Below are 54078 nucleotides of genomic sequence, written 5' to 3'. Positions count from 1 at the left end.
AGACGGTCCACCAGGCGTCGCGATCCTTGTAGGTACGGGTCCGGATCTCGTCCAGCGTGAACCGTTGTGCCATGCCACAACTCCACCGTCGTGATGAATACATGAATAGTGGGACGCGCGGACATTACAGGAGTCTTATTACGGTCCGGGGAAGCAGGCTGGGAATGTGGACAAACGGCGCCTGGATGCACCTGACCGGCCCGAGTCCGTCACGCTGTGCCATACAGCAGGAGAACGGCCAGCGCCGGCCCGCCACCCAGCAGCAGCCCCCGGCCGAACGCGCGGGTCCGGGGCACGGCCAGACAGGCGAGCCCACCGATCAGTGCGCCGCAGCCGGTGAGCAGCAGGGCCGGGTAGGCCGCGGACAGTGCCGCGATCACACCCGGCACTCCCCCGGCCGCCAGTCCCGCCGCGAACCCCCAGCGCGGCACGGCCGGCGGGGCGACGGTCAGGACCGCGTCGCCGAAGACGCCCGGCCCGGCCCGCAGCGAGAACGCGTAACCCTCACCGTCGTACGCCCGCAGCGCCAGCGGCTCCGGCACCTCCTGCACCCGCAGGCCGGAGTCCCGCCAGAGGTCGTGGTAGACCCCGACCAGCTGCGGATAGGCGATCGGCACGTCCCGCAGCAGCAGGCTGCGTTCCCGGCGCCGGCCGGAGTGCATCATCGGTGTCACCTTCAGCCGGGTCGACACCAGCGCGCTGTGCAGCCTGTCCTCGACGCCCCGGGCGACCGGGTCACCGGGCAGGATCCGGATCAGCAGGCGCAGCGCGAAGGCGTTGAGCACGGCCAGCAGCGGCAGGGCGTACCAGCCGAGATGGTCCGGGACGAGGGCCAGCAGCGGCGACAACAGCCCGGCCGGCATGGTCAGCACCACCGCCACGAAGACGGCCAGATCCGCGTACGGTGACGACAGCCGGCCCGCCAGTGTGAGCAGCGCCACGACGATCACGTAGCAGGTCGCCACCGGGGCGAAACGGAGCCGGCGCATGATCGCAGTCTGCCGCCCGGCCAGGGCGGATGCCGGCGGAACGGCGCGTCCGGCCAGGGGCTGGACGCGTGTTGGCGGCCGGGGCCCCGCGTGTCAGGATTCCGGCGTGACCTCGCGGGGGGCTGCGAGGCGCGGCGACTTCTCAGGGGGATGACGGTGGACGCCGACCACGTCGCGGACGACCTCGAGTCCGTGCTGCTCACCGAGGACCAGATCCGCACCCGGGTCAAAGGGCTGGCCGCCGAGATCGGCAAGGACTACGCGGGCCGTGAGGTCGTGCTGGTGGGGGTGCTGGGCGGGGCCGCCACGTTCACCGTCGACCTGGCCCGGGCCCTGGAGAGCCAAGTGGAGATCGACTGGATGGCGATCCGGTCGTACACGACGAGCAAGCGCGCCTCCGGCTCCGTACGCCTGCTCAAGGATCTTGACCTGGACATCTCCGGCCGGGACGTGATCATCGCGGAGACGGTCATCCAGACCGGCCTGACCATGTCGTGGCTGATCGCGAACCTGCGGCAGCGGGGGCCCGCGTCGATCGCGGTGGCGGCGCTGCTGCGCAAGCCGGACACCCCGGAGTTCGGCGTGCCGGCCTACATCGGCTTCGACGTGCCGGCGGGCCTGATCGTCGGGTACGGCCTGGATTACCGCGGCCACTACCGCAACCTGCGCTGCGCGGCCGTGCTCGCCCCGCACGCGGTGCGATGAAAGCCGTCGTCTTCGACTTCTTCGGCACGCTGACCGATCCGTCCGCCGAGGCCGGCCGCCTGGCCTCCTTCACCGCGACCGCGGCGGCCCTCGGGGTGCCGGCGGACGCCTTCCGCACGACGATGGCGGCCACCTTCCGCGAGCGGGCGACCGGCGCCTTCGGCGACACGAGAGCCACCCTGCGGGCCGTCGCGCTGCGCTGCGGCGTCGATCCCGCGCCGGACGCCCTCGACGCGGCCACGGCGGTGCAGCTCGCCGGGGCTGCCACGGTCCGCACGCCACGGCCCGGCGGCCTGGCGGTGCTGGCCACCCTGCGCGAGCGCGGCCTGCGGCTGGGGCTGATCTCCGACTGCAGCAGCGAGCTGTACGAGAGCTGGCCCTCAACGCCGTTCGCACCCCTCATCGACGCGGCGGTCTTCTCCTGGCGCGAGGGCTACCGCAAACCGGACCAGCGCCTGTACGCCACCGTGGCCGAGCGCCTGGGCGTCCTCCCGCAGCAGTGCTGGTACGTGGGCGACGGCGGCAGCCGCGAGCACTGGGGCGCCGCCACGGCCGGGATGCGCCCGGTCCTGGTCACCAACGCCAGCTATCCGTCGGCGGCGGCGTACCGCGACGACCCGGACACCCACGTGCCGGAGCTGGCGGTCGATGAGCTCTCGACGCTGCTCCCGCTGATCTGCCAAGATCACTCATGCCCGTGACCAACCCCTGGCTCGCCGGCCCGGCGCCCACCGCCCGCCTGGACCGGCCCCGCCTCGAGGAACGCCTGCTGAACCTGCTGTCGTCGCAGAACATGTGCGTGCTGGCCACGGCCGGACCGGCCGGGCCGCTGGCCACCCCGGTCCGCTACTTCCACCTGGACTTCACGCTGATGTTCACCGCTGCGGCCGGCTCGCCGAAGCTGCGCAACATCGCCGCCGACCCGCGGGTCTCGGTCGGCGTCTTCGCGCCGCTGGTGGGCCAGGCCAGCAGCCGCGGAGCGCAGATCTTCGGGCAGGCGCGGGTGCTGACGGAGCCGGACCCGGACTTCGCGCGGTACTGGCCGGCGGTGCGCTGGCAGTCGGACCACGTCGAACGGTCCCGCTCGCTGGACGATCCGCCGACGGGACCGCTCGTGGTGATCCCGGCCGACCACATCGTCTACACCGAGCACTGGCTGCGCCGCGACGGCTTCGCCCCCCGCCAGGTCTGGCGGGCCGCGGCCTAGTGACGCCGTCAGGTGCTGCTCAGGGCGAGCCGCACCCCGAAGGCGGCGATGACGGTCCCGGTGATCCGGTCCAGGACGCGACGGGCTGCCGGCCGGCGCAGCAGGACGCGCAGCCGGTGCGCGAGCCCGACCAGGACGGCCGACCAGGCGGTGCCCAGGACGATGTGGACGCCGGTCAGCAACACCCCGAAGGCGAACGGCGCCACGTCCGGCGGGATGAACTGCGGCAGCAGGGCCACGTAGAACGCGCCCACCTTCGGGTTGAGCAGGTTGGTGAGCAGCCCGCGCCGAAACCCCGGCGCCTCCGTGACGGCCTGCGGCTCGCTCCGGTCACGGCGGGCGGCCCACAGCATGGAGAGGCCCATCCAGATCAGGTAACAGGCGCCGGCCCACCGCAGCACGTCGTAGGCGAGCCGCGAGGCGGTCAGCAGAGCCGTGATGCCGGCCGAGGTGAGCACACCCCAGAGCAGGGTGCCGCTCTGGATGCCGAGGACGACACCCCAGGCGCGGCGCGGGGCGCCGACGGCAGCGGTACGCAGGATGAGCGCGGTGTCCATGCCCGGCGTCAGCGTCAACAGCCCGACCACGACGACGAAGGACCCGAGACTGCTCAGTACCGTCACGGGCTCACGCTACCGTCTCGTACCCTCGGCGGATGACCCCGCGCCACGCCGCCAAGGTCCTGATCACCGGCATGTCGGGGACGGGCAAGTCCACGGCGTTGCGGGCCCTCGCGGCGCGCGGGCACCGCACGGTCGACACGGACACCGACCGGTGGAGCCGCTGGGTGACGCAGCCGGACGGCACGGCGGACTGGATCTGGCGCGAGCCGGAGATGACGGAGCTGCTCAGCGGCCCGGGCACCCTGTTCGTGGCCGGCTGCAGGTCCAACCAGGGCGAGTTCTACCCGAGTCTCGACCACGTCGTGCTGCTGAGCGCGCCGGCGGAGGTGCTGCTGGCCCGAATCGCGGCGCGCACCGACAACCCGTACGGCAAGAGCCCGGCGGAACGCGCAGCGGTCCTCGACCACCTGGCGCACGTGGAACCGTTGCTGCGCGCCACCGCGACCGCGGAGATCGACGCGACCGCCCCGGTCGACGAGGTCGTGCGGCAGCTCGAAGCGCTGCTGCGGGCTTAGGCTGCGGGGTCGCCGGCCCAGCCGGCCAGCTCGATGATCTCGGAGGCGAGGTCTGTCACCGGGCGGTCGTCGGTGGCGATCCGGTGCACCCACTCCGGGCTCAGCTCGGCCAGCTCGCGCGCCGCGATGTCGCTGCGTTCCACGTGGCGTCGCAGCGCGGTGCCGATCTCGCGCCGGGCCAGCCGCTGCCGCGCCGTACCGTCGCCGGCGGTGAGCAGGACGGCCGTGACCCGCGGATCGTCGCCCATCGCGGTCGTGAGCGCGTCGACGAAGCGGACGCTCACCGTGTTGGTGTAGATCAGCCGCCGGTAGCCCACGACGCGGTAGTTGGCCCACATGGCGGCCAGGTTGCGTTCGGCCAGGCCGTGCTCCCACGGCGGCGGATAGGCCAGGTCGAGATTGTCGCCCTCGATCAGGCAGTGCCGGACCTGCCGCGCGGACAACTGCACGTGGATCTCCGTGCCGACGCTGGTCTTGCCGACGCCGGGCCGGCCGCCGAGAAACAGCACTTCACTGCGCAAGGGCCTCATCCTGACGTTCGGTACCGTGACGCGAGGGGGGACCGCGTCCACGGTAGAGGGTGCCGTCGGCAGTGTCCGGGTGCCTGGGGCCGGGTGGTGGAGGTCGGGGCGGCAACGGGCTCAGCGGCTGGCCGGCGCGACGCTGTGGCCGAGGCTGCCGCACCGGCCGGGACACCGCCGCCGAAGAGCCCGGCAATCCCGCACCTCCGGGGTACTGCCACGCGCCCCGGCGCTGGGTAGAGTCCTGCGCCATGTCATACGACCTTGCGGTGTGGGAAGGCGATCGCCCGGCGACCGACCTGGCCGCGGCGGCGGAGTTCAAGCTCCTGTACGACCGTTACGTGGGGTCGGCCGACAACACCGAGCCGACGGCGCGGATCGCGGCCTACGTGCGGGCTCTGCTGGACCGCTACCCGGACATCGGCACCGACGCGGGTGACGACAGCCCCTGGTCGACCGCCCCGCTGATGAACGAGGCCGGCGGCCCGCTGGTGTACTTCCCGATGGTGTGGCGCCGCAGCGAGGAAGTGTCGGCCTGGGCGGCCCGGCTGGCCGAGGAGCACGGGCTCAACTGCTACGACCCCCAGGCCAACCGATTGCGTACGGAGGCCCGCGAAGCCTGGCGGTTCGAGCTGACGTCCGCCCTGCAACGACCGGTGCGCGACCCGGACGGCGAACTGGCGCGCCGGGTGCTGGTACGGCTGTCGGCGGACGACCACTTCGCGGTGCTCAAGCGGGCGGACGGCTGGTACATCCAAGCGGGGTACGGGGCCCAGGCGGGCACCCGGCCGGGCTGGTACGTCCTGGAACGGCGCGACGGCGTACCGGACCAGCACTTCCGGGCCGAGGTGGTCGCCATCGAGGAGGTGGTCCGGGCGTTCGTCGCCTTCCTGGACGGCGACCCGACGCTCGCGGTCCGCTTCCCGTGGCAGCCCTACGTCGTGTGAGCCGGGCGGTCAGGGCTAAGCGGAACTGTCCAGCTGCTCTTGGTCGCGGTGCAGGTACGGCAGAACGCTGTTCACCCAGACTCGATACGCGATGAACGCGGTGAGCGCAGCGCCGATGATCCACACCGCCGACAATGCGATCCCCTGACCTATGTCCCCAGCTCGGAACTTTCCGATCAGCGCTGTGACGGTGGCGGCCAAGGCCAGGGTCGAAACTCCGGGGAATGCGAGGAAGGTCGGCGGCAAGGGCGTCGAGGCAAAGTCGAACTTGTGCCGCACCCGGTTCCAGGATCCCCAGTTGAGGCCATCCGGCGTGCGGGGAGAGAGCTCTTCCTGGATGTACCGAGCGATACGAGAGACGTCGTCGCGCATCATGACGTACTTCGCGTAGCAGAGGTAGGTGATGATCGGAACGATGAGCAGGAAGAGCGTTCGGTTCTTGCCCGACAGCGAAAAGCTGAAGAGTGCGCCCGCCGAAGTCATTTGATATAGAAGCAGCGTCTGCCTGCGGGCACTCAGATCGACAATTTCTTGCCGGAGGGCTGTGAATTCGGCCAGCAGGGCCTGGAGTGAAGGATCATTCCGCGAACCATCAGTCATGTATTCGAAAGTAATGCAGGGCCAGGCCGTCCTCCAGCGGCAGAATTGACCGTCGCCACGGTTCTCATCAGCTCCCCAGTACGACCTGCAGGCGTTGTTCGAGGCGGTGGCGGGCAAGGGCATCGCTGATGGGCAGGCCGGAGTCGCGCCAGGGGTGGACGACCTTGGCCGGGTCCGGCAGGTAGCCGACGATGTCCATGACGTTCCAGTAGCGGAACGCCTCCTCGTCGGGACGCTCGCCGGTCCGGCGGCGGTACGCGTGCGCGAACCTGGCCCCGGCCTCCGCGCCGTGCAGCATCGCCAGATACGTGGCGGCGTGGGCGACGTCCAGGTCCGCCGGTCCCCACGAGGTCTCGACCCAGTCGACCACTCCGGTGATCCGTCCCCGGGACCACAGCAGGTTGCCCAGGTGGAAGTCCCGGTGCAGGAACCTGCCGGAGTAGCCCGGCGCAGGCTGGTCGAGCAGCTCGAACGCCGCCCGCCACAGCGGTTGCCGCCGCGCCCACGGCGGCATGACGCGTTTGGCGGGTGGGGCCCACGACTGGTACTCCCGTGGGCGGTCCGGTCCCGGCTCGAAGCGGTGGATCGTGACGAGGGTCCGCGCCAAGATTTCCAGGACGTCGTCGGTGGCGTCGTCGAGGCACAAGCGCCCGGGAAGCCAGGACATGAGGTGGGCCGGTGCCCCGGCGGCGTCGCCGGACAGATCGAGGGCGATGCTCTGCGGCACTGGAACAGCTGAACTGTGCAGCTGTCGCTGGACGGCGGCCTCCCGAGCGAGCAGCCCGGGGGCGTGCCGGCGCCACGGCTCCTTCGTCATCAGCCGGAGGACGGCCTGCCCGCCGTCGTCCCCGGTCAGGGGGAGCATGGTGGAGGTCCAGCCGCCGGTGAGGCGCCGAACCCCGGTGACGCGCCGACGCCACACGGACGCCGCCCAGCGGGTTCCTGTCTCGGTCGTCACAACTACGGCGCCTTTCTGTGCGGGTATGCCAGGCTGGTCGCAGAGCTCGGGCGAGCTCCCGGACGAGGGCGCCGTACCCGGTCAGCGACAAGACGGCGCGCGGGAGACTGCCATGGCCTGGTTGATTCTTGTGCTCTCCGGTATGTGCGAAGCGGTCTGGGCGACGGCCCTGGGCCGGAGCCAGGGCTTCGCCCGGCCCGGCCCGTCGGTGGTGTTCCTGGTCGGGATCATCGCCAGCATGGCGGGCCTGGCGTACGCGATGCGCACGTTGCCGATCGGCACGGCGTACGCGGTGTGGGTGGGGATCGGCGCGGCCCTGACCGTCGCCTACGCCATGATCACCGGCGAGGAACCGGCCTCACTGCTGAAGGTCGTCTTCCTGACGATGATCATCGGTGGGGTGATCGGCCTCAAGGCCACCCACTGAGGCCGCCCGGGGGATAAACACGTGGCGGCGCCGGTGGCCGTCCCGGGACAATCGCCGGCGTGGAAGAAGTCGAGGTCGTCGTCGCCCACAGCGAACGCGCGACCCTGCGCGTCGGCGACGTGTTCCTGAAGATCGACGCCGAGCGGCGGCGTACCGACGTCGAGGTCGAGGCGATGGCCCTGGCGCCGATCCCGACGCCGCCGGTCCTCTGGCGCAAGCCTCCCGTACTGGCGATCGCGGCCGTGCCCGGCAAGGCACTCGGCGTGCTGGGTGCGCCGTCGACCGCGTCGCCGGCCGCGTGGGCCGCGGCGGGTGCCGCCGCCCGGAAGTTGCACGACGCCCCGCTGCCACCCTGGCCCGGCCGGAAGGTCGACGACATAGCCGCGGACCTCGAATCGGAATGCGCATGGCTTCTCGCCAATGACGTCCTCCCGGCCGACCTGGTCGCGCGCAACCGCACGATCGCCGAGGTCGCGCTGCGGTCGTACCCGCCGAAGTTCGTCCACGGCGACTTCCAGATCACCCACGTGTTCGTGGAGGGTGACGAACTGACCGGAGTGATCGACTGGTCCGAGGCCGCGCAGGGTGATCCGCTGCATGATCTCGCCACGCTGACCCTCGGGCATGAGGAGCGCCTGGCTGATGTCCTCGCGGGCTACGGCACGGACGTGGACCTCGACGTGATCGAGGCGTGGTGGTCACTGCGCAGCCTGCTGGCGGTCCGCTGGCTGGTCGAGCACGGCTTCGACCCGTCCTCGCCGGGCTGCGAATTCGACGTGCTCAGAGCCCGGATGTGACACCCACCAGGACCGACCGGCTCGAGCGGCACGCCGCCTGAGAACACCCGGAAACCTCCGACGGCCTGTTCGTGCACCGTCGATGGTTTCCGGGTGTTCTTGCCTACTTGGCGTTGAAGTAGTTGGCGTCCGGGTGGTGGGTGATGATCGCGTCCGTCGACTGCTCCGGCTCGAGCTGGAACTCCTCCGACAGCTTCACCCCGATGCGGCCCGCGTCCAGCAGGTCGACCACCTTGGCCCGGTCTTCCAGGTCCGGGCAGGCCGGGTAGCCGAACGCGTACCGGCAGCCGCGGTAGTCGTTCTTCAGGATGCCGGCCAGGTCCGTCGGGTCGTTCGCGCCCACCGTTGCGCCGGTCGGGAGGATCAGCTCGGAGCGGACGCGGCGGTGCCAGTACTCGGCCAGGGCCTCGGTCAGCTGGACCGACAGGCCGTGGACCTCCAGGTAGTCGCGGTACTCGTCGCGGGCGAACATCTTGGCCGTGTATTCGCTGATCGGCTGGCCCACCGTCACCAGCTGCAGGGCCACCACGTCGAGCTCGCCGTCGGCGCCGCGGGGCTTGAAGAAGTCGGCCAGGCACAGGCGCCTTTCCTGGCGCTGGCGGGGGAAGGTGAAGCGGGCCCTTTCCGCCGCGCCGTTCTCGTCCAGCACCACCAGGGTGTTGCCTTCGGAGTACGCCGGGAAGTAGCCGTACACGACCGCCGCCTCCAGGACGTGGTCCGCGGCCAGGCGGTCCAGCCAGTAGCGCAGGCGGGGCCTTCCCTCGTTCTCCACCAGCTCCTCGTACGACGGGCCGCTGCCGCCGCGGGCCGCCTTCAGGCCCCACTGGCCCAGGAACGTCGCCCGCTCGTCGAGCATCGACGCGTAGTCCTTCAGCGGGATGCCCTTGACCACGCGGGTGCCGAAGAACGGCGCCTTCGGGGTGTCGACGTCGGTCGCCACGTCGGAGCGGACCGAGGTGTCGTCCAGGGGCGGCAGGCTCTCCGAGACCATCGCGCGCTGCTTCTCGCGGCGGGCCCGGCGGGCCGCCAGCGCGGCCTCGCGTTCCGGGTCGATCACCGGGGCGCCGCCGCGCTTGGCGGTCATCACCTTGTCCATCAACGACAGACCCTCGAACGCGTCCCGGGCGTAGTGCACCTCGCCCTCGTACTGCGAGCGCAGGTCGTCCTCGACGTACGCGCGGGTCAGCGCCGCACCGCCCAGCATGACCGGATACTTCGCCGCGACGCCGCGCGACGCCATCTCCTGCAGGTTCTCCTTCATCACGACCGTGCTCTTCACCAGCAGGCCGGACATGCCGATCGCGTCCGCCTGGTGCTGCTCGGCCGCCTCGATGATCGCGTTGATCGGCTGCTTGATGCCGATGTTGACGACCTCGTAGCCGTTGTTGCTCAGGATGATGTCGACCAGGTTCTTGCCGATGTCGTGCACGTCGCCCTTGACCGTGGCGAGCACGATGCGGCCCTTGCCTTCCTCGTCCTCGTTCTTCTCCATGTGCGGCTCGAGGAACGCCACCGCGGCCTTCATCACCTCGGCCGACTGGAGCACGAACGGCAGCTGCATCTGCCCGGAGCCGAACAGCTCACCGACCGTCTTCATGCCGTCGAGCAGCACGTCGTTGACGATCGCCAGGGCCGGCTTGGTCTGCAGCGCCTCCAGCAGGTCGTCCTCGAGACCGTTGCGCTCGCCGTCGATGATGCGGCGCTTGAGGCGCTCCTCCAGCGGCAGCCCGGCCAGCTCCTGCGCCCGGGACTCGCGGGCCGAGGTGACGTCGACGCCCTCGAAGAGCTGCAGGAACTTCTGCAGCGGGTCGTACCCCTCACGGCGCCGGTCGTAGATCATGTCCAGCGCGACCTCGCGCTGCTCGTCCTGGATCTTCGACATCGGCAGGATCTTGCTGGCGTGCACGATCGCGCTGGTCATGCCGGCCTGCACGCACTCGTGCAGGAAGACGGAGTTGAGCACCTGGCGGGCGGCCGGGTTGAGGCCGAACGAGATGTTGGAGACGCCGAGGGTGAAGTTGACGCCCGGGTACAGCTCGCTGATCCGCCGGATCGCCTCGATCGTCTCCAGGCCGTCGCGGCGGGTCTCCTCCTGGCCGGTGGCGATCGGGAACGTGAGGCAGTCGACCAGGATGTCGGACAGCTTCATGCCCCACGTGCCGGTGAGGTCGTCGATGAGCCGCGCCGCGACCCGGACCTTCCAGCCGGCGTCGCGGGCCTGGCCCTCCTCGTCGATGGTCAGGGCGACCACGGCCGCGCCGTGCTCCTTGACGATCGGCATCATCCGGGCGTAGCGGGAGCCGGGGCCGTCGCCGTCCTCGTAGTTGACCGAGTTGACCACGCAGCGGCCGCCGAGCATCTCCAGGCCCGCCTCGACGACCTGCGGCTCGGTGGAGTCGAGCATGATCGGCAGGGTCGACGCGGTCGCGAAGCGGCCGGCCAGCTCGCGCATGTCCTGGGTGCCGTCGCGGCCCACGTAGTCGACGCACAGGTCGAGCAGGTGCGAGCCGTCGCGGGCCTGGCTGCGGGCGATCTCCACGCAGGCCTGCCAGTCGCCGGCCAGCATCGGCTCGCGGAACGCCTTCGAGCCGTTGGCGTTGGTGCGCTCGCCGATCATCAGCACGCCGGCGTCCTGCCGGAACGGCACCTCGTGGTAGATCGACGCGGCGGCGGGCGCGTGCTGCGGCTCGCGCGGGGCGGCCTGCAGACCGCGTACGCGGGCGACGACCGCCGCGATGTGCTCGGGCGTCGTGCCGCAGCAGCCGCCGACCAGCGAGACGCCGTACTCGCGGACGAAACGGTCCAGCGCCTCGGCCAGCTCGTCGGGGGTCAGCGGGTAGTAGGCGCCGCCGGCGGCCAGCACCGGCAGGCCGGCATTGGGCATGACCGACACCGGTACGCTCGCCGACTGCGCCAGGTAGCGCAGGTGCTCGGTCATCTCGGCCGGGCCGGTGGCGCAGTTCAGTCCGATCAGGTCGATGCCCAGCGGCTCCAGCGCGGTCAGCGCCGCACCGATCTCGCTGCCCAGCAGCATCGTGCCGGTGGTCTCCACGGTCACGTGAGCGATGATCGGCACCTTGCGCCCGACCTCGGCCATCGCCCGGTGCGCGCCGACCACCGCCGCCTTGGTCTGCAGCAGGTCCTGACACGTCTCGATGATCAGCGCGTCGGCGCCGCCCAGGACCAGGCCGGCCGCGTTCTCGTGGTACGCGTCGCGCAGCGTGGTGTAGTGCGTGTGGCCGAGGGTGGGCAGCTTGGTGCCGGGACCGATCGAGCCCAGCACGTACCGGGGCTGCTCGGGGGTCGAGAACGCGTCGGCCGCCTCGCGGGCGACCGCGGCACCGGCCTGCGACAGCTCCCGGATCCGGTCCTGGATGTCGTAGTCGCCCAGATTGCCGAGGTTGGCGCCGAAGGTGTTGGTCTCGACGCAGTCCGCCCCCGCGGCCAGATAGGCCTCGTGGACGCCGCGGACGACGTCGGGGCGGGTCACGTTGAGGATCTCGTTGCAGCCCTCGAGACCCTGGAAGTCGGTGTCCACGTCGAGGTCGGCGGCCTGCAGCATCGTGCCCATCGCTCCGTCGGCGACGAGGATGCGATCGGTCAGCGCGGCAAGGAAGGAGTTCTGCACCTTGCAAGGCTAATGGCACATCCCCCAACTGCCGAGTATCGGTGTCCGACTGGTGGACTCACTGTGACCGGGCTCTCCACGCGATGACGGGGGTCGGCGCGGCCGCCGGGTGGGATCAGACGCGGACACGTAGGCTTTGCGTACGTGAGGTACGAAAGGTTGGCACCGTGACAGAGTTCGACGGTCTACCCCTGCTGCGCTCCCCCGTGGCGATCGCCGCCTTCGAAGGGTGGAACGACGCGGCCGACGCGTCGACGGCTGCGGTGGAGCACCTCGAGCAGGTCTGGCAGGCCCGCGAGATCACCACCATCGACCCGGAGGAGTTCTACGACTTCCAGGTCAGCAGGCCGACGATCACCATGACCGAGGGTGAGACGCGCAAGATCGACTGGCCGACCACCCGGTTCAGCGTGGCCAGCCCGCCCGGCACCGAGCGTGACGTGGTGCTGATCCGCGGCATCGAGCCCAGCATGCGCTGGCGCACCTTCTGCGAGCAGATCCTGGAGGTCTGCCACAGCCTCGAGGTGAACCGCATCGTGCTGCTGGGTGCCCTGCTGGCGGACGTGCCGTACACCCGGCCCCTGCCGATCAGCGGCTCGGCGACCGAGAAGGAGGTCGCGGAGAAGTACAAGGTGGTCCCGACCCGCTACGACGGCCCGACCGGCATCGTCGGCGTGCTGCAGGAGGCGGCCGACCGGGCTGACGTGGACGCCCTGTCATTCTGGGTGCACGTGCCGCACTACGCGAACAACCCGCCGTGTCCGAAGGCGACGCTCGCCCTGCTGAGCCGGCTCGAGGACGTGCTGGACCTGCCGGTGCCGCTGGCCGACCTGGCGGAGGAGGCCGACGAGTGGGAGAAGCGCGTCCGGGCCGCCGCCGAGCAGGACACCGAGCTCGGTGACTACGTCCGCGAGCTGGAGGAACGGGTCGGCGACGAGGGCATCAAGCCGCTGACCGGCGACGAGATCGCCACCGAGTTCGAGAAGTACCTGCGCCGCCGCGGCGGCTCGGCCGGTCCCACCGCCGGCTCCTGGTGACGAACGCCGTCCCGCACCGCCGAAGTGGTGGGGGACGGCGACACCGTCACCGCAGGGCTGTGACCGCCGGGCCCCGGAGGGTGCGACGGGTCGTGCCGAGCAGTGACAGCCCGGTCAACGCGACCGCCACCGCCACGATGATCACGTAGGCGACCGGCGTGGCGTCCGGCCACACCCGGTCGGCCCGGGCCGCGCCGAACGGCAGGATCGTGAACAGAGACGCCGCCGAGCCCGACAGCACCCCCGTCGCCGTCACCAGCAGGCCCTCCAGGCCGACCATGGACAGCAGCTGGCCTCGCGTCGAGCCCGCCAGCCGTTGCTGGGCGAACTCGCGGCGCCGGTGCGTGGTCGCGGCGATCAGGGTGTTGACCAGCATCACCGCCACGAAGACGGTGATCATGCCGACCACGACGTAGTTCAGGGTCTGAATGTCCCGGGCGTACGCCGGCTGGATCGTTCCCGCCGCCGCGTCGTCCTCGATGCCCTGCATGTAGACCGTGCCGGTGGCGATGCCGGTGAACAGCGCCACCGGCATCACCGCGCCCGCGAGCCGGCGGGTGCGTTGCCGTACCCCCAGGACCGCCAGCTCTCCCGCCGCGCCGCCGGCCAGCCGGACCGGGCCCGCCAGCACGGCCGTGACCAGGCGCAGCAGCTCCGGCGCCCACAGGGCCAGGCCGATCGAGGCCCAGATGCCGGCCTGGCCGGCCGTCTGCATCGCGTCGATGCCCTTGCCGTCCATCAGGGTGGCGGTGAGCACCGAGCAGTTCGTGGCGATCAGCAGGAACACCACGCCGGCGACGCGGCGGGCCCGGGGGCGCTCGGGCCGGGCGCCGGCCGGTCCGGCCGTCCGCCGGACCGTCGCCACCGCCGCGACGACCGAGCCCAGCAGCGTGACGCCGAAGCCCACGCTCAGCGCGACCGGGCCGAACGCGTACCCGACCGCGGCGGCGACCTGGCCGGTGTCCTGCATCAGCGCCAGCAGCAGCCGGCCCAGGACCAGCGCGACCGGTACGGCCACCGCCGACGCCAGCAGGGCCACCGCGGCGGCCTCGCCGACGATCATCCGGCCCACCTGCGGACCGGTGGCGCCGAGCCGGCGCAGCAGAGCCGTCTGCTCAGCCCGCCGGCGCACCGCCAGGCTGAGCGTCGAGGTGACCGCGAAGATCACGATGATCAGGCACCAGCCGCCCGCCACGGCCGCGGTCGTGGACAGCGATTCGGCGCTGACGGTGTCCGCGTCCGCGGCAGTGTCGAGCATCGCGGCGAAGGTCATGAGCAGGGTGGCGCCGAGGAAGGCCGACAGGAACGTGGCCACGAAATTGCCCGGGCGGTGCCGCAGGCCACGCAGCGCGACGGCGATCATGCGACGGCCTCCGCACCGGCGCCGACCAGGTCACCGAGGTGGGCCAGGCGTTCCGCGACGGCCTCGGCGGTGGGCGCGCTCAGCGAGCCGGCCAGCCGGCCGTCGGCCAGGAAGAGCACCGAGTCCGCGTACGCGGCGGCGACGGGATCGTGGGTGACCATCACGACGGTACGGCCGTGCTCGTGCACCGCCGCCCGCAGCAGGGTCAGCACCTCGCGGGCGCTGCGCAGGTCCAGGGCGCCGGTCGGCTCGTCGGCGAAGATCACCGCCGGTTCGCCGATCAGCGCCCGGGCGATCGCCACCCGCTGCCGCTGTCCCCCGGAGAGCCGCTCGGGCAGGTCGGCACGGCGGTCCAGCAGGCCGAGGCGATCCAGCACCGCACGGGCCCGGGCGTGGTCGGCGCGGCGGCCGGCCAGCCGGGACGGCAGCAGCACGTTCTGCTCCACGGTCAGCGCCGGCAGCAGGTTGTAGTCCTGGAACACGAAACCGACCCGGGTGCGCCGGAACTTGGTCATCGCGGTGTCGTGGCCGGCGTGCAGTTCCGTGCCGGCCAGGAACACCCGGCCCGAGGTGGGCCGGTCCAGACCCGCCGCGCACTGCAGCAAAGTGCTCTTGCCGGAGCCGGACGGGCCCATCACCGCGGTGAACGTGCCCGCGCCGAAGGAGGCCGTCACCCCGTCGAGGGCGGTGACGGCGGTGCCGGTGTCGTCATAGGTCTTGTAGAGCGTCTCGAGGTGTACGGCGTCGGTCATCATGGGCCTTCCTGTGGGCTGCTTGGTACACCGTACGAGCGCACTACCATGGCCTCAAGTGGTGCTAGCACCCGTATTCATCGACGCTCACTAGTGCACTAAGGTGGAGCGCACTAGTGCAGAGGAGGGGCGATGGGCGCCGTACCGCCGTACCGCCGGATCGCCGCCGCGATCGCCGCCCGGATCGCCGCCGGTGAGCTCGCGCCGGGCGACCGGGTCCCGTCCACCCGGCAGCTGATCGCCGATCACGGCATCGCCATGGCGACCGCCACCAAGGTCATCGCCACCCTGCGCGAGCAGGGCCTGGTCCGGCCCCGGCCCGGCGTCGGCACGGTCGTCGCCACCCCGGCCCACCGGCCCGACCCGGCCCGAGCCGGCCGATCCCAGCCCGACCAGTCCCAGGCCGGCCGATCCCGGCCTGGCCAATCGCAGGCCGGCCGATCCCGGCCCGGCCAATCGCAGCCCGGCCGGGCCGGGCCGGGCGGGCCGGATCGCGGGCAGGTGGTGCGCACCGCCGTCGCCATCGCCGACGCGGAAGGCCTCGGCGGGCTGTCCATGCGCCGCCTCGCCGGCGAGCTGGGCATGCCGACGATGTCGCTCTACCGGCACGTTTCCGGCAAGGAGGAGCTGCTGCTGTTCATGATGGACACGGTCTTCGCCGGGGACGCGCTGCCCGAGCTCTCCCCCGGCACCGACGGCTGGCGCGCCTGCGTCGAGGCGCTGGCGCGGCTCCAGTGGTCGATGTACCGGCGCCATCCCTGGCTGGCCCAGGCGATCTCGTTCACCCGGCCGCTGCTCGCCCCGCGCGCGATGGCCCACACGGAGTGGACGATGCGCGCCCTCGACGGGCACGGCCTCTCCCCGGACGTGCTCTTCCTGGCGGCCGTCACGGTGGCGAACTACATCCGCGGCACTGCCGTCAACATCGAGGAGGAGGCCCAGGCCGAGCAGGAGACCGGGCTGACCGACGCGCAGTGGCTGGACACCCAGCAGCACCGGCTCGGCGAGATCCTCGGCAGCGGCCGTTATCCCCTGATGCACCGGGCCGTGACCGACCCGGCGCTCGAGTTCGACGTCGACCGGCTGATGGAGTTCGGCCTGCAGCGCCTCCTGGACGGACTCACGCCCGTGCTGGAGGGCTGATGCCGGCCGGGGGTCAGCGCCAGAAGGTGGCGACCGCGGCGTTGATCAGCGTCAGGGCGATGATGCCGATGAAGTGCCCGCGGTTGACCTCGGCCCGCTTGCGCGGCACGAAGACCATGATGAAGATCAGGATCGCGACCACCAGCTTCACGGCCAGCTTCGCCGGCTCGGGCTCGTCGTCACCGCCACCGCGCAGCGGCGCCGACAGCGCCAGGCCGGTCAGCACCTGGATGATCGAACCCCACAGCATCGCCGGGTTGATCCGCAGCTTCGCCGAGACGAACTGCGCGATCGCCCCGCCGAGCAGCAGCGCGAAACCGATCAGGTGCGCGTAGCGCAGAATCAACCGCAGAGCCTCCACGGGGAACAGCTTAGGGGGCGGGCCGGCGGCCGATGGTCAGCAGGTGGCTGCTCGCGCCGAACAGGCTCGGCTCCTCCTCGACCCGGCGCAGCATGTCCAGCATGATGCCGGTCAGCCGCTCGTCGGCGAGGAATTCCGTCAGTCGCGTACCGGTCATCCACATCGGTCCCTCGACCGTCACCGTGCGCGTGCCGGTGAGCCCGGCCTCGGTCGCCTCGGCGGCCGGCTCCTCCGGCCGGTGGAAGTACGCGCTGGTGAACCAGCGCGACTGCCCGCCCTGGTTGCGGTGCACGCCGTCGCCCAGCGCACCCTGCACGATCGACACGAACTCGGGCTCGGCGTAGTAGCCCTTGACCACACCGTCGAACAGCGACGCGAAACGACTGATCACGGCCCCGACGACCACCCCGCCCGGGCGCACGACCCGGGCCGCCTCGCGCCAGGCCGCGACCCGGTCAGCGCGCTGGGGCAGGTGGTAGAGCGGGCCGAAGAGCAGCACAGCGTCGGCGCCGGCGTCGGGCTCGGGCAGGGCCCGCGCGTCGCCCAGGACCGCGGTCACGCCGGGCAGGGCATCGGCGGCGGCCACGTGGTCCGGGACCGGGTCGATCACCTGGACGGCGTACCCGGCCTCGGCCAGCGGGCGCGCGTAGGCCCCGGTGGCCCCGCCGACGTCGACGATCCGGGCCGGCGCCGGTGGCAGCACCCGGGTCAGCACGTCCCAGGTGCGCAGGAACTCCAGGCGGCCGGTGCCGGCGGTCAGGCGCAGCCGCTCGCCGCCACGTTCGTAGTACTCGCGGATCTCGGGACTCAGCATGCTGACCATGGTCGATGCCACCGCCGCTGTGGTCGACCGACTTTTCCGCGTGTCGCTGTCCCCCGGCGCACGCTGCGTAAGTCATCCTAGGAACCTAGGGTCAGGAGGTACCGCCATGACTGTCAATCCCGGCGCCGCCGAGTTCCCGCACCGGCAGATCGCCGCCCAGCTGCGGGAACGCATCCGCCGCGGGGACTGGGCGCCCGGTGAGCGGCTCCCCTCGATCCCCGCCATGGCCGAGATGTTCGGCGTGGCCAAGCAGACCGTGCAACGCACCGTCGACCAGCTGCGGGTCGAAGGCATCCTGATCACCAAGCCGGGCTCCGGCACGTACGTGCGCGGCACCCGGCGCCGGCTCAACCGGCTCTCCCGCGGCCGCTACGGCGCCCACCGCGGCTACCACGCCGACCTGGCTGCCCGGTACCGCCAGCAGCTGGCCGGCGTCGGCCGCGAGGCCGCGCCGCCCGAGGTGGCGGACGCGTTCGGGGTCCGCGACGGCACCGAGATGCTGGTCCGGCGGCATCTCGTCCGCGCCGACGACGCCACCGTCGAGGTCGGCGCGTCGTGGTTCCGGGTGACCGACGCGACCGGGACGTCGCTGGAACGGGCCGAGGCGTTCGGCCGGCCGCTCTACCAGGAGGCCGAGGAGGCGATCGGGCGGCGCTACGCGTCGGCGACCGACACCATCAGCGCCCGGCAGCCCAGCCGCGAGGAGGCGGAGATCCTGCAGATCCGCCCGGACACCCCCGTGCTGCACCTGCTGCACGTGGCGTTCGACGAGACCCGCAAGCCGATCGAGGTGGCCCAGGCGACCTGGCCGGGGCCGATGACCACGCTGACCGAGGAGTACCGGATCCCGGCGCCGGTCCCCGAGCCCGACCCGGACCCGGGCCTCACTCTCGCGTGACGCCGCGCCGCGCCGCCGCCTGACCGACCCGGCTGCCGGGCACGGTCTGCCGCACGTTGCGCTCGAGCCGTAGCAGGGTGTCCAGCGCCACCTGCTGCTCGGCCGGCGACAGACCGGCCACGGTGAGCTCCTCGAGCTGCGTCCAGATGCACTCCACCTGCGTCCGCAGGGCCTGCCCGGCCGCGGTGACCTCGACCAGCGTGGCGCGCCCGTCGTCCGGGTCGGGCCGGCGGCGGACGAAGCCGGCCTGTTCGAGGCGGTGCACGACGCGGGTGGTGCCGGCCGAGTCCATGCCGAGCTCGGCACCGAGTTCCGTCTGCCGCTGCGGGCCGGCGTCCCAGAGCACCATCAGCATCAGCTCCTGGCTGGCGTGCAGGCCCGCCTCACGCAGCAGCCGGCCGGCGAGCTGCGAGTGGATGCGGGCCAGCCGGAAGATGGTGTGGCTGATCGGGCCGCCCGCGGCGGCACCCGGGGCGCCCGATCGCTCAACCATGCAGCTCAGCGTAGACCGGCGGAGCTGTGTCCCTGGTCACCCGACAGTCCGGCAATAAACGCGGCGCACCGGCGTTTACCTGTCCTGGACAGCAAATTCGCTGTCGAGAACAGGAGTCAGTCATGACCAGCGCATTCGACGAAGCCAGGCTCGGCCGGTACACGACGCGCAACCGGGTGGTGATGGCCCCGATGACCCGCAGCCGCGCGTACGGACCGGGCGCGACCCCCACCGAGCTCATGGCCACGTACTACGCCCAGCGCGCGGGCGCGGGCCTGATCATCACCGAGGGGACGCAGCCCTCGCCGGTCGGACAGGGGTACATGAACACTCCCGGCCTGCACACGCCGGAGCAGGTGGCGGCCTGGCGGCCGGTCACCGCGGCGGTGCACGAGCGCGGCGGCCTGATCTTCGCCCAGCTCATGCACACCGGCCGGATCGGGCACCCGAGCCTGCACGGCGCCACCCCGGTCGGCGCCTCCCCGGTCGCGGCGGCCGGTCAGGTCTACACCGCCGACGGCCCGCAGGACCTCGTCGAGCCCGAGCCGCTGGACGCCGATGGCATCGCCGAGACCATCGCCGACTTCACCGCCTCGGCCCGTAACGCGATCGAGGCCGGCTTCGACGGGGTGGAGCTGCACGGCGCGAACGGCTACCTGCTGCACCAGTTCCTGTCCACCAACGCCAACCGGCGCGACGACGACTGGGGCGGCACCATCGAGGGCCGGATCCGGCTCACGGTCGAGGTGGCCCGGGCGGTCGCCGCGGCGATCGGCGCGGACCGGCTGGGGCTGCGCATCTCCCCGGCCAACCCGTTCAACGACATCGCCGAGGACGACCACCGCGAGACCTACCTGGCGCTGGTCGACGCGCTGGCGCCGCTCGGGCTGGCCTACCTGCACGTCGCCGAGGGGCCGGACACCGAGTTCACGCCGGTGCTGCGGGCGCGCTGGAACGGGACGCTGATCCTCAACCCGTACACCCCGGGGGCGTGGACCGGGCCCGAGGCGCTCAAGCAGATCGAGAACGGCGAGGCGGACCTGATCTCGTACGGGGCGCTGTTCCTGGCCAACCCCGACCTGCCGGAGCGGCTGGCGGCCGGCGGACCGTTCAACACCCCGGACTACGGCAAGGCGTACGGCGGCGACCACGAGGGCTACACCGACTACCCGGCGCTGAACGCCGCGTGACCGGTGCCGCCCGGCAGCCCCCTCCGGCTGCCGGGCGGCCCTCAGGCCGCGGCGGCGACCACCGGGACCGGCTCTTCAGCGGCACCCCGCGGCCGGCGCAGGTCGCGACCGAGCAGACCGAACGCGACGAGCAGCAGCAGCGGCCCGGTCACCCCGGCCGGCCCCAGGGGCACGACGAGGAACATCACCACTCCGGCGACGGCGAGCGCCGCCACCCACCACCGGGTCAGCCGGTCCACCGCGGCGCCGATCGGCACCGCCATGAGGCCCAGCAGGCTCAGCACCATGCCCGGCAGAGCCCAGCCGAAGGTGAAGAACGACAGACCACCGAGCGCGTCGGCCACCCGGTCGGCCGGGCCCTCACCCAGCACCTGCCGCGCCGACAGGTCTGCGGTGTCACCCACCATGAGGGCGCTGAAGTTGAGCAGGGCCACCACGGTGATCCCGGCCGCGACCCGGGTGAAGCGCCGGCCGCGCGCAGCCACCACCAGCATCGCCGGGACGAACAGCAGCCAGCCCAGGTGCAGCAGCAACGCGCTGATCTGGGTCTGCCCGGGCCGGGAGACGAAGTCGCCGTCCGGGGCCGTGGCCAGACCGGCGCCGAAGAACACCGGCGCGGCGTACAGGCAGGCGAAGCTCGCGCGGCGGCGAAAGGCACCGAAGGAGTCCGGCTCGGCGGCCACCGGCCGCGGCCGCAGCAGCTGCCCGGCCGCCGCCGCGTACGCGCCGATCAGCACCACCGGACCGAGCAGATTCACCGGTACGGGCGAGATGGCGAACGCGAAGTACAGCGCCGTACCCACCAGCGCGGCGGCCGCCGTCCACCAATTGATCACCCGGGCCCGGGCAGCGGCGATCGGCACCAGCAGCAGCGACAACGCCCAGCCGACCAGCCCGGGCCACTGCCAGCCGGCCACCGTCGGCAACTGTTCCTGGAACCGGGTGTCCACCGCGGCGACCTGCGCGTCCGGCAGGGTCTGCTCCAGGGCGAGCAGGAAGAAGTCGAACGCCATCAGCGCCGAGAAGGTGGCCAGCCCGAGCACCACCGTGACCCAGCCGACCCGGGCGAGCACCGCGCCCCGGCGCCGGATCGGGGCGAGCAGGCCCAGCAGCCCGGGCACGAACAGCACCCAGGCCCAGTGCAGCAGCAACGAATGCCACTGCGTCGCCGCGGGATGCTGACGGTAGACGCCATAGCCCTGGTCGTCGCCGAGAGCGGGGTCGACGGCGGTCGCCACCGCCAGCAGGATCGGCGCCGTCACCAGACTGACGGCGGCAGCTTTACGCCACATCGTGATCTCCTTGTCCGAACGTTGTCGGCGGCAGACGTTACGAACGGCGGGCGCCGGCGTCGCCCGTACCGGGAGGGACCGCGCGTCCCCCGTGAGGTGGACGGCGTATCCGCCTCGAGGCGGTCTCGGGGACGGGGCTCAGCCCGTACGGTCAGGGGGTGTTCCGGACGCTCGCCGGGCGGCTGCGGCCGCTCGATCTCGCCCTGGCCGCGGCCTTCACGGTGTTCGCCCTCGTCGAGGAGTACGTCGTCCGGATGCCGGGCGCCTGGTGGCCGTACGCGCTGACCCTGTTCGCCGGCCTGGTGCTGCTGCGGCGGCTGGTCCCCGTGCTCGCGATGGCGGCCAGCAGTGTGAGCGCGAGCTCGGTGTTCTACGACGATTCGCCGGTCAGCTACCGGTTGTGGCAGCTGGTGGCGATGATCATCGCGGCGTACACGGCCGGGCAGATCTTCCCCGCGCCGGACGCGGACCGCCGGGCCCGGCTCCGCGCCGCGGCCGCCGGGCTCTTCGTCTTCCTGACCGGCGTCGTCTACTGGGAGAACGACCGCACCGACCCGATGGCCGCGTTCTTCTTCAGCCTGGCGCCCTACGCGCTCGGCGTCGCGGTCGCCTGGCAGAACCGTCGGGTGGCCGACACCGCCGCGGTCCGCGCGTCGATCCGCGAGCAGCAGGCCCGCGAGGCGGTCATGGAGGAACGGGTCCGGATCGCTCGCGAGCTGCACGACATGGTGGCCCACAGCGTCACCGTCATGGTCATCCAGGCCGGAGTGGTGCGGCGCCGCCTCGACGCCGGGCTCGACGTCGACCCGCAACTGTTGCAGAGCATCGAGGCTTCCGGGCGCGAGGCGGTCGGCGAGCTGCGTCGCACCCTGGGACTGCTGCGCGGCGACGCCGCGGAGACGGCTCCGCCGGCCGGGCTGGACCGGCTCGACGAGCTGGTGGCCCAGGTACGCGAGGCCGGGCTGGCGGTCGGCGTGCACCGCCGGGGCGAGGCGGTGACGCTGCCGCCGGCGGTGGATCTGTCCGCGTACCGGATCGTGCAGGAGGCCCTGACCAACGTGCTCAAGCACGCCGGCGCCGCGAACGCGACGGTCACGGTCGACTTCGGGACGGACGGGCTGCACCTGACGGTGGAGGACGACGGCAAGGCGGCGCACTCCCCGTCGGGGGGCGGCCAGGGCCTGATCGGGATGCGTGAGCGGGTGACGCTGTTCGGCGGCGAGCTGACGGCCGGGCCGCGCCCCGAGGGCGGCTTCTCGGTGCGGGCGCGGCTGCCGGTGCCGGTGCCGGTGAGCCGATGAGCATCACCGTGGTGATCGCGGACGACCAGCGGATGCTGCGGGCCGGGCTGCGCATGGTCATCGAGACCGAGCCGGACCTGACCGTGGTGGGCGAGGCCAGCGACGGCACCGAGGCGGTGAGCGTGGTGCGGCGCCTGCGCCCGGACGTCGTGCTGATGGACATCGCGATGCCCCGCCAGGACGGGCTGAGCGCCACCCGGACCCTGCTGGCGGCGCCGCACCCGCCCCGGATCATCGTGCTGACCACCTTCGACACGGACGAGAACCTGTACCGGGCGCTGCAGGCCGGGGCGAGTGGCTTCCTGCTCAAGGTGTCCTCCCCCGAGCACCTGATCACCGCGATCCGGGTGGTGGCCGGCGGCGAGGCGCTGCTCGACCCGGCCGTCACGACCCGGGTGATCTCGGCGTTCGCGGCACGTCCGGGGCCGGCGCCGGCACCGGAACTGGACGAGCTGACGCCGCGCGAGGTGGACGTGCTGCGGCTGCTGGCCCGGGGGATGTCCAATGCGGAGATCTCGGCGGGGCTGGGGGTGGGCGAGGCCACGGTCAAGACCCATGTGGCGCGCGTGCTGATGAAGCTCGGGCTGCGGGACCGGGTGCAGGCGGTGGTCTACGCGTACGAGTCGGGTCTGGTCCGGGCCGGCGGCGCGTGATCCGGCGAAAGTGACCCTCCTCAGGGGCGGGCGACGCGGTTGAGCAGGTCCCGCAGGACCGCCTGGTCAGCCGGTCCGATCGCGGCGAAGACGCCGTCGGCGGCCTCGGCGGCCACCGCCTTGGCCCGGGCGACCAGCCGTTCGCCGTCGGGCGTGAGGGACACCTGGCGGGCCCGCCGGTCGGCGGGATCGGGCCGGCGCACGGCGGCGCCGAGCCGTTCCAGGTCGTCCACCGTACGACCCATGGCCGACTTGTCGGCGTGCAGCTGCTCGCCGATCTGGGTCTGGCTGAGGGGCCCCTGCCGGTCCAGGACCAGCAGGACGCCCAGGTGGCGGGTCTCGATGCCCAGGGGGCGCAACGCCTCGTTGCCCAGCCGGGCTGCCCGCGCGTGGGCCGTCCGCAGCAGCATCCCGAGCTGAGTGGGCAGGCTCAGGCCCGGCTCGGTGACGGGTCGGTCCGGATTCACCCTCGCACTATAGGCGCCGGACGGTTACTCTCACCCGAGAAGTTCTCGACCGAGAGGAAGTGTCATGTCCTGGTCCTTGTTCCGGATCTGCAGCACGGTCACCGCCGTTCTGCTCCTCGACCAGGCCGTGTTCGCCGGCCAGTTCCTCAGCGGCAGCTTCGGCGCCCTGCACACCCACCGCGAGAACGCGACCTACGCCGGGCTGGCCGCGCTCCTCACGGCGGTGACCGGGCTGCTGGCACGGTGGCGCGGCGGTGGGCCCTGGTGGCCCGCGGTTCTTTACGGCGGCCTGTTCCTGCTGGTCGCCGCGCAGATCGCTCTCGGGTTCGCCCGGCTGCTGACGGTCCACATCCCGCTCGGGGCGGCGATCATCGCCCTGGCGGCAGGCGGCACGGTCCGGGCCTGGCGGACCCGTCCACAGCGGCATTGCGCCACGTCCGGGGACCACTCGGAGCCGGACCGGATCGACGCCGGGGCGGTACGGCTGTGAGCCGGTTGAGCAGGCGCGACCTGGTGCGGGCCCTCGGGGTCACCGCTGCCGCGGCGGGCGTCGGTGTCCCGCTGATCGCGGGAATCCGCGGCGCCACGTCGACCGGGTCGCTGCTGGTGAGCCGGTTGGCGTTGCCGAGGCCGTACCAGCGGCCGCTGACCGTGCCCGAGACGCTGCGGGCCGGGCGCGACGGGCTGTACACCGTCGTGCAGCGGGCGGGGATCGCCGAGATCCTGCCCGGGGTGCCCACCCCGATCTGGGGGTACGAGGGCCGCTTCCCCGGGCCGACGCTGCGCAGCCGCAGCGGGCAGGAGACCGTCGTCCGGCACCGCAACGAACTCCCGGTGCCGACTGTCGTGCACCTGCACGGCGGGCACACGCCCGCGACCGACGACGGCTTCCCGACCGACCTCGTGTTCCCGGTCGGCACCGCACCGGCCACGGCAGCCGCCGGACACGCCGGGCACCACGATCCGCTCGCGCGAGTGGTGATCGGCAGCCGTGACCACCGCTACCCGATGCGGCAGCGGGCCGCGACGCTCTGGTACCACGACCACCGGATGGACTCCACCGGTCCCGACGTCTGGCGCGGGCTCGCCGGGTTCCACCTCGTCGATGACGACGAGGAGGACGCTCTCCCCCTGCCGCGCGGCGACCGGGACCTCCCGTTGATGATCACCGATCGCGCGTTCGCCGCGGACGGGTCACTCGCCGATCCGGTACGGGACCGCTTCGCCGCCGGAGTCCTCGGTGACGTCATCGTGGTGAACGGGATCGCCTGGCCGTACCACGAGGTGCCGGCGGTCAGGCACCGGTTGCGGCTGCTCAACGCCTCGAACGCGCGCCGCTACCGGCTGGCCCTGGAGCCGGCGCCACCGGGCGGGCCGGCCCTCGTGCAGATCGGCACCGACGGCGGGCTGCTCACGGCGCCGATCGGGCACGACACGGTGGAGATCGCGCCGGCCCAGCGCTTCGACGTCGTGGTCGACTTCGGCCGGTACCGGCCCGGGAGCACGGTCCGGCTGATCAACACCTGGGGCACGGGCGGCCTGCGCGACGTGCTGGAGTTCCGGGTCGGGGCAGCAGCGCCCGACGACACCGCCGTGCCCGCGGTGCTGTCGGTGCTGCCGCCGGCGCCGGTCCCGGTGCGGACGCGAACCTTCCGGCTGCGGCACGACGAGATGCACGGGACGACCGGCTGGACGATCAACGGCGCCCCCTTCGATCCGGCCTCGAGTGTGGCGCGGCCGCGGCTCGGCGAGGCGGAGGTGTGGCGGTTCGTCTCCGACTTCCACCACCCGGTGCATGTGCACCTGTCGCCGTTCCGGGTGCTGTCACGCGGTGGCGGGGGTCCCGGCCCGTACGACCACGGGTGGAAGGACACGATCGATCTGCGGGCGGCCGAGCAGGCCAGTGTGCTGGTGCGGTTCGAGGACCACGCGGGGCGGTTCCTGCTGCACTGCCACAACCTCGAGCACGAGGACATGGCGATGATGGCCGCCTTCACGACGGTCTGATCCGTCCGGGCCGGTTCCCAGCCGGACGCGACGGGTGCAAGATGACGGAGTGGCGGTGCTGCGCTCGGTCAACGTCGGTCTGCCCCGGGACGTGCTGTGGCAGGGACGGACGGTCCACACCGGCATCTGGAAACACCCGGTCGACGGCCCGGCCACGGTGCGCCGGTTGAACATCGACGGCGACGGGCAGGGCGACCTCGGCGGGCACGGCGGCGAGAACCGGGCCGTTTTCGTGTACCAGCTGGAGTCGTACCGGTATTGGCAGCAGGTGCTCGGCCGCGACGACTTCGTCCACGGCCAGTTCGGCGAGAACCTGACCGTCGAGGGGCTGCCGGACGACGAGGTGTGCATCGGTGACCGCTACCGGATCGGGGCGGTGCTGTTCGAGGTGACCCAGCCACGGGTCACCTGCTACCGGGTCGGGATCCGGCTGGACGACCCCCGGATGCCGGCGCTGCTCGTGCGGCATCACCGGCCGGGCTTCTACTTCCGGGTGCTGCGGGAGGGCGACATCCGGGCCGGTGACGAGATCGTCAAGGTCGCCGACGGCCCGGAACGGATGACCGTGGCCGAAGTGGACGGTCTGCTGTACCTGCCCGGCCACCCCGCCGACCGGATCGAGCGGGCGCTGCGCATACCCGCGCTCAGCCCCGGCTGGCAGGGCTCGTTCCGGGCGATGGTGAGCCCGCCCGCGGCGACGACCGGCAACGCCGGGCTCGTCGCTGTCGCGCCGCCGCCGGCCTGGCCCGGGTTCCGGCCGCTGCGGGTGACGGCGGTCGAGCCGGAGAGCAGTACGATCGCTTCGGTACGGCTGGCGGACCCGGACGGGCAGCCGGTCCCGGCCCCGCTGCCCGGGCAGTTCCTGACCGTACGGCTGCGACCGGACGACGAGCACACGCCTTTGATCCGCAGCTATTCGCTGTCCGGGCCCCCGGCCGGCGGCGACTACCGGATCAGCGTCAAGCAGGAGCCGCACGGCGCGGCCAGTGGCTACCTGCATGCGCGTGTCCACCCCGGCGACCTGATCGACGTGGCCGCGCCGCGGGGGACGTTCGTGCTGCGGCCGGCGTCCACCCCGGTCCTGCTGATCAGCGCGGGCGTGGGGGCGACCCCCATGCTGGCGATGCTGTACGCGCTCGCGGCGCAGCGGTCCGAGCGGGAGGTGTGGTGGCTGCAGGCTGCCCGCGACGGCGGCGACCGGCCGTTCGCAACCGAGACGGCCCAGTTGCTGGCGGATCTGCCCCACGGCCGCTCCCACGTCTTCCTCAGTCGTCCCCGCGCCGCCCTGGACCAGGTGGGCCGCGACTACGACAGTGCGGGCCGGTTGTCGCTCGACGCGCTCCGAGCGCTGGGCGTGCCGGTGGACGCCGACGCGTACCTGTGCGGCCCGGCCGGTTTCCTCACCGACGTCACCGCGGCGCTGGTCGAGGTGGGCGTGCCGGCCAACCGGATCAGCACGGAGATCTTCGGAGCGGGGCCGGGAATCACGCCCGGGATCAGCGCGGTGGCGACCCGGGCGCCGCACCCTCCGGCCGGCGAGCCCGGGGAAGGACCGGCGGTGTCCTTCGCGCGCAGCGGGCTGACCGTCCCCTGGGCCGACGGGCGCGACAGCCTGCTGGAGCTCGCCGAAGCCTGCGACGTGCCGGTGCGCTGGTCCTGCCGGTCGGGGGTGTGCCACACCTGCGAGACGGGGTTGCTGGCGGGCGAGGTCGCCTACACCACCGAACCGGTCGACCCGCCGGCCGACGGGGACGTGCTGATCTGCTCCTCGCGTCCGCGCGGGGCGGTCGTGCTCGACCTCTAGGACCGGCCCAGCGCCTTCATGCCGTTGCGGTAGGCCATCGACTGCATCCCGGCCTCCGTCCGCAGCTCGTCCAGGAACTCCGGGGACCATTCCTCCGGCGCGCCCGCGAGGAGGTCGGCTAGGTCGGACTGGCTCCGGACCTCGAACGCCGCCCACGTCCCATGCCCGCGCGGCGGGGGCACGGACGCCCGGTCCAGCTCCGCCGCCACCCCCAGCGCGTGACCGGTGATCCGCGCGAGACCCTCAGGGTCCTCCGTCAATGCCCCGATGGCGTCCAGCGCCGCGGCCGCCACCGCGGAACCGGGCAGCCCTGACGCGCTGACCCGCTCGCGCAGGGAAGGCAACTCCGCCCGCAGGTGCGCGAGCAGCTCCCCGGACTGCGTCATACCACCCAGCTCACGCCACCTCAGGGCGACGCCCTGCCGTGGGTCGACCGCATCGGTGTGCGCAAGGCCGTACAGACGACCGAGGAAGATGGTGACCCCGGAGGAGACCCGTTCCGCGGTCGCCACGCAGAGGGCAAGCTCGCGCACTGTCGCCCTCAGAGGCGGATGCCGAGGAGGGCGTCCACCGTCCGGGCCATCAGCGCCGGAGCCTGCGCGTCGTCTCCAGCGCCGGACACCGCGGCCTCGGACCAGGCGTCGACCAGGGCCAGGGCCGCCGGCGTGTCGAGGTCGTTGTGCAGGGCCTCGCGGACGGCGGCCAGCAGACCCTCGCCCGACGGGCCGACCGGGGCCGCGGCGGCCTCGCGCCAGCGGGCCAGGCGCTGCTGACCCGCCTTGAGGACATCGTCGGTCCACTGGCGGTCGGTGCGGTAGTGCTCGGCGAGCAGACCCACCCGGACCGCCATCGGGTCCACGCCGTCGGCGCGCAGGCGGGAGACGAAGACCAGGTTGCCCTTGGACTTCGACATCTTCTCGCCGTTCAGGCCGATCATGCCGGCGTGCACGTAGTGCCGGGCGAACGGGGCCGTGCCGGTGAGCCGCTCGGCGTGCGCGGCCGAGCATTCGTGGTGCGGGTAGAGCAGGTCGTTGCCGCCGCCCTGGACGTCGATCGTCTCGCCGAGCAGCCCGAGGGCGATGGTGGCGCACTCGATGTGCCAGCCGGGGCGGCCCGGGCCCAGGTCGCCACCGTCCCAGGCGGGCTCGCCGTCGCGAGCGCCGCGCCACAGCAGCGGGTCGAGCGGGTCGCGCTTGCCGGGACGCTCGGGGTCACCGCCGCGCTCGGCCGACAGCACCAGCATCTCCTCGCGGGACAGGTGCGACTCGTAGCCGAAGCGCGGAGCGGCCTCGATCGTGAAGTAGACGTCGCCGGTGCCGTCCTCCAGGCGGTACGCCGCGCCGGAGTCGATCAGCTCGCGCACGTGCGCCGCGATCGCCGGGATGGACTCGACCGCGCCGACGTAGTGCGCCGGCGGGATCATCCGCAGCGCCTCCATGTCCTCGCGGAACAGGGCCGTCTCGCGCATCGCCAGGACCACCCAGTCCTCACCGTCGCGGGCGGCCCGCTCCAGCAGCGGGTCGTCGATGTCGGTGACGTTCTGCACGTACCGCACGGTCAGGCCGGCGTCCCGCCAGGCCCGCTGGACCAGGTCGAACGTGATCATCGTGGCCGCGTGACCGAGATGGGTCGCGTCGTAGGGTGTGATGCCGCAGACGTACATCGTCGCGGCGTCGCCGGGGGTGGTGGGCTGCACCGACCGGCGGGCCGAGTCGTACAGCGCCGGCGGCGTCGCGGTCCCCGGCAGCTTCGGCACCTCGTGCCCGGTCCATGCGTCCATGGCCAGGAGCCTATCCAGCGCCACCGGCAGAAATCCGCCCGGCGTGAGTAAAGCCTCAGACCGGCGGCCAGGGCACGGCCGGCCAGTCCTGCGGCGGTCGCGGGAAGCGGGCCGCGCGCAACAGCCGGCGTACGCGCAGCCGGGCGTGCTGCACCTCGGTGAGGGTCAGGTGCTCCTCCAGGGCCGCGCCCAGCGTGCCGTCGAGCTGCTCGCCCAGCTTGGTCAGCACCTCGACGGAGTCGGCCGGGATCGGCTTGCCCGTCCAGCCCCAGAGCACGGTGCGGAGTTTGTTCTCCACGTGGAAGCAGACGCCGTGGTCGACGCCGTGGATGCGGCCGTCCGGGGCGTACAGCACGTGGCCGCCCTTACGGTCGGCGTTGTTGATCACCGCGTCCAGCACCGCGAGGCGGGACAGCCGCGGGTCGTCGGCGTGGGCCAGCGCGTACGCGTCGCCGTCCTCGTCCCGGGCCGAGGCGACCGCGAACCAGCCCGCGGGCACGTCGTAGGCCGGGACGAAGCCGATCAGCGACTCGGCGTCGTCGGGCTCGTCGATCCACAGCTGGCAGGCGCCGGGGCCGAGCGGCCCGTCCCGCAGGATCGTCGGCGGCACCAGCCCCCAACCGGTGGCCTGCGAGACCAGGAACGCCGACACCTCGCGCCCGGCCAGCGTGCCGTCCGGGAAGTCCCAGAGCGGGCGCTCGCCCTGCACGGGCTTGTAGACGCAGCGGCGGGTCAGCCCGTCGAGGGTGATCTCGGCCCGCAGCGTCGTGTTGGAGGCGTCGACGAGCCGGCCCTCGAGCTCCATCTCACCGCGGGTGAGCAGCTCGAGGGCGTCGTCCTCGGCGAGCACGCTGGCCGGCTCCGTCGTCACCGGTGATAGCCGTTGTGCCGGGGGCAGAGGTGCCCGGCCGGGTCCAGCGGCTGGCCGCAGAGCGGGCACGGCGGGCGGCCCGCCGCGACCACGCGCCGGGCCCGGTCGATGAACGCGCGGGTCGCCTCGGGGGTCAGCCGGACGCGCAGCCGGTCGAGGTCGTCGTCGGGCTCGTCGTCCTCGTCGTCGGCGATCGGGTCGTCGTCGGTGTCCTCGTCGTCCTCGTCGAGCTCGACCTCCGCGTCGCCCTCACCGGCCTCGATCGCCTCGATGACGACCGTGGTGGTGTCGACGTCGAAGGCCAGACCGAGCGTGCCGACGCGGAACTCCTCGTCGACGGGGGTGTCCAGCGGCTCGTTGTCGTTGATCGCGAGCACGGGGGCCTCGGGCAGGTCGACGCCGAACCGGCGGCCGGCCTCGGTGAGCAACTCCTCCAGCTTTTCGGCGAGCAGCGAGACCTGGACCTTCTCCAGCGCCACGCTGACCACCCGGCCGCCACCGCGGGCCTGGAGGAAGAACGTCCGGTCCCCCGGCTCGCCCACCGTCCCGGCGACGAACCGCTCGGGCGGCTCGAAGGCATGCACCTGGTGGGTCATGGCTTCGACCCTATCCGCCCGCGTGCGCGAGTGCTCAGCCCACCGGCGGGGTTCGCCGAGGGCGCAAAGTGTGCGCACGCTGTGGTAACACGCCGGTTACCGGCCGTACTCATGCGCCGCCGCCCGCGCCACCGCCCACGGCCGCGTCGGACTCCGGGAGCGCGCCCTCGGCGGGTTTCGGCGGGATCAGCGCCGACAGGTCCGCGGTGTCGTTGAGCCGCACCAGGAACGGGCGGGTCGGGGTGTAGCGGATCACGCTCACCGACGCCGGATCGGCCACCAGGCGCTGGAACTCGTCCAGATGCAGCCCCATCGCGTCGGCCACGATGGCCTTGATCACATCGCCGTGGCTGCAGGCCAGCCACAGCGCCTCCGGGCCGTGCGTGGCGGTGACCCGGGCGTCCCAGCGCCGGATGGTGGCCACCGCGCGGGCCGACATGGCCGCCATCGCCTCGCCGTTGGGGAACACGGCGGCGCTGGGGTGCTGCTGGACGACCGGCCACAGCGGCTCGCCGGTGAGCTCCTTGAGCGGGCGGCCCTCCCAGTCGCCGTAACCGCACTCGATCAGGCCCTCGTCGACCTCCGGCACGATGTCCGGCAGGGCCAGTTCCAGGGTCTGCCGGCAGCGGATCAGCGGGCTGGTCACCACGGCGGCGAGCGGCAGCTTGCGCAGCCGCTCACCGACCCGCTGGGCCTGGCCCCGGCCGGCCTCGTCGAGCTCGACCGGCAGCCGGCCGGCGAGCTCACCGGTGGCGTTGGCGGTGGTCCGCCCGTGGCGGAGCAGCAGGACGGTGGCCACGGCTACTCGGCCACGCCCGACGCCTCGTACGCCTCCGCGACGGTGCGCAGCGTGGCGATGCCGCTCTCCAGGTCGCCCACGTACGGGCTGATGGAGAGCGTGCCGACACCGGCGGCGGCGTACTCCCGGATGCGCTCGGTGATCCGGGCCTTGGGGCCGACCATCGAGGTCCGGGTGATGAAGTCCTGCGGGATCGCCGCGGCGGCGTCCCGCGGCTTGCGGTCCAGGTAGAGGTCCTGGACCTCCTTGGCCGCGTCCGCGTAGCCCATCCGGACGGCGAGCTGGTTGTAGAAATTCTGCTCGCGGCTGCCCATGCCGCCGACGTACAGCGCCGCGTACGGGCGGATCTGGTCGGCGCCGGCGGCGATGTCGTCGCCGACCACGACCGGGACGGTGGGCGCGACGTCGAAGCCGGTCAGGCCGGCGCCGCTCTTCGACCGGCCCCGCTCGACATGCTGGAGATACTCCCCCGCGGCGTCGGGCGCGAAGAAGATGGCCAGCCAGCCGTCGGCGATCTCGCCCGCCAGCTCGAGGTTCTTCGGGCCGACCGCGGCCAGGTAGATCGGGATCTGCTCACGCGGCGGGTGGAAGCCCAGCCGCAGCGCCTTGCCCGGGCCGCCGGGCAGCGGCAGCGTGTAGTGCTCGCCGTCGTAGGCCACCGGCTTGCGGGCGATCGCCAGCTTGACGATGTCGACGTACTCGCGGGTGCGGCCCAGCGGCTTGCCGAAACGCACACCGTGCCAGCCCTCCGAGACCTGCGGGCCGGAGACGCCCAGGCCCAGGCGGAACCGGCCGCCGGAGAGGGTGTCGATGGTCGCGGCGGTCATCGCGGTCATCGCCGGGCTGCGCGCCGGGATCTGCATGACGGCCGCGCCGACGTCGATCGACTGCGTCTGGCCGGCGATCCAGGCCAGCATGGTGGGCGAGTCCGAGCCGTACGCCTCCGCCGCCCAGACCACCGAGTAGCCGAGCCGGTCGGCCTCCTGGGCCATGGCGAGATGATCGGCGGGCGTGGTCCACGAGGTCTGGTATCCAAGGCTGAGTCCGAGCCGCACGGGTCCTCCCGTTTCTTCCGCGAGAGCACCGATGCTCCGCGCTACGAAGCCTAGGCGAACACGCTCAGTGATCTTCGCGGTGTTCGGTCGTCAACCCGACGGATCGCCGCCCTATTGAGCTGCCACGAGCGTTTCGCGGCCGGGCCCGGCTGAATAAGGTTCACCCATGCAACAGCGACCGCTCGGCCGAAGCGGGCTGGCGGTCTCCCGGCTGGCCCTCGGCACCATGACGTGGGGCCGGGACACCGACCCCGACGACGCGGCCGACCAGCTGAAGCTCTATCTGGAGGCGGGCGGCACGCTGATCGACACCGCCGACGTGTACGGCGACGGCGACGCCGAGACGGTCATCGGCTCCCTGATCGACCACCTGGTGCCCCGCGACGAGGTGCTGATCGCCACCAAGGCCGGCCTCGGCGAGTACGGCTTCCGCCGCCGCGACAGCTCCCGCGGCCACCTGCTGCGCAGCCTGGACCAGTCACTGCGCCGGCTCGGCACCGACTACGTGGACCTGTGGCAGGTGCACGGCTACGACCCCCAGACGCCGCTGGAGGAGACCCTGTCGGCGCTGGACCACGCGGTCAACAGCGGCCGGGTCCGCTACGTGGGCGTGTCCAACTTCGCCGGCTGGCAGACCGCGCGGGCCGCCGCCTGGCAGCAGGCGTTCCCCACCCGGGCCCCGATCGTCGCCACCCAGGTGGAGTATTCGCTGCTGGAACGCGGCGTCGAACGCGAGGTGCTGCCGGCCGCAGCGGCGCTGGGCATCGGCGTGCTGCCGTGGTCGCCGCTGGGCCGCGGGGTGCTCACGGGCAAGTACCGCAACGGCCGGCCGCTGGACTCGCGGGCCGCCACCGAGCACCTGGCGCCGTTCGTGCAGACGTACCTGGAGCCCCGCAGCTCCAGCATCGTCGAGGCGGTGGTGATCGCGGCCGGCGGCCTGGGCGTGTCGCCGCTGGAGGTGGCGCTGGCGTGGATCCGGGACCGGCCGGGAGTGGTCGCGCCGATCCTGGGCGCGCGGACGGCCGGGCAGCTGCAGGGCGCGCTGCAGAGCGAGGAGCTGGTGCTGCCCGGCGAGATCGCCGACGCCCTCGACGACGTGTCGGCGGTGCCGGTCGGCTACCCCGAGAGAGAGGGCCTGACCGGCCCGGGGACTGGTGACATGCCGGGCGCCGGGGCATATTAGGACGCATGGACTACGAGTACGCGCCGCTCCGGTTGCCATCGAATGTCGATCGCCTGACCGCCGCGGCGCAGCTGGCGATCCAGGCGGAATTCTCGGGGTGGGAGCTGGCCCGCGTCCAGCTCTTCCGGGACGGAACCCGGCAGGTGATGCTCCGCCGCAAGGTCCAGAGCACCCCCCAGCCGGGCCTGATCACCTAGCACAAGCACAAAGAACAGCCGCCCGCCTCCAGGAGGCGGGCGGCTGTCGGCCTGTCACCGCTCAGTGGTTGTGACCGGCGTGTTCGTCTTCTTCGTCCTCGGTGAAGGGGTGTTCGTCGAGGCGGCCGACGAGCTGGTCGCCGTCCAGGGGGGCGAACGGGCCGGCGCCGTCCTCGTCCTCGAAGGCCTCGAGGTCGAGGGGCTCGGTGACCTCGCTCACCGTGAGCAGGCCGTCGAGCGGCTCCAGCTCCGGCACGTCGAGCGAGGACAGCGAGCCGTCGCCGGCCTGGAGGAGCTCCAGGACCGCTTCGCCGACCGATTCGACCTCGCCGGCCTCCTCGTCGGCCGGCACCAGGTTGCGGCGGGCCGCGTCGGCCACCCGCAGCAGCGCCGAGACGCTGGGCACCCGGTAGTCGCGGCGCTGGCGCACCGAGATCACCCGCGGGTGCGGGTCGGAGCCGCCGCCGTCGAGGCCGGCGACCGCGCCGAAGCGCTGGTCGGCCTCGTCCGGGTCGATCGACTCGACGTCCCACGGTGTGACCTCGCCGAACGCGTCGAGCAGCTGCTCGTCGTACGCGAAGGAGGTGTTGTTGAGGTTGACGTACGCCTGCCACACATCGTCGTCATCCACCCGCCCCTGGGCGGCCTTGACTGCCGCCAGGTGGGCTTTCGCGGCCTCGACGACGCGCTCAAGAGCGGCGTCCAGATCCGCGTGCTGGTCGGTCATGGTGTGAAAAGTCCTTTCATCAGCTCGCCTGCAGCAGTCGGTCGAGCACACGCACGCCGAACTGTAGTCCTTCCACCGGAACCCGTTCGTCGACGCCGTGGAACAGTGCGGAGAAGTTCAGGTCGGCCGGCAGCTTCAGGGGTGCGAAGCCGAAGCAGCGGATGCCCAGCGTGCTGAACGCCTTGGCGTCCGTGCCGCCGGAGAGCATGTACGGCACCGTGCGTGCGCCCGGGTCCTCGGCGCGCAGCGCGGCCCCCATGGCCTCGACGAGCGCGCCGTCGAAGCCGGTCTCCAGGGCTCCCTGCCGGGAGATGTGCTCGATCTCGATGTCCGGGCCGATCACCCCGCGCAGCTGCTCGAGGAAGATCTCGGCCTGACCCGGCAGGGTACGGCAGTCGATGGTCGCCGACGCCTTGCCGGGGATCACGTTGTCCTTGTAGCCGGCTTCGAGCCGGGTCGGGTTGGCGGTGTTGCGCACGGTCGCGCCGATCAGGTTGGCGATCGGGCCGAGCTTGGCGATGGCCAGCTCGGGCTCGTCCGGGTCGAGCTCCACGCCGAGTGCCTCGGAGATCTGCTCGAGGAAGGACCGCACGGTCGGGGTGACGACCATCGGGAACTTGTGCCGGCCGACCGCCGCGACGGCCTCGGCGAGCGCGGTGACGGCGTTGTCGTCGTGCACGAAGGAGCCGTGCCCGGGGCGGCCCTTGGCGTGCAGCCGCAGCCAGTCGATGCCCTTCTCGGCCGTCTCGACCAGGTAGAGGCGCAGGTCGTCGTTGATCGTGTACGAGAAGCCGCCGACCTCGCCGATCGCCTCGGTGCAGCCCTCGAACAGGTCGGCGTGCTCGCGGACGAGGAACTGCGAGCCGTACTCCATGCCCGCCTCCTCGTCGGCCGTGTAGGCCAGGACGATGTCGCGGGGCGGGACGTAGCCGGTGCGCTGCCAGCCGCGGACCACGGCCAGGGTCATCGCGTCGAAGTCCTTCATGTCGATCGCGCCGCGGCCCCACAGGTAGCCGTCCTTCTCCTCGCCGGAGAACGGCGGCACCGACCATTCGCTGGCGTCGGCCGGGACGACGTCGAGGTGCCCGTGCACGAGCAGGGCGCCGCGGCTGCGGTCGGCGCCCGGGATGCGGGCGACCAGGTTGGCCCGCCGGGGTGCGGACTCGTGCAGCTCGACCTCGATGCCGACGTCGCTGAGCTTGGCTGCGACGTACTCGGCGGCGACGCGTTCGCCGACGGTGGTGCGCGGATCGCCGGTGTTGCTGGTGTCGATCCGGAGCAGGTCACGGCAGATGTCGACGACCTCGTCGGCGGCGGGGACTGGTTCCATCCGCTCTTCTTACCAGCTCACCGCCGGGCGCGTTTGGCGGGAGATCAGGTACGGGTAAGACGGGCCCGACCCGCCGGGCTCCGCCGAAAGGAAGCACAGTGTCTGTTCAGCTGCCTCCGCTGCCGCCCGTGGGCGGTGAGACGACCGGACCCAACGTCGTCGACCTCATCAACCGCGAGCATCGCGAGCTGCTGACGCTCTGCGAGGAGCTGACCGGCGACGGTACGGACCCGGCGCGCCGCCGTACGGTGGCCCAGGTGATCTCCGCGGGGCTGTCGCGGCACCTGTCCGCGGAGGAGCAGTACCTCTACCCGGCGATCCGGTCGACCGTGCCGGACGGCTACGCGCTCGTGGACCGGGAGATCGCCGAGGATCGGGCTCTGCTGGAGGCGCTGCGGCTGCTGGAGGCGGCCGACGACGAGGGCCGGCCCGACCGTGCCGCCGACGTCTGCCGGCGGCTGACCCGGCACGCGGACGCGGCGGCGGGCGAGCTGCTGCCGATGCTGCTGCAGATGGCCCCGGTGGAGGACCTGATCCGGCTCGGCAACCGGGTCGAGCTGGCCGAGGAGGCGGCTCCGACGCGTCCGCACCCGGGCACCCCGGCGACGCCGCCGTGGAACAAGGTCGTCGATCCGGCGGTGGCCGTGGTGGACAAGATGCGCGACATGATGAGCCGGCGGACGACGTACCCGCGGGATCTCTGAACAAAGCACAAAGTGGACGGTAAATTCACGGATAGTGAAACCCACCTCACGTTACGTGCCGGTAACCGCGTACGGGTTAGCTGGTTCTGTCCTTTTGGTTAACCTATTTGTCACAAGTGGAGGATCTTTGGCTGGCTGAAGGTCTAGCCGATATCCCGCGAACGTCCTACCGTCACGCTATGAACCTGGAGCTGCGGCATCTCAAGGTGGTCTGTGCCATCGCGGAGACGGGCAGCGTGACGAAGGCGGCATCGCTGCTGGGACTCGCCCAGCCGGCGCTGACCGCCCAGCTGCAACGCATCGAGCGGACCCTGGGTGGGCCGCTCTTCGAACGTGACCGGCGCGGTGCCCGCCCGACCGCCCTGGGTGAACTCGTTCTCTCCCGGGCCCGGGTGCTGCTGCCCGCGATGAAGGGCCTGCAGGACGAGGCCGCCCGGCTGGCCGGATCCGGCACGGACGAGAACGTGATGACCCGGTACCGGATCGGCGGCATCGGCGGACCGGTCATCGGTGGCATGGTGCACCGGTTGTCCGAGGCCCAGCCCGACGCCCAGATCAGCACCCACGCGTCGTACTACGTGGACGAGCTCTGCGGCATGGTGCTGGCCGGCAAGCTCGACTACGCCCAGGTGGGCGTCTGCGGTGATGCCATCCCGTCGGCCGACTACGGCCTGGTGTGGCAGACCATCGCGGTCGACGCCGTGTGCGTGCTCATGCCCGAGGACCACCCGGCGGCCAAGGGCGTCGACGTCGACCTCGCCGAGCTGGCCGAGGAGCAGTGGGTGGCCGGCACCGGCGACGGCTGCTTCGCCGACTGCTTCGCGGCCTGCTGCGCCCGCTCGGGTTTCACCCCGCGCCGGATGCTGGAGACCGACATCCGCGGCTGCGTGGACATGGTGGAGTCCGGGCTGGCGCTGGCCCTGTGCCAGCCGACGTTCCGGCCCCCGGCCGGGCTGACCCACCGCCCGCTGCAGGGCGCGCCGCTGCGCTGGCGGCAGGTGCTCGGCTGGCACCCGGACAGCACCGCCGCCCGGGTCGCGCCCCGGCTGATGACCATGGCCGCGGAGACCTACAACGAGGTCGTGGCCCGCAACCCGCTCTACATCGAGTGGCTGGAGGACTATCCGCAGCTCGGCGGGGCGCACCTGGCGGCGGCATGAGAAACGCCCCGGCTCTCCGAGGAGAACCGGGGCGTTCCGTTCCACCGGTCAGGCGGTGGCCGCCGGGGCGGGCGACTGCACCTCGAAGGTCAGCCGGCCCTCGGCCACGTCGACCCGGACCGTCTGCCCGGGCGCCAGGTCGGCGCTGAGCAGCAGCCGCGAGAGCCGGTTGTCCAGCTCACGCTGGATCGTGCGGCGCAGCGGCCGGGCCCCGTACTCGCGCTGGAAGCCCCGCTCGGCCAGCCAGTCGATGGCCGCCGCGGAGATGTCCAGCGTGACGTCCTGCGCGTGCAGGCGCCGCCGGGTCTCCTCCAGCAGCATCTCGGTGATCTGCCGCAGCTGCTCGGTCTCCAGCTGCCGGAAGACGATGATCTCGTCGATCCGGTTGATGAACTCCGGCCGGAACTGCTCGCGCAGCCGCCGGTCCAGCTTCTCCCGCAGGCCGTCGTCGACGGCCGAGCCGTCGTCGCCGGTGCCGAAGCCGAGCGTGCGCTTGGTGCCGCTGATGATGTCCGAGCCGATGTTGCTGGTCATGATCAGTACGGTGTTCTTGAAGCTCACCGTCCGGCCCTGACTGTCGGTCAGCCGCCCGTCGTCCAGCACCTGCAGCAGGATGTTGAACACGTCCGGGTGCGCCTTCTCGATCTCGTCCAGCAGCACCACCGAGTACGGCCGGCGCCGCACGGCCTCGGTCAGCTGGCCGGCCTCGTCGTAGCCGACGTAGCCGGGAGGGGCACCGACGAGCCGGGAGACGGTGTGCCGCTCCTGGAACTCGCTCATGTCGAAGCGGACCATCCGCTCGGCGTCGCCGAACAGCGCGTCCGCGAGGGTGCGCGCCAGCTCGGTCTTGCCGACCCCGGTCGGGCCGAGGAACAGGAAGCTGCCCACCGGCCGGTCCGGGTCGCCCAGCCCGGCCCGGGAACGCCGGACCGCCTCGGCGACGGCGGAGACCGCCTCGTCCTGACCGATCACGTGCTCGTGCAGGTGCGTCTCGAGGCGCAGCAGCCGCTCGCGCTCCTCCTCGGTGAGCTGCGCGACCGGGATGCCGGTGGCCCGGGACACGACCTCGGCGATGTCCTCCGAGGTCACCTGGGGCACGGCAGAGCCGGCCCCGCGGCGGAGAACCGAGGCAGAATCGTCATTTGAGCCCGTGGCGTCCGTACCCTCGATCTGCTGTTTGATGGTGTTGATCTCGTCGCGCAGCGCGGAGGCCTTCTCGTAGTTCTCCGCGGCGACCGCCTGGTCGCGGTCGCGGGTCAGCTGCTCGAGGCGCCGCTCCTGCTCGCGCACGTCCGCCGCGGGGGTCTTGACCCGCAGGCGCACCCGCGCACCGGCCTGGTCGATCAGGTCGATCGCCTTGTCCGGCAGGAACCGGTCGGTGATGTAGCGGTCGGACAGCTCGGCCGCTGCGTCGAGCGCCTCGTCGGTGATCCGCACCTGGTGGTGCGCCTCGTAGTTGTCCCGCAGGCCGCGCAGGATCGCCACGGTGTCCTCGACGCTGGGCTCACCGATCAGGACCGGCTGAAAACGCCGGGCCAGGGCGGCGTCCTTCTCGATGTGCTTCCGGTACTCGTCCAGCGTCGTCGCGCCGACCACCCGCAGCCGGCCGCGGGCCAGGGCGGGCTTGAGCATGTTGCTGGCGTCCATGCCGCCACCCTCGCCGCCGCCACCACCGGCGCCGACCAGGGTGTGGATCTCGTCGAGGAAGACGATCAGGCCGTCGCCGCTCTCCTGGATCTCGTCGATGACCTTGCTGAGCCGCTCCTCGAAGTCGCCGCGGTAGCGGGTGCCCGCCACCAGTCCGGCCAGGTCGAGCTGGATGACGCGCTTGCCCGCGAGGGTCTGCGGCACGTCACCGTCCACGATGCGCTGGGCCAGGCCCTCGACGACGGCGGTCTTGCCGACGCCGGCCTCGCCGATCAGCACCGGGTTGTTCTTGGTACGCCGCGACAGGATCTCGACGGCCTGCTCGATCTCGTCGGCCCGGCCGATGACCGGGTCGATCTCGCCGCGCCGGGCCAGCTCGGTCAGGTCCATGCCGTACTGCTCGAGCGTGGGCGTGCTGCCCGGGCCACCGGGCTCACCACCGCGGCCACCGGGACCTCCCCGGCCCGGCTGGGGCTCGGCCTGCTGCAACGTGCGCGGGTCGATCCGCGCGGCGAGCAGGCGGCCCGCCGTGGAGTCCGGGTTGAGGCCCAGCGCCATCAAGATGTGCTCGGGACCCACGTAGGAGGCGCCCACGGCCCGCGAGAGCTGCAGACTGTCCAGCAGCGCGCGCTTGGCGGCGGGGGTCAGTGCGATGCGGTCGGGCAGCTGGCCGCCCGGCGCGCGGGTGACGCCACCGAGCTCGGCGAGCAGCGCGGCGGGGTCGCCGCCGGCCCGGCGGACCAGGGCCTGCTGCGGCTCCTGCTGGAGCAGCGCCCACAGCAGGTGCTCGGTGTCGAGGTCGGCGAGGCCGATGCCGGCCGGCGCCACTTCGGCGGCGCGGCGGGCGGCGACGGACAGGACCTCGCGCGCGTCCGCGCTCATGAATCTGGTGATGTCGATCCGCTGCGCGGACCGTCGTGGCTCGGCCGCCCCGAAGAAGCGGGCGAACAGGTCGTCCCATTCACCGGGGCCACCCGGCCCCAGGGGTCCGATGCTCATAGTCTCTTCTCTCCTGATACTGCTGGTCGGGAGCGGCGAAGTCGCCGCCGGCCCGGGCTGTACAGCGCCCTGAACGAGCGTTTGATTCCGGTGTGAGACGCTCCTTACATGAGCGTCCCGCTGCTGGTCGTCGACGCCGCCAACGTGCTCGGTTCCAAGCCGGACGGTTGGTGGCGGGACCGCGCGGGGGCCACCGCCAGACTGCGCGACGGCCTCATGGGTCTCAACGTCGCGGGGCTGGAGGATCTTCCGGGACCGGTCGAGGTGGTCCTGGTCGTGGAGGGCCGCGCCCGGGACGTCCCGGCGGTCGACGGGGTCCGGGTCGTGCGCGCGTCCGGCTCCGGGGACGACACGATCGTGGCGGTGGTCGCGGCCGAGGGCGCCCGCCGGCGGACCGTCGTGGTGACGGCCGACCGGGGGCTGCGGGAGCGCGTGACCGCGCTGGGCGCGGAGGTACGCGGACCGTCCGCCGTCCCCCGGTGAGCTCCCCCGGCGACCGGGTGGGACCCGGCTGCCGCGGAGCCGGTGGGCGTGCGAGCATGAATTCGCGAAAGGGGCGTGCGGGCACGACCGCCCCATCGTGGACGACTATTCTGGGTCTTTACCGCCGTGTCGATATCGCAGGAGGCTGCACGAGTGGCCAGCGTCGCCGAGGTCAGAGCGGCTGTGGATGCCGCGCTCCAACAGGTCACGGAGGGTCAGGCGGCGATCCAGGCGGCCCGGGAGAAGCTCGGCGAGGCGCAGCAGAGCCTGGCCGCGGCGCTCGACGGCAGCGCCAACGACGCGGTCGGTGCGGCGCACGCCTCCCTGTCGCAAGCCGACCAGCAGCTCGAGGAATGCCTCGGCGCCACGCTGCTCGCGGTCGAGCAGGCGCAGACCTACACGGCGACGCTGTAACGCGATGTCGCTGCTGCAGGAACTCGGCGCCCAGCTCCGCGCCACGTCCGACGAACTGCCCACCGGCCTGGTCACGGTGGCGATGGAACGGCTGCGCAGCGCCACCGAGCTGCTCAACTGGGTGCGCCAGACGTCCATCGACCCGATCGGCGTGCCGCAGCTGGGCAACGCCACCGAGCACGCCGAGCACGCCGCGGCCGCCCTGCGCCTGGCCCAGGACGCCATCGCGGCGTACCTGGCCGCCCTGGGCCTGTCAGCCGACGCGAGCGCGCCACCGGATCGCGACTGGAAAGCCGGCCTGGAGGAGCAGAAGAAGCAGCAGGACGAGCCGGCCGGGCCACCCGATCAGCAGAATCAGCAGCCCCCGCCGGAGAAGCTCGGCCCGTGGTGGCGTGAGCGCGTCGAGAAGCTGACCGGCGAGGCACCGCCCCCGGCGCAGGAGAGCAACACCCCCGAACGCCCGCAGAACACCGCCGAGCTGCTGCGCAAGGTCGCCGCCGGGGTGCGCTCGGGCGACCGCGCACGACTCGGCCGGGACCTGCACGAGGTCAACGCGGCCACCGGGCTGGGCCTGTCCGCGGTGACCCCGCCGGTGCTGCAGCGCCTCGCCGGCGACCTGCTGGGTCACGAGCCCGGGCCCGACGACCTGCAGCGGCTGCGCAGCGCCGCCGGCGGCCGGGTCAGGTCACTGCTGCCCGGCACCCCGCCCGCGGTGCTGGACACCCTGCTCGCCCGCATCTGCCGGACCAAGCCGCCCGAGCAGGCCCCGGCCCACCCGGCCGACTCGGCGGTCACCGCCAGCGTGCTGACCGGGGTGCTGCTGGCCCGCCTGGGCCGCGACCCGGCCACGCTGGACCCGGGCGCCCCCGACCCGTTGCGACCCCGCGGCGTCGATGCCTGACACCAAGGCTCAGCAGGTCGTCGAGGTCCGCGCCGCAATCTCGCACGCCCTCGGCGCGGCCGACGACGCCCTCGAGGAGGCCCGGAGCGCCTACGAGGCGGCCGTGACGCGGCGGGCCCGGGTCGTCGCCGCCGCCCGCGAGCGCCGGATCCGGCTCGCCGGTGAACGCGACAAGCGGCTGCGGCAGATCGACGAGCAGCACGAACGGGACCTCGCCGCGCTGGCCGGGGCCGCCGCCGAAACGGCTCGGCTGGCCGCCCCCGGAGCTGCCGGCCTGCCCTGGGACCAGTGGCGGCCCACCCCGGCCGGCACCCAGGCCCCGGCGCCGGAGCTGCGGGTGGGCCGGTTGCTGCTGCCGTACGAGGGTGACGTGCCGGCGCTGGTGCCGTTGCTCGACCAGGGGCACGTGGTGGTCGAGGGCGACGAGCGCATCGGTGACGACGTGGTCGCGAGCCTGCTGCTGCGGGCCCTGGGCAGCGTGCAGGCGGGCCGGGTCCGGCTCACCGGCTACGACCCCGAGCAGCTCGGCGGGGGCCTGGCCGGCTTCGCCCCGCTGGCCCCGGCCGGGGTGCTGAACTTCGTCGGTCCCGGCGGGCTCCCGGCGCTGCTGGACGAGCTCGTCGACCACGTCCGCCGGATCAACGAGACCGTGCTGGCCGGTGAGCACTCGTCGCTGCGGGAGCTGGCCTCGGCCACCGGCCGGCGGCCCGAGCCGTGGCGGGTGGCGATCCTGCTGGGTGCCGGGCGCGCCGACGAGCTGTCGCGGCACGAACGGGGTCAGCTCGACCGGCTGCTGCGCACCGGGGCCGCTTGCGGCGTACACCTGGTCATGCGGGGTTTCCCGGTGCGGCCCGCCGCCGGGATCGAGGTCGTCACGGCGGCCGAAGGCGACGCCGGCCGCCTCAGCGGCTGCGGTGATCTTCCGGTACGGCTCGACGCGGGCCCGTCGGCGTCCGTGGTGACCCGCACCTGCCGGGAGATCGCCGACGAGGTCGCCGCCGGCCCGGCCCCGGTCGCGCTGGACAGCCTGCTGCCCGAGCACGAGTGGCAGCAGAGCTCGGCCCGCGCGCTGACCGCGCCGCTCGGCGACAGTCCCCAGGGCGCCCCGGTGCACGTGACCCTGAGCGACTATCCGCCGCACGCCCTGATCGCCGGGCCGTCCGGCACCGGCAAGACCAACCTGATCTACGCCTGGATGGGCGCGCTGGCCGCCCGCTACTCCCCCGCCGAGCTGGCCTTCTACCTGCTCGATTTCAAGGAGGGCGTGTCCTTCGCCCGGTTCGCCCCGGGCCGGCGCGACCCCAGCTGGCTGCCGCACGTCCGGCTGGTCGGGGTCAACGTCAACACCGACCGTGAGTTCGGCCTGGCCCTGCTGCGCTTCCTCGGCGCCGAGCTGCGCAGCCGGGCGGACGCGGCCAAGCGGCACGAGGTGACCAACCTGGCCGAGCTGCGCGCCGAGGACCCGCAGGGCTCCTGGCCGCGGATCGTGGCCGTGGTCGACGAGTTCCAGGTGCTGCTGTCCGGCCGCGACGCGGTGGCGGCCGAGGCGGTCGACCTGCTGGAGGACCTGGCCCGGCGCGGCCGTTCCCAGGGCATCCACCTGGTGCTGGCCAGCCAGGACGTGTCCGGCATCGAGGCGCTGTGGGGCCGGCCCGCGCTGGTCGCGCAGTTCTCGCTGCGGATCGCGTTGCCCCGGGCCCGCCGGGTGCTGGCCGAGACCAACCAGGCCGCCGACGCGCTGCCGCGCTACCACGCGGTCGTCAACGCCGACTCCGGCGCGGTCGAGGCGAACCGGGTGGTCCGGGTGCCGGACGCGGGCAACCGGGAACGTTGGAGCGAGCTGCAGCACCGGCTGTGGCGGCACCGACCGGCGGAGCTGCCCGCACCGCGGCTGTTCGACGGTGACGCCATCCCCCGGCTGGAGGACAGCCCCGAGTTCCGCCGGTTCACCCCGGCGGCCACGGTGGCCGCGCCGGCGGTGCTGCTCGGCGAGACCATCGATGTCGAGTCCCGCTCGGCGCAGACGGTGCTGCGCCGGGCGCCGGGCCGGACCATCGCGGTGCTGGGCACCCGGGTCGACGAGGCGTGCGCGGTGCTGGGCACGGCTGCCCGCTCGCTCGCGGCCCAGTTCACGCCCGGGGCGGCGCAGTTCTCCGTGGCGTGCCTGGACACCGACGCGGCGGTGGCGGTCGAGGCGTTGAAGCCGCACCTGCCGGCCGAGACGGGCTACTTCGACAACGACAACGTGGACAGCCTGCTGGAGCTGGCGGCCGAGCGGGCCGAGTTCGGCTCGGCGGCCGACAAGCCGTGGTTCCTGCTGCTGTACGCGGTCGACGCGGCGCCCGGCGGCAGCAACGAGATGCTGCGCCGGATCATGCGGCAGGGCCCGGAACGCCGCATCCACGTGATCGGCTGGTGGCGCGGGGCGGCGCTGCTGCGCGACACCCTCGGCGGGCAGGGGACCAGGACCGACACGGTGGGAGCGTGGGTGGCGCTGGACGTGCACGGCAGTGAGCTGTCGCCGTACTACCCGGGGCACGGCTCGCCGAACTGGTATCCGCGGCCCTGGCGGGCGCTGCACTTCGACCGGTCGGTGCACCGCGGCGCCGAAGTGATCATCCCGTACGGGCCGTCATGACCGCCTGCACCGAGCTTCCCTTCGCGCACCCGCAAGGCTGCCCGGACAGCGAGGGCCAGAAGGGCATGGCAAAGGAGGCGCAGCCATGACCGCGCCGGAGAACGACGGCACGGTGGAGCGGCGCACGCCGGACTACCGCGGTGTCGTGCGCAAGCTGACCAACCTGGACGACGAGGCCGCCGCGCACCGGGCCGAGGCGCGCGCCTGGCACGACAGCCGCGCCATCGAGGCCGACAACGCCGTCCGGGCCGCCGACCAGCGCATCCGCGAGACCCAGGCGGCGTGGCGGGCGGCCCAGCGCGTGCGGGAAGAGGTGGACGCGCGCTCCGCGGTGCTGTGGGCCGAGTTCGCCCACAAGGCCGGGCGGGTGGCCGAGCGTTTCGGCGCGCACGCCCCGCAGCCGGCCGTGCCGCACCAGCGCGATCGGGACGCCGAGGACTACCTGCAGGAGGCCGAGGCCACCGCGGCCTGGAAGCCCGCGCCGCGCAAGCCCGGCAACGGGGCGTCGTTGCTCTTCGTCGTGCTGGGTGCGCTGGGCGGCGCGGTCGGGGTGGCGGCGTGGTCGACGTTGCGATGGGCGGGCCGGGAAGCCGGGGGTGACTGGGCGGCCGGGCTGCCGGTGGTGGCGCTGGTCGTCGCGTTGCTCGGGCCGATCCTCGCGGTCGTCACGGCCAAGCGGGTCGCCGACCGGCGGACCGTGCCGCTGGACGCGTCGGCGGTGGCGACGGTGCTGATCGCGAGTCTGATCGCTGCCGGACTGGTGCTGGCGCTGGCCAGGAGCACCACCGCCGCCTGAGTGCAGAACAGCCACACGTCGTCGGGCAGTCCGGGCGCGGAAGCCGCGCCTGAGCGGGAACAGCCGGACCCACCCGTGGTCCCGGGCGCGGAAGCCCGCCGCCGGGATCGCGTGCGGGAGCCGCCGGGGCCCGGGCGCCGGTAGGGCGGCGCCCGGGACGTCAGGCGGTCGCCGGGACGGTCAGGGCTTCGCGGAGCAGACGGCGGGCCAGCACCAGCCGGTCGTGATCGTCGTCCAGCTCGGGCAGGTCCCCGACGCGATGCGGCGCGCCGTCCAGCGCGGTGCGCACCGCGGCCGCGCAGTAGGCCGGGAACCGCAGGGTGCGCCCGGTCAGCCGGAGCACCACGTGCTCGGGGCCGTCCTCGTGCAGGTGCCAGCGCAGCCCGTCGCGGACCGTGATCCGGTCGTCCGCGCCGAGGCGCTCCGCGAACTCCAGCTGGGCCAGCGGCCGGACGGGGGCCGGGCGCTTGGCCGGCCAGGCCCGGTCACGCAACCGGGCGGCCACGGTGGCCGGGTCGGCGGTCAGCAGCCAGTCGCGCAGGGCGTCGACCGTCGCGGTGAGCTCCGGGGCGACGGCCTGCGGGTCGGCGACGTCCATCGCGTACGGCAGGGTGGCGCGCAGCCGCTGATCCTCGGCCGCGAGCTGGAGCAGCTCCTCGACCAGGGCGTACCGGGTCAGGGCGCGGACGCCGAAGGTCAGGTGCAGGGAACGCTCGCCCTGGGCCTGGGCCGAGTGCAGCCAGCCGCGGGGCAGGTAGAGGGCGTCGCCCGGGGCCAGGACCACGTCCAGCGTCGCCGGGCCGTCGGCCACCGCGCCGACCTCGTCCGCGCGGCCGCCCCAGGCCTGACGTTCGAGCGGCTCGGGCAGCACCGGCTCGTGGATGCGCCAGCGTTTGGTGCCGTCCACCTGGAGCACGAACACGTCGTGGGTGTCGTAGTGGGTGGCGAAGCCCTTGTTGCCGGCCGGCGTCAGATAGGCGTTGACCTGCAGCGGCTGCCGCAACTCCTCGCCCAGCCGGCGGGCGTAGTCGATCAGTGGGGGCCAGATCCGGTGCAGGCCCTGCAGGACCAGGGTGGCGCCGTCGGCGTACAGGCGCATGACCTTGTCGTCGATCACCTGATCGCCGACCTCCGCGCCGGCGCCGCCACTGCCGGTGAAGGACGAGGTGGGCAGCACCGTGCCCTTGTCGGCCACCCGCAGGAACGGGGTCCGCAGGCCGCGTTCGCTGAGCAGCTCGTCGACCGCCGCCGGGGACAGCAGGTCGGTGAAGCCGTCCGGCCCGGCCAGCTCGTCGGCCCGGGTGAGCAGGGGCTGGCGCCCCCAGTAGGCCTCGGCGAACTTCGCCGGGTCGACGGCGATCGCACGGGCCAGAGCCGGGCGGTCCTCGGTGCCGCCCGGCGTGTGGTTCGTCATGGCGTCAGCCTCAGACCGCGCTGCCGTCGGCGCCACCGTCGTGGCCGCCCGCATTGGCGCCACCGTCGGCCGGGCCCTCGCCCGCGCTGCCGTCCGCGCCGCCGTCGTGGCCGCCCGGGTTCGCGCCGCCGTCCGCGGGGCCCTCGGCACCGGCGCCGCCGTCGGCACCGCCGTCGTGACCGGCCGGGTTCGCGCCGCCGTCGGCCGGACCCTCGCCCGCGCCGCCGTCCGCGCCACCGTCGTGACCGTTCGGGTTGGCGCCGCCGTCGGCCACACCCTCGCCCGAAACGCCGCTGCCGCCGGTGATGTCGTCGTCGCTGAGTCGCATGGAAAGCTCCTTCGTGTCGCCCCGACGCCGGGGCAGGTGGAGATCTGCTCCTACCCTGCGTGGATCACGTCTAACCGGGGCTCGACGTGGGTAACACAACGGCGTGCTGGTGATGGGGACGTCCGGCTGGCAGTACAAGGACTGGCGCGGCGAGGACCGGCTGTATCCGCCGAAGCTGCCGCAGCGGCTCTGGCTGGAGAAGTACGCCGAGTCGTTCGACACCGTCGAGGTCAACAACGCCTTCTACCGGCTGCCGGAACGCGACACCTTCGCCCAGTGGCGGGCGCGGACGCCGGACGACTTCGTGTTCGCGGTGAAGATGAGCCGCTACCTGACCCACATCAAGCGGCTGCGGGAGCCCGCCGAGCCCGTCGCCCGGTTCCTGGGCCGCGCCGAGGCCCTGGGCGACAAGCTGGGTCCGGTGCTGCTGCAGCTCCCGCCCACACTCAAGATCGATGTGGCGGCGCTCGACGAGACACTGGGGCTGTTCCCCACGGAGGTCAAGGTCGCCGTCGAGCCGCGGCACGACTCGTGGTGGACCGACGAGGTCCGGGAGCTGCTGCAGCGGCACAACGCGGCGCTGAGCTGGGCCGACCGCAAGGGACGGCCGGTGACGCCGCTGTGGGTCACCGCCGACTTCGGCTATCTGCGGATGCACGAGGGGCGCGCGACGCCATGGCCGCGCTACGGGCGTACGTCGCTGGGGACCTGGCTGGACCGGCTGCCCGGCGTACCCACGTATGTCTTCTTCAACAACGATCCCGGCGGCGCGGCAGTCGTCGACGCCGCCGCGATGGCCGCGCAGGCCCGCCGCCGCGGGATCAAGGTCACCCGGACGCCGTAGGTTGATGAGGTGTTGAACGTCGAGCTCAACGGGCGGACGCCGGACCTGGCGCAGCTGCACCGGATCACCTGCGTCAACTATGGGCACTACACCTCGATGCAGGTGCGTGACCACCGGGTCCGTGGCCTGGCCCTGCACCTGGCGCGGCTCGCCGACGGGGCGGAGGAGCTGTTCGGCCACCGCATCGGGGTGGCCGAGGAGCATCGGTTGCTGGGGCTGATCCGGCACGCCCTCGGCGACGTCCGGGACGCCTCCGTACGGGTGACTTTCGTGCCAGGTTCCCACGAGCAGGCCCCGCCGGACGTGCTGGTGTCGGTCTCCGAGCCGGCGCCGCGGGAGGCCCGCCCGCCGCTACGAGTGCAGACCGTGCGCTACGAACGCGAGCTCCCCGAGCACAAGCACGTGGCGACGATGGGCCTGCACTACCGGCTGCGCGAGGCCCGGCTGGCCGGCTTCGACGACGCGCTCTTCGTCGGTCACGACGGCCGGGTCCGGGAGGGCACGTCGTGGAACGTGGCCTTCTGGGACGGCGCGCAGGTGGTGTGGCCGGACGCGCCGGTGCTCAAGGGCGTGACCATGGTGCTGCTGCAGATCGCCATGTCGATCAACGGCACGCCGTGGACGCTGCGGCCGATCGACGCGCAGGAGCTCAACGGCTTCGCGGCGGCCGCGGCGGCCAGCTCGCACCGCCCGGCGCAGCCCATCGCCAGCATCGACGAGCTGCCGCTCAAGGACGACGGTCAGCTCGCCGAGGCGCTGCAGGCGGCGTGGGAGACCGTGCCCTGGGACGAGCTCTAGCTGAGCAGCTCGATCAGTTGGGTGGCGTTGCGCTGGGCGTAGTCGCCCGCGCAGTTGTTCATCAGCACGTGGGTCTGCCCGGCCTCGTCGGCCAGGGCGCGCAGCTTCGGCGCCCATTCCCGCAGCTCCCGCTCGGAGTACAGGTAGCCGAACTTCTCGTGGATGTCCTTGCTGGTCCACTTGTCGCTGTGGCCGTGGAAGCGCACCACGGCCAGGTCGGCGGTGGCGGTCATCAGCGGCGGCACCGACGACTTGTGGCCCTGCGGCATGTCGACACAGACCAGCGGCAACTCGTGCCGGCGCAGGAACTCGAGGGTCTCCTCGGCGTTGTCGCCGTCGAACCAGGAGGCGTTGCGGAACTCGAAGACCGGCCGCAGCGGCCGGCAGCGGGCGGCGACCTCGCGCAGATAGTCCTTGTTGTCGCGGCGGATGCCCCACCACGGCGGGAACTGGAACAGCAGGGCACCCAGCTTGCCCGCCTCGACCAGGGGATCCAGGGCGCTCAGGAAGCGGGTCCAGATCTCCTCGTAGGTCGTCGGCGGCAGGTCACCGGGGTAGACGTTCTTCTTGTCGGTCTCCGGGCGCAGATCCTTGTAGATCGCGGACACCTTGGTGGGGTGGCCGGTCAGCATGCTGAACGCCTTGATGTTGAACGTGAAGCCGTCCGGGGTGCGCTCGGCCCACAGCTTGGTGGTCTGCTCGGCCGGCGGCCCGTAGTACGTCGCGTCGACCTCGACGATCGGGAACTGCTTGGCGTAATACCCCAGCCGTTTCTCCGGGGTGTTCGCCGTCTGCGGATACCAGCCCGACTCGAGCAGTGTCTTGTCGGTCCATGACGCGGTGCCGACCCGGATCTCGCCCATCAGGCCAAGTTAACCCCGATACGGCCGGTCCGCCGCCCACGTGCGGGCGACGGACCGGATCAAGCCTGAGCTCAGCCCGCGCGCCGCTCGCGGTTGGACTTGCAGGCCACGCACGAGGTGGCCGACGGGAAGACGGCGAGCCGCTCCACCGGGATCGGCTTGGAACAGCCCTCGCAGTTGCCGTACGTGCCGTCCTCCAGGCGCTGCATGGCGTGTTCCGCCTGCGTCCGCCGGTCGAGCAGAGTGCGGATGAGCGACGACGCCGCGTCGCGTTCCGCGGTCTTGGACCCGCTGTCCGCCTGGTCGTCACCGGCGGCGTCGCCGATCTCGACGAGCCGGAGCTTCTGGTTCTCGGCGACGGCCTCTTCGTACTCGGCCGTCAGATCGTCGAACCGGGCCCGCAGCAACTCCCGGATCTGGTCGACCTCATCGCTGGAGCGACCCTTGGCGGTGTCGGCACCTTTACCCGTGATGACCGCGCTGTTGACGAGCATGTGCTCCCCCTGCCCTTCCCTCTGCCCCTGCCGGTGGACGTCCCCCGCGCCGGCCCTTGGCGTCGCACCGTGGAGCCCGCAGATACCCACCGCCGAAGATCCCAAACGGGACCCTCGCAAAAAAGTAACCGCAGCATAACTGTCAGTGCACGTTACCGCCACGGACTGCGCGATCCAGCTTTCGCGTCGCAGCTCAGGAGGGGTGTGACGAGCGATTCACTCATGATCCGACGACCACGGCGGGGCGCCGCGGATCGTCGAGCCGGACCACGAGATCGGCGAAGGCGGCGGGGTCGACCTCCGCGCCGTAGCGGGCGTACGCGGGCAGCGTCCAGCGCTGCTCCGGCTCGGTGCGGCGTTCCAACGCGGCCGCCGAGAGATGCAGATGGACGGTGAGATCGAAGGGCAGCCCGGAGCCGAGCAGCAGGGGCCCGCTGACGAGCACCACGGCGTCCGGGGGCAGCTCCCGGTACGGCTCGCGGGTGGCGCGGTCCGTACGCGCGTCCCAGAGCCGGGTCACGACGCGCCCGCTGCCGCCCGGGCCCGCCGGGTCGAGGACCTCCCGGCGCAGGCCGGCCTCGTCCAGCCAGCCGAGGTAGAACGAGTCGGGGTTGGTGCGGCCGAACTCCAGGCGCAGCGAGGCGGGCCGCAGGAAGTCCTCGGTGCGTACGCGTACCGCTGAGCGGCCCCGGACCCGCAGCGGATCGACCAGCGCATCGGCCAGCGCCGCGGGATCGGCGGCGTCGGCCCCGTCGACGGCGACCCGCAGCCGGCCCTCCGTCGCCGTGCCGGCCAGCCGGTCGGCGAGCTCCTCGACCAGGACCTCGCTCGACACCGGACGCACCCGCACCCGGCCACTCTAGTCGTGCGGCAGCACCACGATCCGCGCCTCGTCGGCCAGGCGGTAGCCGACGCCGTAGACGGTGGTGATCAGGGGCAGCTGGGTGCCCATCTTGACCCGCAGGCGGCGCACGTGCACGTCCACCGTGCGCTCGCCGGTGTGCTCGTAGCCCCAGACCGCGGTCAGCAGCTGGGTGCGGCTGAACACCCGGCGCGGGTGGTCGGCCAAAAACAGCAGCAGGTCGAACTCGAGCCGGGTCAGCGGCAGCAGCTCGCCGTTGACCAGGACCTGGCGCGACGAGGTCAGCAACCGGACCTCGATGGTGCCGTCGTGGTGTGCGGCCGGACCGGGCTCGGTGACCCGCTCGGTGGCCGGCGGCTCGACGGCCACGGAGCCCTGACCGGCCTCGACCAGCTCACGGACCGCCTCGATGAGCCGGTGCGCCTGCGGCGGCAGCGAGTCGCCGGTCAGCGGGATGTTGAGCGTGATGGTGAGGGCGGCCGGAGGCACGGGCGCGGGGGCGACGCGGCGGATCGCGGCCAGCCGGCCCGACCCCTTCGCATGTCGTCCCGTGCGTGCCGACAGGGCGGTGACCGCCATGAATCCTCCTGCGTCGAAGAATGGAAACCACGCACCCGACAACGGGCGCGATTTAATGCACGCTTAAACCGCGGTCGATATTTCCGGCCACGCGGTTGCCGGGTCAAGGCAGCATCCACACTGTGGGAAACTCGTTCCATAACCGTTCGATGCATCGTGTTTTCCCGCACCAGGAATGCGAATACCGGCGCGGCGGTTAACGGCAGGCATCCGTTTGTCTTCGGCGACAAATAAAGCGGGAACGCGGTCGATCAAGGCGCCGGCGGGGGCAGACGCCAGCCCGGCAACGAGGGCCAGCGCACGGTCAGCACCACCGTCTCCACGTCCCCGGCCTGCCAGGAGTGGTCCTGGCCGGGGCCCCAGACGACATAATCGCCGGGCTCGCGCAGCAGCACCGTACGGTCGCGCAACTCGATGTCGAAAGCTCCCCGGATCAGCACGAGCAGCGCCGTACGGACCTCGTCGGTGGCCCACGCCGCACGCCGATCGCCGGGCGGGTGCACGCCCCACTTCACCTCGACGTCGACGCTGTGCAACAGGTCACCCTTGGGCATGAAATGGCCGAGCAGCCAGCCCTGGTTGGTCGCGCCGTCCGGCCCGGCCCGGCCCACGTGGACGCCGTCCTGCACTCCCCCACCCCCGGATAATGTGCGCTGAGACATTAGCACCGTAGGCTGGCCCGCATGCCCGAGGAATTGGATGCCGAAACCATCGCCTTCGCGCACCGGATGTTCGACCTCGCGCGCTCCGGGTCGGCCGAGGAGCTCTCCGGTCAGCTGTCCCACGGACTGCCGGCCAACCTGACCAACGACAAGGGTGACACGCTGCTGATTCTGGCGGCGTACCACAACCACCCGCCGACCGTCGCCGTGCTGCTCGAGCACGGCGCCGACCCGGGCCGGGTCAACGACCGCGGCCAGACCGCCCTGGCGGCCGCGGTGTTCCGCAAGAACCCCGACAGTGTCCGGACGCTGCTCGCCGCCGGTGCGGACCCGGCCGCCGGCAGCCCGTCGGCTGTCGAGACTGCCGCTTTCTTCGACCTGCCGGAAATGGCCGCACTGCTGCGTGGGGAGTGACCGTGACGCTCGCGGATGAGATGCGCGCGGCGGCCGCCGCGCTGCTGGCGACCCCGGAGGGCCCGAGGGCCGCTGCCGCCTTCGACGACGACCGGGCGCGCCGCTGGATCGAATACCGGCCCCGCCCCCGGCCCGGGCTCAGCCTGGCCGACCTCGGGATCGGCGCCCGCAAGGCCGCGCACCGGCTGCTCGCCACCGCGCTGAGCCCGGCGGCGTACGCGCAGGCCATGACCGTGCTGGCGCTCGAGGAGATCCTCGACCGCCGGGAAGGCTGGGCCCGCGGCCGGCACAGCGAGGACTACCAGGTGATCGTCTTCGGCGCGCCCGGTGACGACGAGTGGGGCTGGCGCTTCGAGGGTCACCACCTGTCGGTGAGCATGACCGTGGCCGGCGACCGGGTCTCCCCCGCTCCGGTGTTCCTGGGCGCGAACCCGGCCCGGGTCGACACCGCCGGGCGTACGGTGCTGCGCCCACTGGCCATCGAGGAGGATCTCGCCCACGAGCTGCTGCGGTCGCTGCCCGCGGCGGCCCGCAGCCGGGCGGTGGTGGCCGACGAGGCCCCGTCCGACATCCGCTCGGCCACCCGGCCGGCCAGCGTCGCCCTGTCCCCCGCCGGGATCGCCCGCGCCGACCTGCGACCGGGCGAGCGGGCCCTGCTCGACCAGCTCGTCGCGGTGCACCTGGGCCGGCTGCCGGACGAACTGGCGGCCGCCCTGGACCCGGCCGGCGGTGACGTGCACTTCGCCTGGGAAGGTCCGCCCGGCCCGGGCACCCGGCACTACTACCGGATCCAGGCCGACGACCTGCTCATCGAGTTCGACAACACCAGCGACGACGGCAACCACGCGCACAGCGTGCTGCGGCGCCCGCACGGCGACTTCGGCGGCGACATCCTCGCCGCCCACCGCGCGGACGTCCCGCACACGTGAAGCAGGCTGTCTAGCTGTACTGACCCGGGACGTTGGTGACGGGAGATCTTGAAGTAGGTGAGGGCCTTCGGGTTCGGTGTGGATTGCGACGTCCTACCCCGAACGACCGG

59 protein-coding genes and 1 riboswitch (1 of these 60 only partly in view) are annotated in these 54078 nt (G+C 72.6%); of the genes, 29 read left to right on the top strand and 30 right to left on the bottom strand.

Features of this window, described 5'->3' with window-relative positions; all coding sequences use genetic code 11:
• Positions 1-73, bottom strand: partial view of a CDP-alcohol phosphatidyltransferase family protein gene (locus tag ACWEOZ_RS18195; protein ID WP_451911847.1) — the 5' end (the start) only. The gene continues 920 nt to the left of window position 1, outside the view; the window shows 73 of its 993 coding nt (coding positions 1-73); its start codon is at positions 71-73; its stop codon lies off the left edge, out of view.
• A 136-nt stretch (positions 74-209) separates the two neighbouring features.
• Positions 210-989, bottom strand: a complete 780-nt coding sequence (locus ACWEOZ_RS18190) for a hypothetical protein (protein WP_451911846.1) — start codon at positions 987-989, stop codon at positions 210-212.
• Between the two features lie 156 nt (positions 990-1145).
• Between ACWEOZ_RS18190 and hpt the strand changes: the two genes are divergently transcribed.
• The 3 genes from hpt to ACWEOZ_RS18175 are packed head-to-tail and all read left to right on the top strand — an operon-like array spanning position 1146 to position 2901.
• Complete coding sequence (gene hpt, locus ACWEOZ_RS18185) at positions 1146-1694, top strand: hypoxanthine phosphoribosyltransferase (protein WP_451911845.1); 549 nt, start codon at positions 1146-1148, stop codon at positions 1692-1694.
• Entirely contained in the window at positions 1691-2395 is a 705-nt protein-coding gene (locus tag ACWEOZ_RS18180) for an HAD family hydrolase (RefSeq protein WP_451911844.1), read from the top strand. Before hpt ends, ACWEOZ_RS18180 begins: the two co-directional genes overlap by 4 nt.
• Positions 2386-2901: a pyridoxamine 5'-phosphate oxidase family protein gene (locus ACWEOZ_RS18175; protein ID WP_451911843.1), complete on the top strand. Its 516-nt coding sequence runs from the start codon at positions 2386-2388 to the stop codon at positions 2899-2901. Before ACWEOZ_RS18180 ends, ACWEOZ_RS18175 begins: the two co-directional genes overlap by 10 nt.
• Before the next feature lie 8 nt (positions 2902-2909).
• Here the strand turns inward: ACWEOZ_RS18175 and ACWEOZ_RS18170 are convergent, their stop codons facing one another.
• Positions 2910-3524 carry a LysE family translocator gene (locus ACWEOZ_RS18170; protein ID WP_451911842.1) on the bottom strand — a complete coding sequence of 205 codons (615 nt, stop codon included), beginning with the start codon at positions 3522-3524 and terminating at the stop codon, positions 2910-2912.
• Between the two features lie 32 nt (positions 3525-3556).
• Here ACWEOZ_RS18170 and ACWEOZ_RS18165 point away from each other — a divergent pair, with 32 nt between their 5' ends.
• On the top strand, positions 3557-4039 hold the full coding sequence (locus ACWEOZ_RS18165; protein WP_451911841.1) for an AAA family ATPase: 483 nt from the start codon (positions 3557-3559) through the stop codon (positions 4037-4039).
• On the opposite strand, the gene ACWEOZ_RS18160 is transcribed toward ACWEOZ_RS18165, so the two are convergent.
• Positions 4036-4560, bottom strand: a complete 525-nt coding sequence (locus tag ACWEOZ_RS18160; protein WP_451911840.1) for a hypothetical protein — start codon at positions 4558-4560, stop codon at positions 4036-4038. The two genes, ACWEOZ_RS18165 and ACWEOZ_RS18160, sit on opposite strands and share 4 nt — an antisense overlap.
• A 251-nt stretch (positions 4561-4811) precedes the next feature.
• On the opposite strand from ACWEOZ_RS18160, the gene ACWEOZ_RS18155 reads away from it, so the two are divergent.
• Entirely contained in the window at positions 4812-5507 is a 696-nt protein-coding gene (locus tag ACWEOZ_RS18155) for a hypothetical protein (protein ID WP_451911839.1), read from the top strand.
• A gap of 15 nt (positions 5508-5522) precedes the next feature.
• Here ACWEOZ_RS18155 and ACWEOZ_RS18150 read toward each other — a convergent pair whose 3' ends face one another.
• Positions 5523-6107, bottom strand: coding sequence for a hypothetical protein (locus tag ACWEOZ_RS18150; protein ID WP_451911838.1), 585 nt, complete (start codon positions 6105-6107; stop codon positions 5523-5525).
• A gap of 67 nt (positions 6108-6174) precedes the next feature.
• Positions 6175-7065, bottom strand: a complete 891-nt coding sequence (locus ACWEOZ_RS18145) for a phosphotransferase family protein (RefSeq protein ID WP_451911837.1) — start codon at positions 7063-7065, stop codon at positions 6175-6177.
• Between the two features lie 39 nt (positions 7066-7104).
• A riboswitch (guanidine-III (ykkC-III) riboswitch) is annotated at positions 7105-7167 on the top strand.
• Positions 7168-7177: 10 nt separating this feature from the next.
• Between ACWEOZ_RS18145 and ACWEOZ_RS18140 the strand changes: the two genes are divergently transcribed.
• Positions 7178-7492 carry a DMT family transporter gene (locus tag ACWEOZ_RS18140; protein ID WP_451911836.1) on the top strand — a complete coding sequence of 105 codons (315 nt, stop codon included), beginning with the start codon at positions 7178-7180 and terminating at the stop codon, positions 7490-7492.
• 59 nt (positions 7493-7551) lie between these two features.
• Entirely contained in the window at positions 7552-8289 is a 738-nt protein-coding gene (locus ACWEOZ_RS18135) for a phosphotransferase family protein (RefSeq protein WP_451911835.1), read from the top strand.
• 103 nt (positions 8290-8392) lie between these two features.
• Here ACWEOZ_RS18135 and metH read toward each other — a convergent pair whose 3' ends face one another.
• The gene (gene metH, locus ACWEOZ_RS18130; protein ID WP_451911834.1) at positions 8393-11917 is read right to left on the bottom strand and encodes a methionine synthase; all 3525 of its coding nucleotides are present in this window, start codon (positions 11915-11917) and stop codon (positions 8393-8395) included.
• 167 nt (positions 11918-12084) lie between these two features.
• Here metH and ACWEOZ_RS18125 point away from each other — a divergent pair, with 167 nt between their 5' ends.
• Positions 12085-12954 carry a PAC2 family protein gene (locus tag ACWEOZ_RS18125; protein ID WP_360543951.1) on the top strand — a complete coding sequence of 290 codons (870 nt, stop codon included), beginning with the start codon at positions 12085-12087 and terminating at the stop codon, positions 12952-12954.
• A gap of 46 nt (positions 12955-13000) precedes the next feature.
• Here ACWEOZ_RS18125 and ACWEOZ_RS18120 read toward each other — a convergent pair whose 3' ends face one another.
• The gene (locus tag ACWEOZ_RS18120) at positions 13001-14317 is read right to left on the bottom strand and encodes an FtsX-like permease family protein (protein WP_451911833.1); all 1317 of its coding nucleotides are present in this window, start codon (positions 14315-14317) and stop codon (positions 13001-13003) included.
• A complete protein-coding gene (locus tag ACWEOZ_RS18115) occupies positions 14314-15069 on the bottom strand; it encodes an ABC transporter ATP-binding protein (RefSeq protein ID WP_451911832.1) in 756 nt (251 codons plus the stop codon). The genes ACWEOZ_RS18120 and ACWEOZ_RS18115 overlap by 4 nt, the downstream gene beginning before the upstream one ends.
• A 132-nt stretch (positions 15070-15201) precedes the next feature.
• On the opposite strand from ACWEOZ_RS18115, the gene ACWEOZ_RS18110 reads away from it, so the two are divergent.
• A complete protein-coding gene (locus ACWEOZ_RS18110; protein ID WP_451911831.1) occupies positions 15202-16212 on the top strand; it encodes a TetR/AcrR family transcriptional regulator C-terminal domain-containing protein in 1011 nt (336 codons plus the stop codon).
• Positions 16213-16225: 13 nt separating this feature from the next.
• Here ACWEOZ_RS18110 and ACWEOZ_RS18105 read toward each other — a convergent pair whose 3' ends face one another.
• Both ACWEOZ_RS18105 and ACWEOZ_RS18100 read right to left on the bottom strand, forming a co-directional pair.
• Positions 16226-16573 (bottom strand): hypothetical protein, encoded by a 348-nt coding sequence (locus ACWEOZ_RS18105; protein WP_451911830.1) that lies wholly within the window; start codon positions 16571-16573, stop codon positions 16226-16228.
• Positions 16574-16583: 10 nt separating this feature from the next.
• Positions 16584-17387, bottom strand: a complete 804-nt coding sequence (locus ACWEOZ_RS18100; RefSeq protein ID WP_451911829.1) for a class I SAM-dependent methyltransferase — start codon at positions 17385-17387, stop codon at positions 16584-16586.
• A 115-nt stretch (positions 17388-17502) separates the two neighbouring features.
• Here ACWEOZ_RS18100 and ACWEOZ_RS18095 point away from each other — a divergent pair, with 115 nt between their 5' ends.
• Positions 17503-18294, top strand: a complete 792-nt coding sequence (locus ACWEOZ_RS18095) for a GntR family transcriptional regulator (RefSeq protein WP_451911828.1) — start codon at positions 17503-17505, stop codon at positions 18292-18294.
• On the opposite strand, the gene ACWEOZ_RS18090 is transcribed toward ACWEOZ_RS18095, so the two are convergent.
• On the bottom strand, positions 18281-18787 hold the full coding sequence (locus ACWEOZ_RS18090) for a MarR family winged helix-turn-helix transcriptional regulator (RefSeq protein WP_451911827.1): 507 nt from the start codon (positions 18785-18787) through the stop codon (positions 18281-18283). The genes ACWEOZ_RS18095 and ACWEOZ_RS18090 overlap by 14 nt on opposite strands.
• A gap of 122 nt (positions 18788-18909) precedes the next feature.
• Here ACWEOZ_RS18090 and ACWEOZ_RS18085 point away from each other — a divergent pair, with 122 nt between their 5' ends.
• Positions 18910-19977, top strand: coding sequence for an alkene reductase (locus tag ACWEOZ_RS18085; RefSeq protein WP_451911826.1), 1068 nt, complete (start codon positions 18910-18912; stop codon positions 19975-19977).
• Between the two features lie 41 nt (positions 19978-20018).
• On the opposite strand, the gene ACWEOZ_RS18080 is transcribed toward ACWEOZ_RS18085, so the two are convergent.
• Positions 20019-21269 (bottom strand): hypothetical protein, encoded by a 1251-nt coding sequence (locus ACWEOZ_RS18080; protein WP_451911825.1) that lies wholly within the window; start codon positions 21267-21269, stop codon positions 20019-20021.
• Positions 21270-21427: 158 nt separating this feature from the next.
• Here ACWEOZ_RS18080 and ACWEOZ_RS18075 point away from each other — a divergent pair, with 158 nt between their 5' ends.
• Positions 21428-22570, top strand: coding sequence for a sensor histidine kinase (locus ACWEOZ_RS18075; RefSeq protein ID WP_451911824.1), 1143 nt, complete (start codon positions 21428-21430; stop codon positions 22568-22570).
• Positions 22567-23223 carry a response regulator gene (locus ACWEOZ_RS18070; protein ID WP_451911823.1) on the top strand — a complete coding sequence of 219 codons (657 nt, stop codon included), beginning with the start codon at positions 22567-22569 and terminating at the stop codon, positions 23221-23223. The genes ACWEOZ_RS18075 and ACWEOZ_RS18070 overlap by 4 nt, the downstream gene beginning before the upstream one ends.
• Before the next feature lie 20 nt (positions 23224-23243).
• On the opposite strand, the gene ACWEOZ_RS18065 is transcribed toward ACWEOZ_RS18070, so the two are convergent.
• A complete protein-coding gene (locus tag ACWEOZ_RS18065) occupies positions 23244-23690 on the bottom strand; it encodes a MarR family winged helix-turn-helix transcriptional regulator (protein ID WP_451911822.1) in 447 nt (148 codons plus the stop codon).
• A 64-nt stretch (positions 23691-23754) separates the two neighbouring features.
• Here ACWEOZ_RS18065 and ACWEOZ_RS18060 point away from each other — a divergent pair, with 64 nt between their 5' ends.
• Genes ACWEOZ_RS18060 through ACWEOZ_RS18050 form a run of 3 tightly spaced genes read left to right on the top strand, consistent with a single transcriptional unit; the run spans position 23755 to position 27501 of the window.
• Entirely contained in the window at positions 23755-24180 is a 426-nt protein-coding gene (locus tag ACWEOZ_RS18060; protein ID WP_451911821.1) for a hypothetical protein, read from the top strand.
• The gene (locus tag ACWEOZ_RS18055) at positions 24177-25697 is read left to right on the top strand and encodes a multicopper oxidase family protein (protein ID WP_451911820.1); all 1521 of its coding nucleotides are present in this window, start codon (positions 24177-24179) and stop codon (positions 25695-25697) included. Before ACWEOZ_RS18060 ends, ACWEOZ_RS18055 begins: the two co-directional genes overlap by 4 nt.
• Positions 25698-25746: 49 nt before the next feature.
• Positions 25747-27501, top strand: a complete 1755-nt coding sequence (locus ACWEOZ_RS18050; protein WP_451911819.1) for an MOSC domain-containing protein — start codon at positions 25747-25749, stop codon at positions 27499-27501.
• Here ACWEOZ_RS18050 and ACWEOZ_RS18045 read toward each other — a convergent pair.
• The 6 genes from ACWEOZ_RS18045 to ACWEOZ_RS18020 all read right to left on the bottom strand — a co-directional run bounded on the left by ACWEOZ_RS18045 (position 27498) and on the right by ACWEOZ_RS18020 (position 32602).
• The gene (locus tag ACWEOZ_RS18045) at positions 27498-28034 is read right to left on the bottom strand and encodes a hypothetical protein (protein ID WP_451911818.1); all 537 of its coding nucleotides are present in this window, start codon (positions 28032-28034) and stop codon (positions 27498-27500) included. The two genes, ACWEOZ_RS18050 and ACWEOZ_RS18045, sit on opposite strands and share 4 nt — an antisense overlap.
• 8 nt (positions 28035-28042) lie before the next feature.
• Positions 28043-29281: a cysteine--1-D-myo-inosityl 2-amino-2-deoxy-alpha-D-glucopyranoside ligase gene (gene mshC / locus ACWEOZ_RS18040; RefSeq protein WP_451911817.1), complete on the bottom strand. Its 1239-nt coding sequence runs from the start codon at positions 29279-29281 to the stop codon at positions 28043-28045.
• A 55-nt stretch (positions 29282-29336) separates the two neighbouring features.
• A complete protein-coding gene (locus ACWEOZ_RS18035) occupies positions 29337-30152 on the bottom strand; it encodes an SCO1664 family protein (protein ID WP_451911816.1) in 816 nt (271 codons plus the stop codon).
• Positions 30149-30748: a DUF3090 domain-containing protein gene (locus ACWEOZ_RS18030; protein ID WP_451911815.1), complete on the bottom strand. Its 600-nt coding sequence runs from the start codon at positions 30746-30748 to the stop codon at positions 30149-30151. Before ACWEOZ_RS18030 ends, ACWEOZ_RS18035 begins: the two co-directional genes overlap by 4 nt.
• A 109-nt stretch (positions 30749-30857) precedes the next feature.
• Positions 30858-31547, bottom strand: a complete 690-nt coding sequence (locus ACWEOZ_RS18025; RefSeq protein WP_360830733.1) for a histidine phosphatase family protein — start codon at positions 31545-31547, stop codon at positions 30858-30860.
• 2 nt (positions 31548-31549) lie between these two features.
• Positions 31550-32602, bottom strand: coding sequence for an LLM class F420-dependent oxidoreductase (locus ACWEOZ_RS18020; RefSeq protein WP_451911814.1), 1053 nt, complete (start codon positions 32600-32602; stop codon positions 31550-31552).
• A gap of 166 nt (positions 32603-32768) precedes the next feature.
• Between ACWEOZ_RS18020 and ACWEOZ_RS18015 the strand changes: the two genes are divergently transcribed.
• Both ACWEOZ_RS18015 and ACWEOZ_RS18010 read left to right on the top strand, forming a co-directional pair.
• Positions 32769-33785, top strand: coding sequence for an aldo/keto reductase (locus ACWEOZ_RS18015; RefSeq protein ID WP_212994108.1), 1017 nt, complete (start codon positions 32769-32771; stop codon positions 33783-33785).
• Positions 33786-33790: 5 nt separating this feature from the next.
• On the top strand, positions 33791-33982 hold the full coding sequence (locus ACWEOZ_RS18010) for a DUF5703 family protein (RefSeq protein ID WP_451911813.1): 192 nt from the start codon (positions 33791-33793) through the stop codon (positions 33980-33982).
• A 61-nt stretch (positions 33983-34043) separates the two neighbouring features.
• On the opposite strand, the gene ACWEOZ_RS18005 is transcribed toward ACWEOZ_RS18010, so the two are convergent.
• Positions 34044-34709, bottom strand: coding sequence for a hypothetical protein (locus tag ACWEOZ_RS18005; RefSeq protein WP_451911812.1), 666 nt, complete (start codon positions 34707-34709; stop codon positions 34044-34046).
• A 19-nt stretch (positions 34710-34728) separates the two neighbouring features.
• On the bottom strand, positions 34729-36039 hold the full coding sequence (locus tag ACWEOZ_RS18000; RefSeq protein WP_451911811.1) for a M20/M25/M40 family metallo-hydrolase: 1311 nt from the start codon (positions 36037-36039) through the stop codon (positions 34729-34731).
• 98 nt (positions 36040-36137) lie between these two features.
• Here ACWEOZ_RS18000 and ACWEOZ_RS17995 point away from each other — a divergent pair, with 98 nt between their 5' ends.
• Together ACWEOZ_RS17995 and ACWEOZ_RS17990 are read left to right on the top strand one after the other, a co-directional pair.
• Positions 36138-36743, top strand: a complete 606-nt coding sequence (locus tag ACWEOZ_RS17995; protein WP_451911810.1) for a hemerythrin domain-containing protein — start codon at positions 36138-36140, stop codon at positions 36741-36743.
• A gap of 179 nt (positions 36744-36922) precedes the next feature.
• The gene (locus ACWEOZ_RS17990; RefSeq protein WP_360543995.1) at positions 36923-37903 is read left to right on the top strand and encodes a LysR family transcriptional regulator; all 981 of its coding nucleotides are present in this window, start codon (positions 36923-36925) and stop codon (positions 37901-37903) included.
• Positions 37904-37951: 48 nt separating this feature from the next.
• Here ACWEOZ_RS17990 and ACWEOZ_RS17985 read toward each other — a convergent pair whose 3' ends face one another.
• Positions 37952-40549 carry an ATP-dependent Clp protease ATP-binding subunit gene (locus ACWEOZ_RS17985; RefSeq protein WP_451911809.1) on the bottom strand — a complete coding sequence of 866 codons (2598 nt, stop codon included), beginning with the start codon at positions 40547-40549 and terminating at the stop codon, positions 37952-37954.
• 108 nt (positions 40550-40657) lie between these two features.
• Here ACWEOZ_RS17985 and ACWEOZ_RS17980 point away from each other — a divergent pair, with 108 nt between their 5' ends.
• From ACWEOZ_RS17980 to ACWEOZ_RS17960, 5 genes are all read left to right on the top strand, one after another.
• On the top strand, positions 40658-41032 hold the full coding sequence (locus ACWEOZ_RS17980) for a hypothetical protein (protein ID WP_451911808.1): 375 nt from the start codon (positions 40658-40660) through the stop codon (positions 41030-41032).
• A 153-nt stretch (positions 41033-41185) separates the two neighbouring features.
• Positions 41186-41446: a hypothetical protein gene (locus ACWEOZ_RS17975; protein ID WP_023364464.1), complete on the top strand. Its 261-nt coding sequence runs from the start codon at positions 41186-41188 to the stop codon at positions 41444-41446.
• Positions 41447-41450: 4 nt separating this feature from the next.
• On the top strand, positions 41451-42347 hold the full coding sequence (locus ACWEOZ_RS17970; protein ID WP_451911807.1) for a hypothetical protein: 897 nt from the start codon (positions 41451-41453) through the stop codon (positions 42345-42347).
• Positions 42340-44985 (top strand): FtsK/SpoIIIE domain-containing protein, encoded by a 2646-nt coding sequence (locus ACWEOZ_RS17965; RefSeq protein ID WP_451911806.1) that lies wholly within the window; start codon positions 42340-42342, stop codon positions 44983-44985. Before ACWEOZ_RS17970 ends, ACWEOZ_RS17965 begins: the two co-directional genes overlap by 8 nt.
• 85 nt (positions 44986-45070) lie before the next feature.
• Positions 45071-45781, top strand: coding sequence for a hypothetical protein (locus ACWEOZ_RS17960; protein ID WP_451911805.1), 711 nt, complete (start codon positions 45071-45073; stop codon positions 45779-45781).
• Between the two features lie 160 nt (positions 45782-45941).
• On the opposite strand, the gene ACWEOZ_RS17955 is transcribed toward ACWEOZ_RS17960, so the two are convergent.
• Positions 45942-47195: a cupin domain-containing protein gene (locus tag ACWEOZ_RS17955; RefSeq protein WP_451911804.1), complete on the bottom strand. Its 1254-nt coding sequence runs from the start codon at positions 47193-47195 to the stop codon at positions 45942-45944.
• 10 nt (positions 47196-47205) lie between these two features.
• Positions 47206-47523 (bottom strand): BatC protein, encoded by a 318-nt coding sequence (locus ACWEOZ_RS17950; RefSeq protein WP_451911803.1) that lies wholly within the window; start codon positions 47521-47523, stop codon positions 47206-47208.
• 112 nt (positions 47524-47635) lie between these two features.
• On the opposite strand from ACWEOZ_RS17950, the gene ACWEOZ_RS17945 reads away from it, so the two are divergent.
• Both ACWEOZ_RS17945 and ACWEOZ_RS17940 read left to right on the top strand, forming a co-directional pair.
• Entirely contained in the window at positions 47636-48367 is a 732-nt protein-coding gene (locus ACWEOZ_RS17945) for a DUF72 domain-containing protein (protein ID WP_451911957.1), read from the top strand.
• Between the two features lie 9 nt (positions 48368-48376).
• Complete coding sequence (locus ACWEOZ_RS17940) at positions 48377-49165, top strand: aminotransferase class IV (protein WP_451911802.1); 789 nt, start codon at positions 48377-48379, stop codon at positions 49163-49165.
• On the opposite strand, the gene ACWEOZ_RS17935 is transcribed toward ACWEOZ_RS17940, so the two are convergent.
• From ACWEOZ_RS17935 to ACWEOZ_RS17915, 5 genes are all read right to left on the bottom strand, one after another.
• Positions 49162-50028, bottom strand: a complete 867-nt coding sequence (locus ACWEOZ_RS17935) for a DUF72 domain-containing protein (RefSeq protein WP_451911801.1) — start codon at positions 50026-50028, stop codon at positions 49162-49164. The two genes, ACWEOZ_RS17940 and ACWEOZ_RS17935, sit on opposite strands and share 4 nt — an antisense overlap.
• A gap of 71 nt (positions 50029-50099) precedes the next feature.
• Positions 50100-50522, bottom strand: a complete 423-nt coding sequence (locus ACWEOZ_RS17930; protein ID WP_360830648.1) for a TraR/DksA family transcriptional regulator — start codon at positions 50520-50522, stop codon at positions 50100-50102.
• 220 nt (positions 50523-50742) lie between these two features.
• The gene (locus ACWEOZ_RS17925; protein WP_451911800.1) at positions 50743-51372 is read right to left on the bottom strand and encodes a uridine kinase; all 630 of its coding nucleotides are present in this window, start codon (positions 51370-51372) and stop codon (positions 50743-50745) included.
• 9 nt (positions 51373-51381) lie between these two features.
• Positions 51382-51852 carry a winged helix-turn-helix domain-containing protein gene (locus ACWEOZ_RS17920; RefSeq protein ID WP_451911956.1) on the bottom strand — a complete coding sequence of 157 codons (471 nt, stop codon included), beginning with the start codon at positions 51850-51852 and terminating at the stop codon, positions 51382-51384.
• A gap of 362 nt (positions 51853-52214) precedes the next feature.
• Positions 52215-52592, bottom strand: coding sequence for a signal peptidase I (locus tag ACWEOZ_RS17915; RefSeq protein ID WP_451911799.1), 378 nt, complete (start codon positions 52590-52592; stop codon positions 52215-52217).
• A 54-nt stretch (positions 52593-52646) separates the two neighbouring features.
• Here ACWEOZ_RS17915 and ACWEOZ_RS17910 point away from each other — a divergent pair, with 54 nt between their 5' ends.
• Together ACWEOZ_RS17910 and ACWEOZ_RS17905 are read left to right on the top strand one after the other, a co-directional pair.
• Positions 52647-53039 carry an ankyrin repeat domain-containing protein gene (locus ACWEOZ_RS17910; protein ID WP_451911798.1) on the top strand — a complete coding sequence of 131 codons (393 nt, stop codon included), beginning with the start codon at positions 52647-52649 and terminating at the stop codon, positions 53037-53039.
• A gap of 20 nt (positions 53040-53059) precedes the next feature.
• Complete coding sequence (locus tag ACWEOZ_RS17905) at positions 53060-53968, top strand: DUF3500 domain-containing protein (RefSeq protein ID WP_451911955.1); 909 nt, start codon at positions 53060-53062, stop codon at positions 53966-53968.
• Positions 53969-54078 lie beyond the last annotated feature (110 nt).

It is taken from the genome of Actinoplanes sp. NPDC004185 (assembly GCF_053603475.1).
Note: the sequence above shows the minus strand (reverse complement) of the source record. Positions and strands in the feature narration are given on the sequence as shown.

Bases quoted from the DNA above. Each gene is read 5' to 3' on its own strand.
- ACWEOZ_RS18180 (WP_451911844.1), top strand. From the start codon at position 1,691: ATGAAAGCCGTCGTCTTCGACTTCTTCGGCACGCTGACCGATCCGTCC.
- ACWEOZ_RS18000 (WP_451911811.1), bottom strand. From the start codon at position 36,039: ATGGAACCAGTCCCCGCCGCCGACGAGGTCGTCGACATCTGCCGTGAC.
- ACWEOZ_RS17985 (WP_451911809.1), bottom strand. From the start codon at position 40,549: ATGAGCATCGGACCCCTGGGGCCGGGTGGCCCCGGTGAATGGGACGAC.
- ACWEOZ_RS18100 (WP_451911829.1), bottom strand. From the start codon at position 17,387: ATGCTGAGTCCCGAGATCCGCGAGTACTACGAACGTGGCGGCGAGCGG.
- ACWEOZ_RS18140 (WP_451911836.1), top strand. From the start codon at position 7,178: ATGGCCTGGTTGATTCTTGTGCTCTCCGGTATGTGCGAAGCGGTCTGG.
- ACWEOZ_RS18095 (WP_451911828.1), top strand. From the start codon at position 17,503: ATGACTGTCAATCCCGGCGCCGCCGAGTTCCCGCACCGGCAGATCGCC.
- ACWEOZ_RS18150 (WP_451911838.1), bottom strand. From the start codon at position 6,107: ATGACTGATGGTTCGCGGAATGATCCTTCACTCCAGGCCCTGCTGGCC.
- ACWEOZ_RS17930 (WP_360830648.1), bottom strand. From the start codon at position 50,522: ATGCTCGTCAACAGCGCGGTCATCACGGGTAAAGGTGCCGACACCGCC.
- ACWEOZ_RS17955 (WP_451911804.1), bottom strand. From the start codon at position 47,195: ATGACGAACCACACGCCGGGCGGCACCGAGGACCGCCCGGCTCTGGCC.
- ACWEOZ_RS17990 (WP_360543995.1), top strand. From the start codon at position 36,923: ATGAACCTGGAGCTGCGGCATCTCAAGGTGGTCTGTGCCATCGCGGAG.
- ACWEOZ_RS18175 (WP_451911843.1), top strand. From the start codon at position 2,386: ATGCCCGTGACCAACCCCTGGCTCGCCGGCCCGGCGCCCACCGCCCGC.
- ACWEOZ_RS17935 (WP_451911801.1), bottom strand. From the start codon at position 50,028: ATGGGCGAGATCCGGGTCGGCACCGCGTCATGGACCGACAAGACACTG.
- ACWEOZ_RS18115 (WP_451911832.1), bottom strand. From the start codon at position 15,069: ATGACCGACGCCGTACACCTCGAGACGCTCTACAAGACCTATGACGAC.
- ACWEOZ_RS17950 (WP_451911803.1), bottom strand. From the start codon at position 47,523: ATGCGACTCAGCGACGACGACATCACCGGCGGCAGCGGCGTTTCGGGC.
- ACWEOZ_RS18085 (WP_451911826.1), top strand. From the start codon at position 18,910: ATGACCAGCGCATTCGACGAAGCCAGGCTCGGCCGGTACACGACGCGC.
- ACWEOZ_RS17960 (WP_451911805.1), top strand. From the start codon at position 45,071: ATGACCGCGCCGGAGAACGACGGCACGGTGGAGCGGCGCACGCCGGAC.
- ACWEOZ_RS18060 (WP_451911821.1), top strand. From the start codon at position 23,755: ATGTCCTGGTCCTTGTTCCGGATCTGCAGCACGGTCACCGCCGTTCTG.
- ACWEOZ_RS18080 (WP_451911825.1), bottom strand. From the start codon at position 21,269: ATGTGGCGTAAAGCTGCCGCCGTCAGTCTGGTGACGGCGCCGATCCTG.
- ACWEOZ_RS17980 (WP_451911808.1), top strand. From the start codon at position 40,658: ATGAGCGTCCCGCTGCTGGTCGTCGACGCCGCCAACGTGCTCGGTTCC.
- ACWEOZ_RS17910 (WP_451911798.1), top strand. From the start codon at position 52,647: ATGCCCGAGGAATTGGATGCCGAAACCATCGCCTTCGCGCACCGGATG.
- ACWEOZ_RS17970 (WP_451911807.1), top strand. From the start codon at position 41,451: ATGTCGCTGCTGCAGGAACTCGGCGCCCAGCTCCGCGCCACGTCCGAC.
- ACWEOZ_RS17905 (WP_451911955.1), top strand. From the start codon at position 53,060: ATGCGCGCGGCGGCCGCCGCGCTGCTGGCGACCCCGGAGGGCCCGAGG.
- ACWEOZ_RS18190 (WP_451911846.1), bottom strand. From the start codon at position 989: ATGCGCCGGCTCCGTTTCGCCCCGGTGGCGACCTGCTACGTGATCGTC.
- ACWEOZ_RS17965 (WP_451911806.1), top strand. From the start codon at position 42,340: ATGCCTGACACCAAGGCTCAGCAGGTCGTCGAGGTCCGCGCCGCAATC.
- ACWEOZ_RS18030 (WP_451911815.1), bottom strand. From the start codon at position 30,748: ATGACCCACCAGGTGCATGCCTTCGAGCCGCCCGAGCGGTTCGTCGCC.
- ACWEOZ_RS18015 (WP_212994108.1), top strand. From the start codon at position 32,769: ATGCAACAGCGACCGCTCGGCCGAAGCGGGCTGGCGGTCTCCCGGCTG.
- ACWEOZ_RS18120 (WP_451911833.1), bottom strand. From the start codon at position 14,317: ATGATCGCCGTCGCGCTGCGTGGCCTGCGGCACCGCCCGGGCAATTTC.
- ACWEOZ_RS18005 (WP_451911812.1), bottom strand. From the start codon at position 34,709: ATGACCGACCAGCACGCGGATCTGGACGCCGCTCTTGAGCGCGTCGTC.
- mshC (WP_451911817.1), bottom strand. From the start codon at position 29,281: ATGGACGCATGGACCGGGCACGAGGTGCCGAAGCTGCCGGGGACCGCG.
- ACWEOZ_RS18165 (WP_451911841.1), top strand. From the start codon at position 3,557: ATGACCCCGCGCCACGCCGCCAAGGTCCTGATCACCGGCATGTCGGGG.
- ACWEOZ_RS18155 (WP_451911839.1), top strand. From the start codon at position 4,812: ATGTCATACGACCTTGCGGTGTGGGAAGGCGATCGCCCGGCGACCGAC.
- ACWEOZ_RS17945 (WP_451911957.1), top strand. From the start codon at position 47,636: ATGGGGACGTCCGGCTGGCAGTACAAGGACTGGCGCGGCGAGGACCGG.
- ACWEOZ_RS18070 (WP_451911823.1), top strand. From the start codon at position 22,567: ATGAGCATCACCGTGGTGATCGCGGACGACCAGCGGATGCTGCGGGCC.
- ACWEOZ_RS18090 (WP_451911827.1), bottom strand. From the start codon at position 18,787: ATGGTTGAGCGATCGGGCGCCCCGGGTGCCGCCGCGGGCGGCCCGATC.
- ACWEOZ_RS18110 (WP_451911831.1), top strand. From the start codon at position 15,202: ATGGGCGCCGTACCGCCGTACCGCCGGATCGCCGCCGCGATCGCCGCC.
- ACWEOZ_RS18010 (WP_451911813.1), top strand. From the start codon at position 33,791: ATGGACTACGAGTACGCGCCGCTCCGGTTGCCATCGAATGTCGATCGC.